The organism is Pseudomonas sp. S60, assembly GCF_016647865.1.
GTDB lineage: Bacteria > Pseudomonadota > Gammaproteobacteria > Pseudomonadales > Pseudomonadaceae > Aquipseudomonas > Aquipseudomonas parafulva.
In genome coordinates this window covers 1-56,377 of record NZ_JACVVH010000005.1, presented here as the reverse complement: position 1 = coordinate 56,377, position 56,377 = coordinate 1, and the positions used below count along the sequence as shown (strand labels likewise).

General features: G+C 59.2%; 56 protein-coding genes, 1 tRNA gene and 3 pseudogenes (1 of these 60 cut by a window edge). 18 read left to right on the top strand and 42 right to left on the bottom strand.

Going from position 1 to position 56,377, the window contains the following annotated elements:
• The 12 genes and pseudogenes from thrS to IAE33_RS03785 all read left to right on the top strand — a co-directional run.
• Positions 1-247, top strand: the final stretch of a protein-coding gene (gene thrS / locus IAE33_RS03840) for a threonine--tRNA ligase (RefSeq protein ID WP_201162296.1). The gene continues 1,676 nt to the left of window position 1, outside the view; 247 of the gene's 1,923 nt are visible here — the last part of the coding sequence; the start codon falls outside the window, past its left edge; it ends in the stop codon at positions 245-247.
• A complete protein-coding gene (infC, locus tag IAE33_RS03835) occupies positions 247-798 on the top strand; it encodes a translation initiation factor IF-3 (RefSeq protein ID WP_016499016.1) in 552 nt (183 codons plus the stop codon). Before thrS ends, infC begins: the two co-directional genes overlap by 1 nt.
• Before the next feature lie 60 nt (positions 799-858).
• Positions 859-1,053: a 50S ribosomal protein L35 gene (gene rpmI, locus IAE33_RS03830; RefSeq protein ID WP_003250667.1), complete on the top strand. Its 195-nt coding sequence runs from the start codon at positions 859-861 to the stop codon at positions 1,051-1,053.
• A gap of 27 nt (positions 1,054-1,080) precedes the next feature.
• A complete protein-coding gene (gene rplT, locus IAE33_RS03825; RefSeq protein WP_003250671.1) occupies positions 1,081-1,437 on the top strand; it encodes a 50S ribosomal protein L20 in 357 nt (118 codons plus the stop codon).
• Positions 1,438-1,546: 109 nt separating this feature from the next.
• On the top strand, positions 1,547-2,563 hold the full coding sequence (gene pheS / locus IAE33_RS03820) for a phenylalanine--tRNA ligase subunit alpha (protein WP_028633359.1): 1,017 nt from the start codon (positions 1,547-1,549) through the stop codon (positions 2,561-2,563).
• 30 nt (positions 2,564-2,593) lie between these two features.
• The gene (gene pheT, locus IAE33_RS03815; protein WP_201162294.1) at positions 2,594-4,975 is read left to right on the top strand and encodes a phenylalanine--tRNA ligase subunit beta; all 2,382 of its coding nucleotides are present in this window, start codon (positions 2,594-2,596) and stop codon (positions 4,973-4,975) included.
• 4 nt (positions 4,976-4,979) lie between these two features.
• On the top strand, positions 4,980-5,282 hold the full coding sequence (gene ihfA / locus IAE33_RS03810; RefSeq protein ID WP_003250679.1) for an integration host factor subunit alpha: 303 nt from the start codon (positions 4,980-4,982) through the stop codon (positions 5,280-5,282).
• On the top strand, positions 5,263-5,619 hold the full coding sequence (locus IAE33_RS03805) for a MerR family transcriptional regulator (RefSeq protein WP_014591553.1): 357 nt from the start codon (positions 5,263-5,265) through the stop codon (positions 5,617-5,619). The genes ihfA and IAE33_RS03805 overlap by 20 nt, the downstream gene beginning before the upstream one ends.
• A gap of 112 nt (positions 5,620-5,731) precedes the next feature.
• A tRNA-Pro gene (locus IAE33_RS03800) sits at positions 5,732-5,808 on the top strand.
• Between the two features lie 700 nt (positions 5,809-6,508).
• A pseudogene (locus tag IAE33_RS03795) lies at positions 6,509-6,952 on the top strand (group II intron reverse transcriptase/maturase); the annotation flags it as partial.
• Between the two features lie 436 nt (positions 6,953-7,388).
• The gene (locus IAE33_RS03790) at positions 7,389-9,047 is read left to right on the top strand and encodes an ATP-dependent nuclease (RefSeq protein ID WP_201162293.1); all 1,659 of its coding nucleotides are present in this window, start codon (positions 7,389-7,391) and stop codon (positions 9,045-9,047) included.
• Complete coding sequence (locus tag IAE33_RS03785; RefSeq protein WP_201162291.1) at positions 9,040-10,218, top strand: UvrD-helicase domain-containing protein; 1,179 nt, start codon at positions 9,040-9,042, stop codon at positions 10,216-10,218. Before IAE33_RS03790 ends, IAE33_RS03785 begins: the two co-directional genes overlap by 8 nt.
• A 183-nt stretch (positions 10,219-10,401) precedes the next feature.
• On the opposite strand, the gene IAE33_RS03780 is transcribed toward IAE33_RS03785, so the two are convergent.
• Together IAE33_RS03780 and IAE33_RS03775 are read right to left on the bottom strand one after the other, a co-directional pair.
• Positions 10,402-11,280: a DUF4435 domain-containing protein gene (locus tag IAE33_RS03780; RefSeq protein ID WP_201162289.1), complete on the bottom strand. Its 879-nt coding sequence runs from the start codon at positions 11,278-11,280 to the stop codon at positions 10,402-10,404.
• Positions 11,281-11,294: 14 nt separating this feature from the next.
• The gene (locus IAE33_RS03775) at positions 11,295-12,590 is read right to left on the bottom strand and encodes an AAA family ATPase (protein ID WP_201162287.1); all 1,296 of its coding nucleotides are present in this window, start codon (positions 12,588-12,590) and stop codon (positions 11,295-11,297) included.
• On the opposite strand from IAE33_RS03775, the gene IAE33_RS03770 reads away from it, so the two are divergent.
• Together IAE33_RS03770 and IAE33_RS03765 are read left to right on the top strand one after the other, a co-directional pair.
• The gene (locus IAE33_RS03770) at positions 12,583-13,452 is read left to right on the top strand and encodes a DNA adenine methylase (RefSeq protein ID WP_236406057.1); all 870 of its coding nucleotides are present in this window, start codon (positions 12,583-12,585) and stop codon (positions 13,450-13,452) included. The genes IAE33_RS03775 and IAE33_RS03770 overlap by 8 nt on opposite strands.
• Positions 13,453-13,454: 2 nt before the next feature.
• Positions 13,455-14,225, top strand: a complete 771-nt coding sequence (locus tag IAE33_RS03765) for an 8-oxoguanine DNA glycosylase (RefSeq protein ID WP_201162286.1) — start codon at positions 13,455-13,457, stop codon at positions 14,223-14,225.
• Here IAE33_RS03765 and IAE33_RS03760 read toward each other — a convergent pair.
• The 5 genes from IAE33_RS03760 to mobH form a co-directional block, all read right to left on the bottom strand.
• Positions 14,211-14,918 carry a hypothetical protein gene (locus IAE33_RS03760; protein WP_201162284.1) on the bottom strand — a complete coding sequence of 236 codons (708 nt, stop codon included), beginning with the start codon at positions 14,916-14,918 and terminating at the stop codon, positions 14,211-14,213. The two genes, IAE33_RS03765 and IAE33_RS03760, sit on opposite strands and share 15 nt — an antisense overlap.
• Positions 14,896-15,501 (bottom strand): 7-cyano-7-deazaguanine synthase, encoded by a 606-nt coding sequence (locus IAE33_RS03755; RefSeq protein WP_201162283.1) that lies wholly within the window; start codon positions 15,499-15,501, stop codon positions 14,896-14,898. The genes IAE33_RS03760 and IAE33_RS03755 overlap by 23 nt, the downstream gene beginning before the upstream one ends.
• Positions 15,498-16,706, bottom strand: a complete 1,209-nt coding sequence (locus IAE33_RS03750) for a PfkB family carbohydrate kinase (protein WP_201162281.1) — start codon at positions 16,704-16,706, stop codon at positions 15,498-15,500. Before IAE33_RS03750 ends, IAE33_RS03755 begins: the two co-directional genes overlap by 4 nt.
• 16 nt (positions 16,707-16,722) lie before the next feature.
• Positions 16,723-17,052 (bottom strand): hypothetical protein, encoded by a 330-nt coding sequence (locus IAE33_RS03745; RefSeq protein WP_201162279.1) that lies wholly within the window; start codon positions 17,050-17,052, stop codon positions 16,723-16,725.
• A 186-nt stretch (positions 17,053-17,238) separates the two neighbouring features.
• Positions 17,239-18,957, bottom strand: a complete 1,719-nt coding sequence (mobH, locus tag IAE33_RS03740; RefSeq protein WP_201162277.1) for a MobH family relaxase — start codon at positions 18,955-18,957, stop codon at positions 17,239-17,241.
• A 221-nt stretch (positions 18,958-19,178) separates the two neighbouring features.
• Between mobH and IAE33_RS24515 the strand changes: the two genes are divergently transcribed.
• Entirely contained in the window at positions 19,179-19,358 is a 180-nt protein-coding gene (locus IAE33_RS24515; protein WP_236406054.1) for a DUF7740 domain-containing protein, read from the top strand.
• Positions 19,359-19,488: 130 nt separating this feature from the next.
• Positions 19,489-19,854 carry a histone-like nucleoid-structuring protein, MvaT/MvaU family gene (locus IAE33_RS03735; protein ID WP_192907277.1) on the top strand — a complete coding sequence of 122 codons (366 nt, stop codon included), beginning with the start codon at positions 19,489-19,491 and terminating at the stop codon, positions 19,852-19,854.
• A gap of 81 nt (positions 19,855-19,935) precedes the next feature.
• On the opposite strand, the gene IAE33_RS03730 is transcribed toward IAE33_RS03735, so the two are convergent.
• From IAE33_RS03730 to IAE33_RS03640, 19 genes and pseudogenes are all read right to left on the bottom strand, one after another.
• The gene (locus IAE33_RS03730) at positions 19,936-20,874 is read right to left on the bottom strand and encodes an ArdC family protein (RefSeq protein ID WP_201162274.1); all 939 of its coding nucleotides are present in this window, start codon (positions 20,872-20,874) and stop codon (positions 19,936-19,938) included.
• An 89-nt stretch (positions 20,875-20,963) separates the two neighbouring features.
• Entirely contained in the window at positions 20,964-21,284 is a 321-nt protein-coding gene (locus IAE33_RS03725) for a hypothetical protein (RefSeq protein ID WP_236406045.1), read from the bottom strand.
• 295 nt (positions 21,285-21,579) lie between these two features.
• Complete coding sequence (locus IAE33_RS03720) at positions 21,580-21,945, bottom strand: DUF3085 domain-containing protein (protein ID WP_201162273.1); 366 nt, start codon at positions 21,943-21,945, stop codon at positions 21,580-21,582.
• Positions 21,946-22,769: 824 nt separating this feature from the next.
• Complete coding sequence (locus IAE33_RS03715; RefSeq protein WP_201162271.1) at positions 22,770-24,308, bottom strand: conjugal transfer protein TraG N-terminal domain-containing protein; 1,539 nt, start codon at positions 24,306-24,308, stop codon at positions 22,770-22,772.
• 9 nt (positions 24,309-24,317) lie between these two features.
• Entirely contained in the window at positions 24,318-24,623 is a 306-nt protein-coding gene (locus IAE33_RS03710; protein ID WP_201162269.1) for a hypothetical protein, read from the bottom strand.
• A complete protein-coding gene (locus IAE33_RS03705; RefSeq protein WP_201162462.1) occupies positions 24,620-25,975 on the bottom strand; it encodes an integrating conjugative element protein in 1,356 nt (451 codons plus the stop codon). The genes IAE33_RS03710 and IAE33_RS03705 overlap by 4 nt, the downstream gene beginning before the upstream one ends.
• The gene (locus IAE33_RS03700) at positions 25,975-26,952 is read right to left on the bottom strand and encodes a TIGR03756 family integrating conjugative element protein (RefSeq protein WP_201162461.1); all 978 of its coding nucleotides are present in this window, start codon (positions 26,950-26,952) and stop codon (positions 25,975-25,977) included. Before IAE33_RS03700 ends, IAE33_RS03705 begins: the two co-directional genes overlap by 1 nt.
• A 222-nt stretch (positions 26,953-27,174) precedes the next feature.
• Entirely contained in the window at positions 27,175-29,916 is a 2,742-nt protein-coding gene (locus tag IAE33_RS03695) for a conjugative transfer ATPase (RefSeq protein ID WP_201162267.1), read from the bottom strand.
• On the bottom strand, positions 29,916-30,335 hold the full coding sequence (locus IAE33_RS03690; RefSeq protein ID WP_201162264.1) for a TIGR03751 family conjugal transfer lipoprotein: 420 nt from the start codon (positions 30,333-30,335) through the stop codon (positions 29,916-29,918). Before IAE33_RS03690 ends, IAE33_RS03695 begins: the two co-directional genes overlap by 1 nt.
• Complete coding sequence (locus IAE33_RS03685; protein ID WP_201162262.1) at positions 30,298-31,806, bottom strand: TIGR03752 family integrating conjugative element protein; 1,509 nt, start codon at positions 31,804-31,806, stop codon at positions 30,298-30,300. Before IAE33_RS03685 ends, IAE33_RS03690 begins: the two co-directional genes overlap by 38 nt.
• Positions 31,796-32,602, bottom strand: coding sequence for a TIGR03749 family integrating conjugative element protein (locus tag IAE33_RS03680; protein WP_201162260.1), 807 nt, complete (start codon positions 32,600-32,602; stop codon positions 31,796-31,798). The genes IAE33_RS03685 and IAE33_RS03680 overlap by 11 nt, the downstream gene beginning before the upstream one ends.
• Complete coding sequence (locus tag IAE33_RS03675) at positions 32,602-33,240, bottom strand: PFL_4703 family integrating conjugative element protein (protein ID WP_201162258.1); 639 nt, start codon at positions 33,238-33,240, stop codon at positions 32,602-32,604. The genes IAE33_RS03680 and IAE33_RS03675 overlap by 1 nt, the downstream gene beginning before the upstream one ends.
• Positions 33,237-33,638, bottom strand: a complete 402-nt coding sequence (locus IAE33_RS03670) for a TIGR03750 family conjugal transfer protein (protein WP_201162256.1) — start codon at positions 33,636-33,638, stop codon at positions 33,237-33,239. Before IAE33_RS03670 ends, IAE33_RS03675 begins: the two co-directional genes overlap by 4 nt.
• Before the next feature lie 7 nt (positions 33,639-33,645).
• Positions 33,646-34,023, bottom strand: coding sequence for a TIGR03745 family integrating conjugative element membrane protein (locus tag IAE33_RS03665; RefSeq protein ID WP_201162254.1), 378 nt, complete (start codon positions 34,021-34,023; stop codon positions 33,646-33,648).
• Positions 34,024-34,038: 15 nt separating this feature from the next.
• Entirely contained in the window at positions 34,039-34,278 is a 240-nt protein-coding gene (locus tag IAE33_RS03660; protein WP_201162252.1) for a TIGR03758 family integrating conjugative element protein, read from the bottom strand.
• A complete protein-coding gene (locus IAE33_RS03655; protein WP_201162250.1) occupies positions 34,265-34,600 on the bottom strand; it encodes an integrative conjugative element protein, RAQPRD family in 336 nt (111 codons plus the stop codon). Before IAE33_RS03655 ends, IAE33_RS03660 begins: the two co-directional genes overlap by 14 nt.
• A 356-nt stretch (positions 34,601-34,956) precedes the next feature.
• A pseudogene (locus tag IAE33_RS03650) lies at positions 34,957-35,418 on the bottom strand (transposase); the annotation flags it as partial.
• Between the two features lie 208 nt (positions 35,419-35,626).
• A complete protein-coding gene (gene chrA, locus IAE33_RS03645) occupies positions 35,627-36,997 on the bottom strand; it encodes a chromate efflux transporter (protein WP_201162248.1) in 1,371 nt (456 codons plus the stop codon).
• Complete coding sequence (locus tag IAE33_RS03640; protein ID WP_201162246.1) at positions 36,990-37,931, bottom strand: chromate resistance protein ChrB domain-containing protein; 942 nt, start codon at positions 37,929-37,931, stop codon at positions 36,990-36,992. Before IAE33_RS03640 ends, chrA begins: the two co-directional genes overlap by 8 nt.
• Positions 37,932-38,238: 307 nt before the next feature.
• Here IAE33_RS03640 and IAE33_RS03635 point away from each other — a divergent pair, with 307 nt between their 5' ends.
• Positions 38,239-39,033, top strand: a complete 795-nt coding sequence (locus IAE33_RS03635; RefSeq protein ID WP_201162244.1) for a substrate-binding domain-containing protein — start codon at positions 38,239-38,241, stop codon at positions 39,031-39,033.
• A gap of 527 nt (positions 39,034-39,560) precedes the next feature.
• Here IAE33_RS03635 and adhP read toward each other — a convergent pair.
• Complete coding sequence (gene adhP, locus IAE33_RS03630) at positions 39,561-40,571, bottom strand: alcohol dehydrogenase AdhP (protein WP_201162243.1); 1,011 nt, start codon at positions 40,569-40,571, stop codon at positions 39,561-39,563.
• Positions 40,572-40,669: 98 nt separating this feature from the next.
• On the bottom strand, positions 40,670-42,157 hold the full coding sequence (locus IAE33_RS03625; protein WP_201162241.1) for a DASS family sodium-coupled anion symporter: 1,488 nt from the start codon (positions 42,155-42,157) through the stop codon (positions 40,670-40,672).
• Between the two features lie 296 nt (positions 42,158-42,453).
• On the opposite strand from IAE33_RS03625, the pseudogene IAE33_RS03620 reads away from it, so the two are divergent.
• Positions 42,454-42,638: pseudogene (locus tag IAE33_RS03620) on the top strand (hypothetical protein); the annotation flags it as partial.
• A gap of 984 nt (positions 42,639-43,622) precedes the next feature.
• On the opposite strand, the gene IAE33_RS03615 reads toward IAE33_RS03620, so the two are convergent.
• From IAE33_RS03615 to IAE33_RS03550, 14 genes are all read right to left on the bottom strand, one after another.
• Complete coding sequence (locus IAE33_RS03615) at positions 43,623-44,957, bottom strand: methyl-accepting chemotaxis protein (RefSeq protein WP_201162239.1); 1,335 nt, start codon at positions 44,955-44,957, stop codon at positions 43,623-43,625.
• Between the two features lie 126 nt (positions 44,958-45,083).
• Entirely contained in the window at positions 45,084-45,332 is a 249-nt protein-coding gene (locus IAE33_RS03610; RefSeq protein WP_201162237.1) for a hypothetical protein, read from the bottom strand.
• Positions 45,333-45,726: 394 nt separating this feature from the next.
• Positions 45,727-46,455, bottom strand: coding sequence for a TIGR03747 family integrating conjugative element membrane protein (locus tag IAE33_RS03605; protein ID WP_201162235.1), 729 nt, complete (start codon positions 46,453-46,455; stop codon positions 45,727-45,729).
• A 34-nt stretch (positions 46,456-46,489) separates the two neighbouring features.
• The gene (gene traD / locus IAE33_RS03600) at positions 46,490-48,616 is read right to left on the bottom strand and encodes a type IV conjugative transfer system coupling protein TraD (protein WP_201162234.1); all 2,127 of its coding nucleotides are present in this window, start codon (positions 48,614-48,616) and stop codon (positions 46,490-46,492) included.
• 9 nt (positions 48,617-48,625) lie between these two features.
• Entirely contained in the window at positions 48,626-49,045 is a 420-nt protein-coding gene (locus tag IAE33_RS03595) for an integrating conjugative element protein (protein WP_201162232.1), read from the bottom strand.
• Positions 49,042-49,593 (bottom strand): transglycosylase, encoded by a 552-nt coding sequence (locus tag IAE33_RS03590; protein WP_201162230.1) that lies wholly within the window; start codon positions 49,591-49,593, stop codon positions 49,042-49,044. The genes IAE33_RS03595 and IAE33_RS03590 overlap by 4 nt, the downstream gene beginning before the upstream one ends.
• Entirely contained in the window at positions 49,575-50,294 is a 720-nt protein-coding gene (locus IAE33_RS03585) for a TIGR03759 family integrating conjugative element protein (protein ID WP_201162228.1), read from the bottom strand. Before IAE33_RS03585 ends, IAE33_RS03590 begins: the two co-directional genes overlap by 19 nt.
• A gap of 2 nt (positions 50,295-50,296) precedes the next feature.
• Positions 50,297-50,971 carry a hypothetical protein gene (locus tag IAE33_RS03580; protein ID WP_201162226.1) on the bottom strand — a complete coding sequence of 225 codons (675 nt, stop codon included), beginning with the start codon at positions 50,969-50,971 and terminating at the stop codon, positions 50,297-50,299.
• Positions 50,968-51,369 carry a PFGI-1 class ICE element type IV pilus protein PilL2 gene (gene pilL2 / locus IAE33_RS03575; RefSeq protein ID WP_236406041.1) on the bottom strand — a complete coding sequence of 134 codons (402 nt, stop codon included), beginning with the start codon at positions 51,367-51,369 and terminating at the stop codon, positions 50,968-50,970. Before pilL2 ends, IAE33_RS03580 begins: the two co-directional genes overlap by 4 nt.
• 238 nt (positions 51,370-51,607) lie before the next feature.
• Positions 51,608-51,988 (bottom strand): hypothetical protein, encoded by a 381-nt coding sequence (locus IAE33_RS03570; protein WP_201162222.1) that lies wholly within the window; start codon positions 51,986-51,988, stop codon positions 51,608-51,610.
• A 64-nt stretch (positions 51,989-52,052) separates the two neighbouring features.
• The gene (locus IAE33_RS03565; protein WP_201162221.1) at positions 52,053-52,547 is read right to left on the bottom strand and encodes a JAB domain-containing protein; all 495 of its coding nucleotides are present in this window, start codon (positions 52,545-52,547) and stop codon (positions 52,053-52,055) included.
• A 66-nt stretch (positions 52,548-52,613) separates the two neighbouring features.
• Entirely contained in the window at positions 52,614-52,871 is a 258-nt protein-coding gene (locus IAE33_RS03560) for a hypothetical protein (protein WP_201162220.1), read from the bottom strand.
• Positions 52,872-52,938: 67 nt separating this feature from the next.
• Complete coding sequence (locus IAE33_RS03555) at positions 52,939-53,484, bottom strand: STY4534 family ICE replication protein (RefSeq protein ID WP_201162219.1); 546 nt, start codon at positions 53,482-53,484, stop codon at positions 52,939-52,941.
• A 741-nt stretch (positions 53,485-54,225) separates the two neighbouring features.
• Complete coding sequence (locus tag IAE33_RS03550; protein ID WP_201162218.1) at positions 54,226-56,193, bottom strand: DNA topoisomerase III; 1,968 nt, start codon at positions 56,191-56,193, stop codon at positions 54,226-54,228.
• Between the last annotated feature and the right edge of the window lie 184 nt (positions 56,194-56,377).

Sequence of the window (56,377 nt, the reverse complement as noted above, 5' to 3'; positions counted from 1 at the left end):
ATCTCTGAACGGTAGCGGTTTCCGTGCCAAGTCGGACTTGAGAAATGAGAAGATCGGCTTTAAAATCCGCGAGCATACTTTGCTCAAGGTCCCGTACCTTTTGGTTATAGGGGACCGCGAAGTCGAAACGCAAACCGTAGCCGTGCGTACTCGTGAAGGCGCAGACCTGGGCTCCATGCCCGTCGCGCAATTCGCTGAGCTTCTGACACAAGCGGTTTCCCGGCGTGGTCGCCAAGAATCGGAGTAATGACTATTAAGCGTGAAATGAGAAACGATAAGCGTGCTGTACCGAAGGCCCCGATCAACGAGAATATCTCGGCCCGCGAGGTTCGGTTAATTGGCGCAGACGGCGAGCAGGTTGGCATCGTCTCGATTGATGAAGCGCTGCGTATCGCTGATGAAGCGAAGCTGGACCTGGTAGAAATCTCTGCAGACGCGGTACCGCCTGTCTGCAAGGTCATGGACTACGGCAAGCACCTCTTCGAAAAGAAGAAGCAGGCCAACGAAGCCAAGAAAAACCAGAAGCAAATCCAGATCAAAGAAATCAAGTTTCGTCCAGGGACGGAGGATGGGGATTACCAGGTAAAACTACGCAACCTGGTACGTTTCCTTACCGATGGGGACAAGGCCAAGATCTCTCTGAGATTCCGTGGTCGTGAGATGGCCCACCAGGAGCTGGGCATGGAGCTGTTGAAGCGGGTTGAAGCTGACCTGCTTGAATACGGCACCGTTGAGCAGCATCCGAAGATGGAAGGACGCCAGCTTATGATGGTCATCGCCCCCAAGAAAAAGAAGTAATCTCCCGGGCACGGCAGGCCTGATGATTATGTGTAATTTTATCGAATGCGGAGTTCCAACATGCCAAAAATGAAAACCAAGAGCGGTGCTGCGAAGCGCTTCCTGAAGACAGCTTCGGGCTTCAAGCACAAGCACGCTTTCAAGAGCCACATCCTGACCAAAATGTCGACCAAGCGTAAGCGTCAACTGCGCGGTGCCAGCTTGCTGCACCCGTCTGACGTGGCAAAAGTCGAGCGCATGCTGCGCGTTCGTTAATTCTGGTTAAGATAGAGGAAGTTACTCATGGCTCGTGTTAAGCGTGGCGTCATCGCTCGTAAGCGTCACAAGAAAATTCTGAAACTGGCTAAAGGTTACTACGGTGCACGCTCGCGCGTATTCCGCGTAGCCAAGCAAGCGGTCATCAAGGCAGGCCAATACGCCTACCGCGACCGTCGCCAGAAGAAGCGTCAGTTCCGCGCACTGTGGATCGCTCGTATCAACGCCGGTGCCCGCACCAACGGTCTGTCCTACAGCCGTCTGATTGCTGGCCTGAAAAAGGCTTCGATCGAAATCGACCGTAAGGTTCTGGCCGATCTGGCAGTGAACGAAAAAGCGGCGTTTGCTGCGATTGTCGAGAAAGCTAAAGCCGTTCTGGCTTAAGTACCCGCGACAATCACCCGGCGGCGCCAGCGTCGCCGGGCATTGAACGTCATCGATAGGGGAAGAGCCTTCAAAGCTCTTCCCCTATTTTCGTATCTGGAGTCTGTACATGGAAAACCTGGATGCGCTGGTCTCCCAAGCCCTGGAGGCCGTGGAGCGCGCTGAAGACATCAATGCCCTGGAACAGATCCGGGTCAATTACCTCGGCAAGAAAGGCGAGCTGACCCAGGTGATGAAGACCCTGGGCAACCTGCCAGCCGAAGAGCGCCCCAAAGTAGGTGCGCTGATCAACGACGCCAAAGAGCGCGTCACCGTGGTGCTCAACGCACGCAAGGCCGCCTTTGAAGAGGCCGAGCTCAGCGCGCGCCTGGCTGCCGAGTGCATTGATGTGACCCTGCCAGGCCGTGGCCAGGCTACCGGTGGCCTGCACCCCATCACCCGTACACTCGAGCGCATCGAGCAGTTCTTCACCCACATTGGCTACGGCATTGCCGAAGGCCCCGAGGTAGAAGACGACTACCACAACTTCGAAGCGCTCAACATCCCCGGCCACCACCCCGCGCGGGCGATGCACGACACCTTCTACTTCAACGCCAACATGCTGCTGCGCACCCACACCTCACCGGTACAGGTACGCACCATGGAGTCCACCCAGCCGCCGATTCGCATCGTCTGCCCGGGCCGCGTATACCGCTGCGACTCCGATATCACCCACTCGCCGATGTTCCACCAGGTTGAAGGCCTGCTGATCGACCGCGGCATCAACTTCGCCGACCTCAAGGGCACCATCGAAGAGTTCCTGCGGGTGTTCTTCGAAAAAGAACTGGCCGTGCGCTTCCGCCCGTCGTTCTTCCCCTTCACCGAGCCGTCTGCCGAAGTGGACATCCAGTGCGTGATGTGTTCCGGCAAAGGCTGCCGCGTGTGCAAGCAAACCGGCTGGCTGGAAGTGATGGGCTGCGGCATGGTGCACCCGAACGTGCTGCGCATGTCTGGCATCGACCCAGAAGAGTTCCAGGGCTTCGCCTTCGGCATGGGCGCCGAGCGCCTGGCCATGTTGCGGTATGGCGTCAACGATTTACGTCTGTTCTTCGATAACGACCTGCGGTTCCTTGCCCAATTCCGCTAGGCCCATCGACGCACATTTTAGGAGAACAGCATGAAATTCAGTGAACAGTGGCTGCGCGGTTGGGTAAACCCGCAAGTCTCCCGTGATGAACTGGTTGCCCGCCTGTCCATGGCTGGCCTTGAAGTCGACAGCGTAACCCCCGCTGCCGGCCAGTTCACCGGCATTGTGGTAGGCGAAATCCTATCCACCGAACAACACCCGGACGCCGACAAGCTGCGCGTGTGCCAGGTGAGCAACGGCCAAGGCACCTTCCAGGTGGTGTGCGGCGCCCCCAACGCCCGCCCAGGCATCAAGATCCCGTTCGCCATGATCGGTGCCGAGCTGCCAGGCGACTTCAAGATCAAGAAGGCCAAGCTGCGCGGCGTGGAGTCGTTCGGCATGCTCTGCTCGGCCGCCGAGCTGCAGATCAGCGAAGAAAACGACGGCCTGCTGGAACTGGCAGCCGACGCCCCGGTAGGCGACGACATCCGCCAGTACCTGAGCCTGGACGACACCAGCATCGAGATCGGCCTCACCCCCAACCGTGGTGACTGCCTGTCCATCGCTGGCCTGGCTCGCGACGTCAGCGCCCTGTACGACGTGCCCGTCACCCGCCCACTGGTGCCTGCCGTGGTGGCCGCCCACGACGAAGTGCGCCCGGTCGACGTCAGCGCACCAGCTGCCTGCCCGCGTTACCTGGGCCGCGTCATCCGCAACGTTGACCTCAGCAAACCCACCCCACTGTGGATGGTCGAGCGCCTGCGCCGCAGCGACGTGCGCAGCATCGACGCTGCCGTCGACATCACCAACTACGTGATGCTCGAACTCGGCCAGCCGATGCACGCCTTCGACCTGGCGGAAATCAACGGCGGCATCCGCGTACGCATGGCCGAAGAGGGCGAGAAGCTGGTGCTGCTCGACGGCCAGGAAGTCGCCCTGCGCGCCGACACCCTGGTGATTGCCGACCACACCCGCGCCCTGGCCATTGCCGGCGTGATGGGTGGCGAGCACAGCGGCGTAAACACCGAAAAAACCCGCGACCTGTTCCTGGAAAGCGCCTTCTTCGAGCCGATTTCCGTGGCCGGTAAAGCCCGTTCCTACGGCCTGCACACCGATGCCTCGCACCGCTACGAGCGCGGCGTAGACTCGCACCTGGCCCGCGAAGCCATGGAGCGCGCCACCGCCCTGTTGCTGGAGATTGTGGGCGGCGAAGCCGGCCCCATCGTCGAAGCCGTCAGCGAGCAGCACCTGCCCAACGTGGCCCCGGTTACCCTGCGCGCCGACCGCATCGCCCAGATGCTCGGCATGGACATGGACCCAGCCCAGGTCGAGCAGCTGCTCACCAACCTCGGCCTGGGCATCCAGGCCGACGGGGCAGGGCAGTGGACTGTCACCGTGCCAAGCCACCGCTTCGACATCAGCCTGGAAGTCGACCTGATCGAAGAGCTGGCCCGCCTGTACGGCTACAACAACCTGCCCGTACGCTACCCACAGGCCCGCCTGGCCCCGCAAGCCCGCCCGGAAACCCGTGGCGAGCTGCCCACTCTGCGCCGCCTGATGGTCGCCCGCGGTTACCAGGAAGCCATCACCTACAGCTTCATCGACCCGAAACTGTTCGAGCTGTTCAGCCCCGGCGTGCAGCCGCTGCTGCTGGCCAACCCCATCTCCAACGACATGGCCGCCATGCGCGCCTCGTTGTGGCCGGGCCTGGTGAAGGCACTGCAGCACAACCTGAACCGCCAGCAAGACCGCGTGCGCCTGTTCGAAAGCGGCCTGCGCTTCGTCGGCCAGCTGGGTGACCTGCAGCAAGAACCGATGATCGCTGGCGTAGTCACTGGCAGCCGCCTGCCCGAAGGCTGGGCCAACGGCCGCGACACTATCGACTTCTTCGACGTGAAGGCCGACGTGGAAGCCCTGCTGGGCTACTCCGGTGCCCTCAGCGACTTCACCTTCGCCGCCGGCAAACACCCCGCCCTGCACCCAGGCCAAACCGCGGAAATTCAGCGCGACGGCAAGCTGGTTGGTTACCTTGGCGCCATCCACCCAGAGCTCGCCAAAGCCCTGGACCTGGACCGCCCGGTGTTCGTGTTCGAGCTGGTGCTGGCCCAGGTAGTGGAAGGCCGCCTGCCCAAATTCAGCGAACTGTCCAAGTTCCCGGAAACCCGTCGTGACCTGGCGTTAATCGCAGGACGTGATGTAGCTTCTCAGGACGTGCTTGACGTAATTCGTGACAATGCAGGCGAATGGCTCACAGACCTCAGGCTGTTTGATGTGTACCAGGGTAAAGGCATTGATCCTGATAGAAAAAGCCTGGCCGTCGGCTTGACCTGGCAGCATCCATCGCGCACTCTTAACGACGATGAGGTGAACACTACCCTGCAGAACATCCTCACCTCGCTAGAACAAAGGTTGAACACCACGTTAAGGAAATAACGGCATGGGTGCTCTGACGAAAGCTGAGATGGCCGAAAGGCTGTACGAGGAGCTGGGGCTTAACAAGCGTGAGGCCAAGGAGCTGGTCGAGCTGTTTTTCGAAGAAATTCGGCACGCACTTGAAGAGAACGAGCAGGTGAAGCTATCGGGTTTCGGTAACTTCGACCTTCGCGACAAACGCCAGCGGCCGGGCCGCAACCCCAAAACCGGGGAAGAAATCCCGATCACCGCACGGCGCGTCGTCACCTTTCGTCCAGGGCAGAAGTTGAAGGCCCGGGTTGAGGCCTATGCTGGAACCAAGCCATAACGACGAACTGCCCCCCATCCCGGGCAAACGGTACTTCACCATTGGTGAAGTGAGCGAGCTTTGCGCCGTTAAGCCGCACGTGCTGCGGTATTGGGAGCAGGAGTTCGACCAACTCAACCCTGTGAAGCGGCGGGGCAACCGGCGGTATTACCAGCGCCAAGACGTGCTGATGATCCGCCAGATCCGCGCCCTGCTGTACGACCAGGGCTTCACCATTGGCGGGGCGCGGTTGCGGCTTTCCAGTGATGAGGTGAAGGATGAGTCAAGCCAGTACAAGCAGCTGATTCGGCAGATGATTGTTGAGTTGGAGGATGTGTTGGTGGTGTTGAAGAAGTGACCTTGAGTGATGATTGATGGATTTTTTTGAAAAAAAGCTTCCATTAATCAAAAGGTTAGGGTATCTTCTTCATCGTTCTCAGCGGTAAGGGGAACATGCTTCAAAGCCCAGTCGGGGCGTAGCGCAGCCCGGTAGCGCACTTGCATGGGGTGCAAGGGGTCGAGTGTTCGAATCACTCCGTCCCGACCAAAAAACTCCAAAGAATCCAGCCACTTAGCGGTGGCTGGATTTTTTTATGCCTGTCCGTTTTTCCTTGGTTAGCAATTTTGCCCCACTTTTTGCCCCACCGAATTTCAACTGCCCTTAGTCAAGAATTCAGAAACGGCAGGGTATTGGGCATTTGCATCCGCTCACGCGAAACAGCGATTAGTCGAGCGGGAGGGGCAGTTGGAAGGTTCGAACCCCTACGCTTCCGCCACTATTTCTCATTAAAGCCCCGATTTTTCGGGGCTTTTTTTTGTGGGTGCGCCAGGCATGGCGCGTTGCGCGTCAGCGCAACCCGCTTGGCTGTGGTGGCCGAGCGGGTGACTTGGAGGTGAAAGTCCTCTACACACCCGGCAAGGGGAAGTGTTAGCCAGAGGCAAGGGTGTCGTGGGTGACTGCGAATCCGAAGGAAGCCCGAGGCAAAATGCTGGCCTGACGAACAGGAAGCGGATAGAGGCGACACAGCGGGGTAAGTCGGCCCATACCGTCAAAGCCCAATACTTGCACGGAACGCTGTGACGTAAATCCGACAGGCATAAGCAGGAAGGTCACGCGAATTACCCTGGGAGATCTGCCCGTTTGCCATTGTGCTACCGAGCGTCGAGAGGCGACGGGATGAGCGTGCAGAAGTCAGCCGAGGCCGTATAAGTGGCGGTTAACCGCGTCACCAAGGGCCGAACAGGTTATGCCGCCAGTAGGCGTCACTGTCTCGTTGGTAACCGTAATGCAGAAATTTCCCACAGCGGAAACCGTCACCCCGAGTCCCGACCAGAAGCCGAGGATGATGCATGACAGTGCAAAGGTATCGACGGCGCCAGTAGCGTGGACGAACGCGGAGCCGGACACGCTGATGGAGCGGGTGCTTGCGCCGGCCAACCTCAGGCGTGCGTATAAACGCGTGGTCAGCAACAAGGGAGCGCCGGGTGCCGATGGCATGACGGTCGCTGACTTGGCGGGCTACGTGAAACAGTATTGGCCAACCCTCAAGGCCAGGTTGCTGGCCGGTGAATACCATCCCCAGGCAGTGCGGGCGGTTGAAATTTCCAAGCCGCAGGGCGGCACACGGCAACTGGGAATCCCTAGCGTCGTGGATCGTCTGATTCAGCAAGCACTGCTGCAACAGCTCTCTCGATCAGGCCTGCCTCCTCCAGTGAACGCACTAGGGACTGGTGTCAGTGAGATACCGCAGCCTCCCAGCAAGCAGGTGTTGGATGGCGGCTTGAGGCCTTCTTCTTCGTTCAAACAGCGCAATGCTTGCGCGTAGTACCGGTGGCCAAAGGCGTCTAGGTTTTCGGTTTCAATGTGACGATCAAGCACGGCGGGAATCGAGCCGACGATCATCTATTATCACTATGGCAAATGGCCATTTTTCTGTTGAGCATTCTGGGCGCCGTTGCTCGAGGCCAGTGGGTATGGCGAAAGGTGGAAACTCGTGCGCGCCTGTCATTGCGGTATATCGTAATAAAATCCATTGGTTCGCCGATAGACAGTGTCGGAAGGGCGCTGTAATGTCGCAGTAGAAGTGGCGCAAGGCCACTATCCGACGTTTTCTAGAGGGAATTAGAGTGCGCGTTAAATCGATTAAGCTGACCAATTTCAAGAAATTCAAAGATGATCATCTTGAGTTCAACGATGACGTCAATATCTTTGTCGGCGATAACAATGCCGGTAAGAGTACGATTCTAGAAGCCTTGGAAATCGTTCTTAATAACAACTACCGTGGCCGCCCCTTCGGCGCTGAGTTCACGCCAGACATTTTTAATAAGGACGCTGTCCAGCAATTCTTGGATTCCGACAAATCGGCCAAACACCTGCCAAGTTTGGTGATCGAGGCGTTCATCGAGGGTGTGCCTGACTATCGGGGCGCGAACAACTTCTTGAAGGTGGATGCTCAGGGTGTCACGGTGCAAGCGTGCTTCGATGCCTCGCTGGAGGATGTTTATGCCGAGTACCTTAATACGAAACCGAACCTTACGAGCGTTCCGATCGAGTTCTACAAGCTGGAGTGGCTGGATTTCGGATGGAACCCCATCAAGGCTGTGGCCAAAAAATTCAGGGCGTTGTACATCGACCCGACCCGGATTCATCCCACTTTGGGGAAAAACCAGTACATCTCGACCATCTTGAACACCGCGTTGGACAAGGAGGAGCTGGTCAAACTGACCCTCAACTACCGCGAAAATCAGCAGGTGTTCAACGATTCGGGCGAAGTCAAAGCAGTCAATGCGGGCTTGGATGCAGATCACCTGATCACAGACAAAAAACTCTCCATCGCCGCGAGCACTTTGCCAGCTGGTTCGATCCAAACCGGCCTGCAGCTTGAAGTGGATGACGTGCCATTTCAGTTCATCGGGAAAGGTGAGCAGAGCAATGTGCAGATCAAGCTCGCGATTCAGAACAAGTCGAAGGACATCGACCTGGTGATGATGGAGGAGCCGGAAAACCACCTCTCGCACACCAATCTCAACAAGCTGGTGCACTACATCGAGAAGCAGCGGGGTGCCAAGCAGCTATTCCTCACTACGCACAGCTCGTACGTTCTTAACAAGCTGAGCATCGATAAAATCTGCCTCGTGCAGTCGGGCTACCAGCGTCTTCACAAGTTGGATCCCGATGTCGTCAAGACGCTCAAACGCTTGCCTGGCTATGACACGTTGCGTGTGGCTCTGTCGCGGAAGGTGATTCTGGTAGAAGGGCCATCCGACGAGTTGGTGCTGAAGAAGATTTACTACCGTAAGCATGACCGTCTGCCGGAGCAGGATGGCATCGATATTATCGTGGTGCGCGGGGTCGGGTTCGACACCTTCATCTCTGTTGGTAAAGAGATCGGCACACGTATCAATGTCCTCAGGGATAACGATGGCGACTACCAGAACAACGTGGTGAAGGCCCGCGACGATTATGCGGCCTTTGCAAACATCAAGCTCATCTCCTCGGACAACGATGAGGAGTTTTCGCTTGAGCCCGCCATGATTTACTCCAACGCCGTCGATCTGAAAACGCTGAACGCTTTTGCTAAGGAGGTATTGTCCAAGCAGACGTACAACCTTTACACGGAGGAGGCTGGCTTAAACAAACGACGTGAGTTTTTGATCGATTGGTTCCGAAGCGTGAAGGGCAATGGCAAGGGCGCCCGCAAGGTCGATTCGGCCATCAGACTGTTCGATGGAGGCCTAGAATTCAAGTATCCGGCATTCCTTGATGAGGTGTTCGACTTTGGCTAATGAATTCTGGATCGCCGGAGCCGGATCGGGCAAAACCCACAAAATCATAGAGGAAGCCATCGAGGTCATCGAAGCGGGTGGCCGCGTGTTGGTCGTCACCTACACGATGAGCAACCAGGCCGAGTTACGTTCTCGTTTCGTCGAGGTGTACGGCAGAAGCAGTGACGATTTTGTCGTCAAAGGTCTGTTCTCTTTTTACTTGGAAGACTTGGTGAGACCGTACCAAAACGCTGTGTTTCCTGAGCGTATTGCTACCACAATGTTCACGGAGCAGAACCCTCACCTGATACCTCGTACGAAGAGCTGGTATCCCAATAGAGGGGAAAAGACCGAGGGCGGTTTGAACCCACTCCATTATCTGACCTCCTGCAAGACAAAGGCCTATACCGGCTTGCTCGCGAAATTGGCGACGAGGGTCGCGGCTGCCTCGAAAAATGCTCCTGCTAAGCGGCTGAAGGAAATCTATCAGCGGGTCTTTTTCGATGAGGTACAGGATCTGGTGGGCTGGGATTACGACGTCATCAAGACGCTGAGTAAGGTCATGCCTGACTCGATATGCTGTGTCGGTGATTTTCGTCAAACCATTTACACGACTACGTTCGGCCACAAGGCGCCCGAAACGCCGCAGCAGAAGATCCAGTATTTTCAGGGTTTGAAGTTTGAACAGCGCTCGCTGCCGAAGAACCGTCGATGCATCCAGGACATCTGTGATCTGTCGGATACGATACACCCTGGCCTCTATGACAAAACCCAGTCAGAGGTGGTGGGCGTTCCTGATGAGGTGGCCCACCACTGCGGTGCCTTCGTCATCAGGCCATCGCAGGTGAGCGAGTATCTCGCCACGTTCAGGCCTCAAGTATTGCGATGGTCGTCGTCCATGGGCAAAGGCTACCTACCGGCTAGCCTCTTCTGTCACACCTTCGGCTCCAGCAAAGGTCTTGGGTTTGATCGCGTTATGATTATCTCACCGGACAAACATCTCAAGTATTTAGGCGGTGACCTCAGGGTTTTCGACAAGGACAAAACAGAGGAGTCTAGGAACAAGCTGTACGTGGCTATCACCCGCGCGAGGTACAGTCTCGCATTTGTGGTTGACGATGAGCATCTAGCAAATATTCAGTTGCCGCTATGGGACGGGACGGGGCAAGCCGTTGCCCAGCCTGTGTTTTAGCTATGGACGAAGAAGGGCCTCCCTCTGATGGCGGCCCTGCCGTGTCTTCATCGCTTCAGAGGGGGAAGATCGCGATCTCCAACGGACGGCGCCCCCTCCCTGGGTGAATACAGATAGTGGAAAGTTTCAATATAGCAGTAAGCGGGAAGCTGACGTCCCTCTCCATATAAGTGTGTGTTCAGATTACTCAATGATAAACGATTCTGGGCACTCCGAGGCAAGCTTCCGCCCCATAGGGCTGGCTTTGAAGGTCGCCAGCTCGCAAGCCATTCTCAGCATAGACTCAACTCGCTCAGCCCGCATTCCTTTGCTTCCCACGTGAGCCAAATGAAGGGCCAGCATTTCAGTAATGTCGTGGCCTCGGCTGAGTGCCCAGGGTTTTGTGTTGGCCGAGTTTATCTTCTCGGCCTCCTCCAATAATTCATCTACATAACGCCTGTTATTCGACCAGTAGGGCAACTGCGCTTCGAAAGCCTTCTGGTCGAAGACAAGATTCTGGGCGTCGAAAAAGGATTCTATCTCAAGACCATTTAGGATACTTGATGAAAGCCTCATCTGCTTGACAGTGACGATATCAGCTGCACGTAGAGATCCAAGGTAGCGAGACGCAAGCTCCAGTTTTCGCTTGATGTCCGGGGCGCATGCTCGATCAATCCCGTGGTTGATCAGGACTTTCTCCAAGGCACCATTGTTGATCAAGAACGCTTCAAGGTCGTTATACTCAACCACTGAATGGTTATGGCAGTATGCATTGTAGATAAAGCGTGGGTCGCTGATTAATTCGATGCCGGCGACAGTGTCGAAATCAACGTCCACAAAGAAGTATAGTCCAACATCGCTGTAGTTTGGGTGCTTGGATTCTTTATAGACTTTTTCGACAAGCTCTTTGCCGGCCATGCCATCAAACCGAATTTTTGCTCCTTCTTTGCACCACTGCTGAAGGAAGAATTTATCGGTCTTTCCCTCAACGACAATAGTCTGCTCTCCCTTGGATCTGTACATCATCCTGGCGGTGTTCAACAAGTTGGTTGGATTGCTCTGTGCAGTACGAAGTCGACTCATCAGGTTTCCCGTCCTTAGGAATGTTGGGTGTACAGATCAGCCAGCTCTACGGTGTCATCCCAACGATGGCCAATCACCATGGGTGAGTGGGTCGCGACGACTGTCGAGAACCCATTGATTTCACGGATGCTCTCCAGGATATCCAGGAATTTTTCCTGCCATTCGGGGTGAAATGAAATCTCGGGTTCGTCAATCATAACCAGTGAGCCGGGCTTTGTCTCGAATACCAACTTGCCCAGAATGACAAGTAGGTGCTGTTCGCCCGACGACAGGGCTGCCAGTGACAGCGGCTCTTTCTCCCCATCCTTGGCTCGGATAACGATACCGCCATCCGCTGATGGCCATGCAGTCGTGAAGGCAAACAGTGAGTTGATCGACTTGGTGAATACCTCAAGCTTGCTCGCGACCGCAGCAAGTTCCGAGAATTTATGGTGGATATCATCCAGGTAAGTCTTTAAAACGACCCTGGTGGCATGGTCGCTAATCTCCGTCTGGTTACTCAGGTGCGTTGTAGAGCTGTCTTTGGGGAGCAATCCCAGTCGTTTATACCGTGACTCATGGTTCTGTACTGCCGCGATCGACTGCTTGATGGATTCTTCTGAAGGGGCTTCTCCAGATTTGAGCGAGTCAATAATGCGGGCGGGGAAACTGGTTTCTTTTTCGCGACCAATCTTGAACTGATTCCGTATGGTGTCCTTGATCAGCTCGGCTATGTCGCGCGCAATCAGTGTTACCATCGACGACTGGGCAGAAGGCGCTTCACCTTCTTTCAGTCTGTTCGTTGGAATCGAGTAAATGGACAGTTGTGCGCGAAGATCCTCGACCCAGTCTATCGCGCGGAACCTGTGGCGAAGGTTGCTTTTGCCCCCGTACCTTGCCAAGACATCGAGTCGATCTAGAATCTCGCCAGATACATCGTGCTTCCAAGTCGTGTATCCGACTCGGGTCAAAAAGTCGAGTTCGCGTTCAATAAAGTAAATGCTTTCATCAATATTGTCCTCAAACGGGTCACCTAGCTTTGAAAAAAGCTTACCGCGTGAGAATGACACCAACTGCTTTTTTTTGTCATCCAGCGTCTTGTAGATGGTAAGAGGAGGGCCTTCAGAGAAGGTAAACTCCAGAATGGCGTAACTCTCGCGGATAAAGTAGTAATAGTCACCCGATGCGAAGTTCTGCAGGATTCTCAGAATGGTTGACTTACCGTATCCGTTTGGCGCAGTAATGATGGTATTGCCGCTTGGCGGATCGAGGTCGATCTCATAGTCAAATCGACCAAAGAGTTTTTCGGCTCTAAACTTTATAATGCGCATCAATAGTCCTTTTGAGCTGTACTTACAATCCTGCCGCACACACTTGCAGGTGTTGGCAAAAAGCCATGATGGGGTTGAGTATAACCTTTCCATTAGCGCTGGGAATACGGTCGCGCGCGGCGTCATGGCTGCAGGGAAGGTGCGGGTGGCGATTGACATCATCGTCAGTTTTGACGATGATCAGGCGATGAATTATCCAGGCGGAAAGGGCAAGTGCTACCAGCGCTTGATCAATCTGATGCCCGCGCATCAGGTCTACATCGAAACCCACCTTGGGGCGGGTGCCGTAATGCGGCACAAGAAGCCGGCAACTCGCAGCATCGGTATCGACATCGATCCTGCTGTGCACGCCCTGTGGCAGCAAAACGAGTTGCATGGGCAGTGCGAACTCGTGCACAAGGACGCCCGCGAATTCCTGCAGGCGCAAACCTTCACTGGGAACGAGTTGATCTACGCTGACCCTCCTTACCTGCCGGAAACCCGCAAAAGCAAGAAGGTCTATCGCTTTGAGTACGACCAGCAGGGCCATGTCGAACTGCTGGGCGCCCTCAAGGCCCTTCCGTGCATGGTGATGGTTTCGGGCTATCGGAGCGATCTGTACCTGGAGGCACTCGAGGGATGGCGGTTGGTGACCTTCGACGCCAAGACGCATGCAGGCTTGCGAGAAGAATGCGTCTGGATGAACTTTCCAGAACCTATGGCGCTTCATGATACCCGTTACCTGGGCCATACCTTTAGAGAGCGGCAAACCATCGCTCGTCGCCAGGCACGGCTGCGCGAGAAGATTGCTCTGATGCACCCGGTTGAACGCAACGATCTGGTTCAGTGGATGAACGACACTTACGGAGAGGGAGAGAGATAAGCATGCAGATGGGATGTGTTTTCTCAGATTCGATCGTGCACCGGCGGCAGTTTCCTGAGGCGGAATGCGAGGTGCTTCCCGGTGTGCAATGGGGAGCTATCGAAGCGTTCCCATCTCCGGCTTACTGGGCTTATCAAGCATGGGCGGATGAAATTCAGCCGCACCCGCTGAATTACAAGCTCGGCTCCACCCTTAGGGAAGAAGTGGGGGCCTGCCTACTCGGTGGCCACGGCATTCCGGCGAGCGTAGGCTTGGCAGCCTTCGCGCATCTCAAGGACAAGGGCGCATTTGAGAGTTACCTTCCTTCAGAGAGCGAGCTTCTGGAATGGTTGTCCGAGCCGCTGATTGTCGGCTCAAAGTCGGTGCATTATCGCTTCGCCAGGCAGAAATCCCGCTACCTCCACGCGGCCCTCATGGCCTTGCACGCCGAAGACATTCCACTGGAATCCGGGCAAGCGCTGCGTAACTGGCTGCTTGCGATTCCTGGCATCGGATTCAAGACCGCGTCATGGATCGCGCGGAACTGGCTGGATGCCGACGATGTGGCCATCCTGGATATCCACATCCTGAGGGCAGGCGCGCTAGCTGGTTTTTTCACCCCGGGCTTGACGGTCGAGCGGCATTACCTGCAGCTGGAGCAGGAGTTCCTGGCGTTCAGTCGGGCGCTGTCCGTCAGGGCTTCCGCCCTCGATGCATTGATGTGGTACCAGATGATGTCCGCATCGCATGTTGTCCATGATCTTTTGGGCAGAAGCAAGCTAAAGGCCGCCTGAGTCTTCCAGATCTGGGCTACCAATCAATGCCATGCCAACACCGGCCAGCCTTCCTGTCAGGCATAGCTCGCTTACCCATGGCTCGCCCGTGATGCCTAAGGGGCAGAAATGCATGCCTAGCGCCTCTGCTGCAATCGACAAGGTACCCAGCAAGGCTCCGGCATCACGCCAGATCAGGCTTGAAGCATGGTGATACTTGGCGAAGGTTTTGCCCGGCTCGGCAATCAAGACGATCCGGGTGGCGCAGGGTGACGCGATCACTTCGACGCTTTGACCCAGCAACGGCGCAAGAACACCTGAAGATCCTGGCACCTGCACAAGCGCATGCACACCTCCGTCGTATCGATACCACTCGGGGAAATCTGGCATTTTCAATAGCAGGTGGATGGGGTGGAGTGCGCCCGCAGAGGGGGTAGGGCGCTGCTCCAGGCGAGGCCCGTATCCAGATGGTTCAGTAGCCTGAATCCCTGCGGTGTGCCAGAGGAGCGACCCGAGTGCGTCAGTGTTCACCGGCCCGAAGGATCGCCTGCTTCGCCGACGAGCCAGCAGGTCGAACACTGACGCCTCGCCAGCCGCCGGAACACTGCCTTTGGCTGCTGCGAAAAACAGATGATTTCCCACCGGCCACACATAGGGCTCATAGAACTCAGGGATCGCCCGAGGTGAGGGATTAGGGGGCCGCGTCCAGGTCATGATCCAGTTCTTTCCAGACCTCAAAGTACTTGTTGCAGCCCCTGCAGTTTCCGCAGAGCACATTCGATTTGTGACAACTGTGCGCCCATGACAGGTAGTTCATCGGAACGCCGGCTGTTCGCACCAATTCGGAGGTGGTCAAGGTGATAGCGGGCGCTTCGACCCTCATGTTGCCTTCTTGCATGGCCATCAATTGGCTGATGGCGGCAACAAAGGCCGGCGTTCCATCCTGATGGGAGCCATCAGAGCTGACTGAGCCCAGGTACAAGACGTTGGCCCCGAGGCTGATCGCCTTCATTGCGGCCAGCGTGATCAGCATCTGATTCCTGTAGGGCCACCAGTCCGAAGCAGGCGCATGCGCATCAGCATTGGCGCCGGCCATATCCCCCGACCCAAGCGAACGGCAGTCAATTGAGACAACGTGGTGTTCGATGCCTAGATGCTTGCAGATCGTACGCGAAGCCCCGATCTCAGCTTCAGCGGCGAGTTGTCCGTAGTCAAGGGTGATGGCGAGTTCCGGGCGTTTCCACCAGGCCAGAGCCAGGGAGTCCATGCCTCCCGACAGCAACAGGGCACGCTTCATACCGCCACAGCCTCCCAAGAAGTCTTATAGATAGCGGTGACGAAATCATTGCTGATCACGCAATGCGTGCCCTCCATCATCTTTCTGTCCTCTTCGGACTCATTCTCCACATACATGATCACAGGCTTGTTGAGTGCCCGGGCGTACCCAATTTCAAAAATGGTGCCTGCATCCAAGCCGTCCCCGATCACAAACATCAATTCACATTCGTGAATGGCATCCACATCCTTCTGGACAACCTCGGCTGCTGGCCCGTGACCTACGTCATGGTAGGGGGAGAAGACCCCCAGTCCCATGCTCAGGAAGGCATTTCGAGCTTCCTCGACCAGCCACAGTTGGGCAAGGGTGAAGAAGGGCCCGGCCAAGTAGATCTTTGGCCGTTTCCCGTTTCGGTAAGCGTTGGAAATGATCAGTGGCGCCGGCTGGAAATCCTTAAGCCGCTTGGGCGTGCCAAAGCCCTGGTGTTGGCAGTAAAACGCGGTCGCGCGTGAAGCATTCAGCGCAGCATCGTGAGGGGGTAGGTGAAGCTCAAGCCAGTTGTAGGCGAAATGAGCAACGAAATTATCCCCTGAACCAATCTTGAACACCTTGGACGTGGCGTAGGCTGGAACGGTTGAAGACTGGCCACCGGTATACACAAGCGCGCCCAGTGGCCCTCTCTTGATGATGACGACCTCGGCTTTTTCCATTTCAGACAAGGCAGCGGCGAGCCTTTCGACATTCGGTTCACGGTTGCCGTACAACGCCTCCGCTTCGTTGTGATTGAGAATGAGGGCGAGGTGTTTGGCTTTGGATCCGTTAGCCGAGAAACGTTGTGGGCTCACCGGGCTTTGGGGGTCATAAACGGCGTACTCGGCATCTACTACTGCATCCCCTTCGATCATGCCAAAGCGCACTACCCAATCCGCTCTGACCTGCAAAGGTGGTTGATCAACAACGGGCTTGAATACAGATGGAGTGGACAGTCCGTGTGTGTAGGAGAAGCTGACTGATTGCCCGATGCTTTCAAGGTGTACATCGAAACCCTCAAGCGCAGCTCGTTGGCAAATCACACCTTCCGTGTGGGCATCTGCATAAGCGTGCAAGCTAACCTGCGCCCCCATTCGCGCGAGCGCGGTGGCAGCTCGTCCACCGGAACCATAGACCTCGACCCAGCGGGGCGACATGCAACGCTCTTGGTACACTCCACCTACTACAGTGATCATCTTGGGCTTCCTTGCCTTAGGCCGTGTAAGGGAAAATCCGAACTCGAATCTCTCCGCCGCTCTTTTCCATTACCTCGGCGAGATAAATTACCCCTTCGCTGAGACAGCGCTGGAGCAGCTGAATATCGGGTGAAGCAATCCCCCCGGCCAACCGGCCCCTCCACAGTACTTGCACGGTACTGAAGCTGCTCTGCGTGATGACTACCACTTCCAGGATATCGCCGATCTCAATTTCGTCGATCACATCTTCCTTGGGTGACGAGAGCTGGGTGAACAACTCTAGGGTTTCGCACGCGGGATTGGCGGCAGAAGACCTGCCGTAGAAACGGGTACTGGAGCCAGACATGAAACATTCCTTGTGACGTCGGTAAGCGGCGCGATGGGCCTTTACCTTGAGCAATCAATGCGGTGATGACACTTGGCTATCAATCTATCATGACGCCTTTGGGAATAGTACTTCTGCCTATTGGGAGTGGGCGAAGCCACTATTACTCGTGGCCTGCTGGAGGATCTCATGTCGTAGAGAATCGTTTCATCTTTCCAGTATGAGCCATGGGTTGTCTGTCGGAGGGGCGTTGGAAATGCCTGCTGCTCCGTGCAGTAGGTAGCCATTCAGGATGCTGGTTTTACGAGGACCTCTGACACTGCAGGTCCAAATATTTTGCCCATTGGATCTTTTTTGATGAATGCCCAGTTTCTCAAATTGACGTTGGAGACGTCGCCACGCGTCGTTGTTAAGATCTGATTCGGTTAACTCTGGGTGCTCAGCAGCATAGCGTTGGAAAATGCCCGGTGTGACTAGGAAGAATGCGCCATCCACGGTATGCACTTTAGCCTTACTGTCGTTGACCACTAAGCGATGACTGCGAATGCCCTCCCGCAGCCACTCGATAAAGGCTAATCCCGCGGCGTCCTGCTCCGGCGAAGTGGTAGGCCTGAGGCTTGCTGCAGTTGGTCCAGCCTGAAGCTCGGCTGGGTCCTCAAGCATGCCCATCAGATCGTCGAGGTAGTCGAACTCCTGATTCACCGGCACAGCGGCGAGCGTTTGTTCTGCCGCTGCAATCTGTGGCCCGGCTAGGGCAGACTCCCTGACGTCATCAGTCGGCAGGGCTGAGTCCATCATCGGTTCAATCGTGCCACTGAAGCAGTCTGGCCTGGACTCATTGGCCCAGATCAGACTCGGCTGCAGGCGAAGGAAGGTGAAGCGATGCTGCCAGTCACCGTCCGTGACAGTGGCGTTCCAAATCGCTTTGCCTTCCGGCGTCGCCTCCACCAATCCATGAGACTGCAGTTCATCGAACAAGGCGATGTTGGAGGTGGGGATACCGTCCACGGCCTGAGCCAGCAAATGCGCGCGCAGCTTGTCGGTCGTGGTCTTGCTGACCAGCCATAGGTGGTCTTCGGTGAGCCAGCCGGCCGCGCCGGGCTGGTTGAGCTTAAACTCGTTCTTCACCAGATGGCGCAGTCCCGTTAGCAAGTGGTGCTGCAGGGAGTGCTTGGGCGCCTGCAAAGCCTTCGCAGGATTGCCACCGATGTTTTGCGCTGTGGAGACACGGTCAGCCTGCAGCACCAATTCCCCGAGTGTCCCAGCGTGCTCGTAGTGGTCGGCGAGCAGAAACAGCAATTGACTCCACAATTCGGGGTAATCGCTGAGCCAGTCGAGCAGGGCGGGCGATAGGATCTGCGTATAGAGCAACCCCGCCGCGGCGCCGTGCAGCTTGTAATCGCGGCCTGGGTGGTAGCGGAAACGGTAGGGCTGGTTCAGCGGGCCGTGCCAGGGGTGCCAGCGTTCGGCATTCTGATACTCGACCTGCAGGTCTACGGCGATTTTGCCGATGTCATGGAGCAGGGCACCGTAAGCGATCGCGGCGCTCCACGCGTCGGCCTGTGCGGCCTGGTCTTCCGGTGCTGCGCCACTGGGGAGGAGGTAGGACTGTCGTAGTTTCAGGCTGCACGCCACCAGCTCCAACCCGTGATCGAGCATGCCCCCGGGATAGGCGTGATGATGGCTTTCGCTCGCCGGGAGTTGCTGTACGAAGCTGGCGTAGCGGCGAATGGGCTCGAGGTAGAGCCGATCAAACTGCGCTTCGGAGAGGGCCGTGTACTGCCAGATGCGTTCGAGCAGCTCTCTCCGGTGATCGGCGGCGAGTAGAGATTCGGCCGACCGGGGGAGCATGAAGCCCTCGGCGATGGGCGTGAGAGGGGGCTCTGCCGCCTCACCTTTTTGAAATGTTAGCCACCAGCGTTTCATCGCATGACCTGCTGTTCGTTCGGAAGGTCCTTTTGCCTTTTCGGATAGAGCTCTTACCCTTGCGCCCCCTTCCATTGCCGCCGTTACCCTTTACCGCCTTGGCCTTTTTCGCGCGTGTGATAATTCGAAGCCAGCTCCATCGGGATCGGCGGCCGCTCGGAATAGCGGTCCCTTTGTTCAGGGCGTAGATTGCCGGCATGATTTCTAGAGCTGGGGCGCTGATGACGTTGAGTGATGCGGTATTGGTCGTGTTATTGGCTGATCGGATTCATGGCACGGATGCGGCCATCCGATCTGCGGCCAAGCGCTGTGCGAAAAAACTGCCCCGCAGCCAGCGCGATATCGTGTTCAAGATTAGGAACAGCGCGAACCCACGGGAACTTGTGTCAGCACTTGTCTGATTGAGCGACCAGGCGAGGTCGTTTTAACCGGCGCTGTGCAAGAGACGTGCGTGCTTTAAGTAAATCCTCGGCTAACTCTGCGGTCTCAGTTATTATCCCAGCACTTGTCCCACACCTAGGAACATTATTCATGTCCAAACTTGCCGAGTTCAAAGCACTGGAAGCGCAACTGGCCGCGCAGCTGCAACAGCTGGATGCCATGAAAAACGACTCCGGTTTGAAGCAGGAAATCGAGTTTGAACAGAAACTCAAAGCGTTGCTGGAGCAATACGGCATGGGCCTACGCCAAGTGATCAGCATTCTGGATCCGGCCAAGGGCCTGAGCGTAGCGACAGCGAGTGCGTCCAGCAGCAGCCAGCGCAAGCCTCGCGAGGTGAAACGCTACAAGCATCCACAGAGCGGTGAGGTTGTGGAAACCAAGGGCGGCAATCACAAGATCCTCAAGCAGTGGAAGCAGGAGCACGGCTCGGACACCGTTGAGAGCTGGCTGCAGTAATTAATGGCTTCCTGCCGGCGGCGGGTGCTGCGCAGCAGATAAAACAAAGGCCCCGGATAGGGGCCTTTTTGCTGGGTGGAATCACGCGGTGAGACGAGCTGGCATATCCGTGGCTTGAACAGACTGCAAGGCCAACAGGTACTCAGAGGCTTCCCGGGCCTGACCACTGGCGCGGAAAATGGCTCGTTTGTCCTCTTTAAGGATCTTCAGCCAGGACGCCAGGTATTCCTCGTGCCGCAACTCACCCGTGGTACCGGTGAGTGCGCAGAGAAAGGCGGCGCCCATTTCTGCGACCAGCTCCTCAAAGGCATACGCCGTGGAGCCGAATGCATGCCCGCCGGTGATACCTTCACGGTTCAGACGCGACCGGTGGCCCGACCAGTGTGTCAGCTCATGTAGAGCCGTTGCGTAGTAGCTGCCGACGTCTTCGAACTGCGCCTTCGTAGGCAGTTGGATCAGATCACGGATCGGCTGATAGAACGCGTCATCGCTGTAGCGATGCTCGATGCGCGCACCGCTGGCGACCAGCAGTTGCTCGGCCGGTTCATGATCGATGAAGGTCGCCGGCTCAGTGTGCTCAGCGGAGGCTGGCTCCTCGTCAGGCAAGCCTTCAGTCTGCTCGATGTTGAACAGGCAGTGCGTGCGCAGGATCGCGAACTGCACCAATTTGATGTTGCCCTGTTCATCGAGAACGACCTGGCCATCCTCGTCATGCGCCTCCTTGCTCATCGGTTTGTATAGCACCGCGAGGGTGGATTGCTCGCCCTTGCGCACATGGCCGCCAGCCTTGCGTGCTTGATTGAAGGTCAGCCAGCGATCCTGGGTGAACCCTCGCAGGCGGGCCTCGGCCCACAAGAGTGGAACGTTGATGCCGGCGTAGGGCCGCCGGGTAATGGCGTTGATGGGGAATGGGGAGTCAGCGCTCGAACCTGCGGTGGTCCAAGGTTTGATCCAAGGGATCACGCCTTGGCTCAGGGCACTGACGATCTTGTTGGTGACGTCCAGGTAGATATCGGACATGGCGTTCTCCGGTCGTGAAGGGGGGAACGCTGCCCGGCCGGGAAGGGTTCCCGGTGGGGGTAGAGGAGGGTACGACGGTGCTGAGTGGGTCAGAGGGCGGCGATGTCTACCGCGCTCTCATCAGGCAGTCGGACGAGTAAAAAAGCCGGGCCGCTGCGTGGTATGACGCGAGCCAGCTGAAGCTGCGGCAAATGGGCAACTACTGAAGTTCCGTTGCCCTGCAGGTCGAGCTGCAGTGCTACGGGACGGTGCAAGGCAAGCGGTGCAGAGGTCAGCGCGCTATTGAGCAGGCCAACCAAGCGCAGTGCAGACTGTCCAACCGGCTCCTCGCCTGTGGCAGGTTCAATGAACTGCCGCCAGACACCTGGGCTCAGCACAATGGCAGTGGAAAGGTGGTTCATCCTGGACATGGTGGCCTCCGGTTAGCAGATTCCGCGTCACCTTTCTGAGGTTTGATGTGGATTTTCCCGATCCGATCAACCCGCCGAGCAGGGAGCGTCCGTCCATTAAAACGCGCCTGAACGTGGGGTCAATCTCCGATCCTGACCTCTTTTGAACGGCTCTATCCAGGGCGTTCCAAGGAAGACTATCGGCCTTGAATTCCTGACCAGCGGCAATCACCACTCAGTCTGAACGTAGTGTGTAATGCCTCCCGAAAGGCCCGCTAGGTGCCTCTCGGGAAGCGCGAAGTGCTCGCTTTTACGTTCAAGCTTTTCCCGCAGGATCAACCTCGGCGGCCAGGTACAGGTGGGTGGAGGTGGCCTCCACCACCAGCGATCCTGCAGTGCCGCGAAGGCTGGCGAGAACGGGATCATTGATGTCAAAGTACTCGGCAAAATCATCGCCGCCAAATTCATCGCGGGCGCGATTCCACCAGGTGTCGAAGTCGTCGACGGCAGGGTTGCAACCGGTGGCGTAAGCCACGCGTTTACGCCCACCGCCATCCGGCTTGCTTTCGCCAACCTCTGACATGAGGTAGACGCCGTGGTCTTTGACCAATATCACTCTGCAACCTTTGATACCGGCCTCTGCCAATACGGCATGAAGTTCAGTGCCTGTGAAACGCAGCATGATGGAGATCCTCCAGAAGGTGCGGAGGAATGCCACCCATGCGGGAGAATTCCCAGCACTGGAATGGATTGGGTTGGGTGCGTCGAAGACGCGGGCTCTGTGAGCTTTGGGGGATTAGAGGGCGTTCATCACCGGGGAACGGTGACCATGCGAGCTGCCGAACGCGAATCGCATTTGGGGATAACCATCACATACGTGACGTAGCCTCAAAGGTTATGGCTACCTGGGATGCTGGAAAACCAGCGCTTGCACAACTGGTTTAACAAGCGAGCCGAAGAGCGTCAATGGTGCTTTTTGTATGACTTCCAGGCGCAGATCCACCAAGCGCTACAGGGGATAAACGGCGGCACCCAGGTGATCAACGGTCATGGAAGTCAGCGACAGAGGAGTAATCTAAGGCTTGGATCCAAATTAACTGTAGCGGCTCGGCCCTGAGCCAAGGCACGGGGAGGGAGGTAATCAAATGTCGACTCCGACTTGTTCCACTTCTAGTCGTACATCTGTTGGCAAGTATCTAATTCGTGCTGCGGTTGGTGTCGGCCGGCTGGTTAACAAACTGGAGTCTACGATTCTGGACTTCGGCATGCTTGCCCCGGTTCCGATCAAGTATCGCAAAGTCGTTTTTTATGTTTTCAAGTTAATCCTGGTGCTAGCCGTTGCTTCAGTTGCGCTTTTCCTTGCAATAGGCATGGTAGCTGTATGGACTATTGCGGCTCTGCCAATCAGTGGTGATAGACAGCCTCGTATCCATGAAATGAGCCATCCTCGACATCATCTGCGATACCCAGAAATGTATGACGATAATGGGGCCCCTAGGTGATTGGTTATTTCAATCTGCGGGCTCCAGACATAAGCTGTGAAGATCCCTTCTCTGCTTGTACCTGAGCACCTTCACTTCCGCGGGTCAGGAGCGTTTGCATACCGCTGCCCACGTTGTATCCCGCCCAGCTCATCACGCCCAGGAAAAACATCGGCAGCACCACGAACATTGCGCCCATGACGTACTCGATTACCTGCGCGGTGACCGTTCCGTCCATGAAGCCTGCCGTCGGTAACGACAACAATGCCTGGTCTGTGGCAGAGACCTGGTTGTACAGGGTTTCGAGCATGCTCGAATCTATCCAGCGCGCCAGTTCCCACCAGAACGTCAGCATGTGCAGGGTGAACAGCGCGAACGTGATCGTCATGAGCGCCTTCAACTGGTAGGTGCTGATCAGCAGCACCAGTGGCAAGCTGATGATTGTGCCCATGATCAGGAAGGCCTGAACCATCGGTAAGGCTGTACGCAAGGCATTCATCGCCGGGTAATTGCTGAACGAGCCGAGGGCCAGGCCGGTGTTGGTGGCCAGGTTGTTGAGCCCTTGCGTCAGTGAGCCGCCCCTGGCACTGCTGCCGTAGTCCTGGAACACCTGCCCGGGCGCCATGCTCAACGATTGCTGCCGCGGGCTCACCAGCTCACGCAAGGTAGCGTCTTCGATCTCGGTGGTGGTGCGCCCAGTCAGCCAGCCCCGTAACTGCGACATCAACGATGGATCGAGCTCGGACACCAGGCGATCACGTAATCCGATGGTGCCATCGCTCCACCATTGCTTGCAGGTGGGATAACCGGCACCGTTGTCGAGCTGGGGCAGCGAGGTATCCCGGGTCTCGTCGTATGGCCAATCGACCCTGGGCATTCGCGAGCGATCGGTATCGTAGTAACCCGGTGTATTGAGTAGGTAGGTCGAGCCAATCCAGGACGCGTCGTAGCTCTGGGAATCGTCTAAATCGGGCCGATTGGTAAACAGCCGCGAGCGCGAAAAGCCGTAGCAGTCTCGGGTGAAGTCGGCGACCTCCTGCAGCAGTATCTGGTCGTTGATCCGCGAGCTGTCGATCTCCATGCGCATCGCACGGATGTCCGGTGCGCAGGGGATCGATGCGGTCGCGGCGGCGGTGATGCCTTTGCTCATGGCATGCACCAGGAACCACCACACGGGGACATTCGCGGATTTCTCTCCGATGGTGTTGAAGGTTGTGCCCCAGGCAGTATCCGCGGGCTTGGCCATGGACACGCCACACCGCTGACTCGCAGCATCGTCAAAGCTCACGGATGAAAGGTTCAGCGGGAAAAACGGCATGCAGCCAAACAGAATGACCACGTAGCTCATCCACAACCGGTTCTCGACGCGAGGGATCGACAACAACCCCTTGTTGCCCTCGTCGGCACCCTGTTGGCGGGCTGACAGCCATTCCTGCAGGATGATTGCACCGAAGGGGGCGGCGAACAGCCCGGTGTCTGCCAGCATGTTCCAGATGCCGTTGTTGATGATCCAGGCCAGCAGTGACAGGTAGTACTCGAGATAGCTGTTGGTGCTCATGTTCATGGCTGCACCTCACACGCGAGACAGCTCGACCAGGATGATCGAACTGAAGCCGATCAATCCCAGGCGCTTCAGCCGTTGCTCATCTTCAGGCTTGGGCCGCCTGCGCAACGCTGCGGCCCACCCGGCAAAAATCAGGGTGTACAAGAGGGCGCGCCAGCACGCGAAGTAGGGCGTTGTCCCTCGTGCCGGCTCGAGCCAATCCAACTGGGTCATGGACAGGTGCAGCGCCATCCAAGCCATCAACAAAATCCCCAGCATGGCGCCGAGGATCATCAGCACACGTGCGAGCGTGGACTTCACCGAAAACAAAATCATGGCGTGCTCATCTCCTGTTCGGCCCGGCGCAACCGGTCCGGCTCCGGATCGCGCTGGTCGATGCTACGCGAGGCATCGGCGCCGCCGGCGTGGCGATCGAGGACCAGGCTAGCGGTATTGGTGGCCAGCGCCTGGCGTACCTGCAGCTCGGTTTGCAGCAGGCGGATCTCGCGCTCCAGCGTTTCCACGTTGCCGTTGAGGGCGCTGGTGGCGGGCTGTGCTGAGGCCACGTTAGGCTCGTGGCTGCCAGCAAACAGCGTGCGCTGTAACAGCATCGCTTTGTAGATCACACTGGACAGCGCGGTCTCGCTGGCCAGGCGTCGTGCTATCAGGTTCTGGTCGGGGTCGTCGCGCAGCCCCTCGATGACGCCGCGAGAGACCTGCAGCAACGGGCTGGAGACTTTGCCGAGGTTCTCCGGGGAGGGTTGCTCGGCGCCTGAGACCATGCGTTGCAAACCTTCCAGATTTTCCGTGTAGGTTTCCTGGATCAGCGGCGACAGGCCGGTACCGGCGGTTACCCGCAGCGTCTCGCAGTCGTCGCAGGTCTGCACCTCGGTCTCCCCGAGCACACGTGTCGCCCACTCGGAGGCCTCCTCGGGACTCGACCAGGCTTGGCAGATGGCGCCATTCTGGCAACTCGAACCAAGAGCTGAGGTGTCCTCGATCGCCCGGTTGTGCAGCAGGTTGTAGCCGGCTTTGACGACGTCCGACGTCACCCGGATGGGTTGCTGGCCGTTGCCACCGGCTTTTTGCCCACCGACCCAACTGACGCCGTTGTTGCCGTTATTGGATTCGGTGTCTTTCACAGCCGTCACGGCATCACCGCCGGACTGCTCGAGGTTGTGCTGCATTTCCTGGTTCTGCGCCAGCGCACCCCAGCCGGCCTGGTCGACCTTGTCAGCCATCTTCGCCGCCATTGCCTGGCAGGTGAGCTTGGAGCGGTCGAAGTCGATCCGTCCCTGCAGAACACCATTGCTCAGCAGCTCATACAGCCCGGGATTGGCCCGCTGGATGATCATCGCCGGCAGCGACATCACCGCCTGAGTCGCGTTCTGGATGACGTTGCCCATGATTTGCTGGAAACCCTGGGTGGCGCCATTGAGCTGGTTCTGCAGGGTGTTCGAGAGGTTCATGTTTCCGCACATCATGTTGGCGCGCCACGACATGCCCACACCAAGGCCATTGGGTCGGTAGAGCGAGGAGGGCGCTCCTGCCGCTGAACCACCGCCGATGGTGTACATCACCCGGTCGTCCAAGACCGGAGCCTGGTCACCAAGGTGGTAGCCGCTCTCGGCGGCGTGGCCCACGGCATAGACGACGAAGCAAAGCAGACCGATCGAGAGGGTCTTCATCATTGGCCTCCGTCAAAATCGATGCTGAACAGGAAGGTCTGGCCCATGCGCTGGCAGCAGCGGTAGGGCCGCCACAGCGACCAGGCATAGGCGCCGTCGGCGCTCTGGATCGTTGGGCTGGGGAAGATGGCACAGGTGCTTTGGATCACCGGCGTGAGCAATTGCCAGCGGTGGTTGTTGACGTTGTTTTCCAGCACCGGCTGCGGGGGCCAGTAGCCGGGAGCAGGCACCGGCTGCAGCGGCAGGTAGACATGCGGCTGGCCAGCGCGGGTAATGAAGTCGCTGGCGCGTTGAGCCATCACGGCACCGGCTTTGAAATCGTCGGGCTGCACCAGAAATCCGTGGCGAGGGTAGACGCTACCCCACATGTCGCCGAGTGCCTGGTTGCCGATCTCGCGCATTCCTGGCACCAGTGCCTGCGGGTAGACGGATTCGGGAATGGCCTGGCGCCACGCCAGTGGGTCGAGGGTACTGAGGTAGTAGGGCGCAAACGGCACGGCACCGCTTGGGCACGCATAGCCGAACGTGTGCGCCAAGGCCGTCAGGGCAGCCCCGCCGGGGTGCCCGATGCCGTCGACATTCTTGAACCGAGGCAGGTTATCGCGCTGCGGGGAAGGCGTGATCAGGTTGCCACCCCCTTGTGACGCTGGCGTCGGTGTCGACAGTGCCGACATCTCGCTCCAGGGGTTGGTGCCGGTGTCGGCGTAACTCGACACCACCAGCTCGGGAATGAAATGCCGGATCTTCGGCGAGGTTCGCACCGTGCAGCCGAACGGCGTGCATAGCAGCCAGTAGCAGATGCCGACGACCCGGTACTCCAGGCACTGCAGCGAAGTGACGGAGGCGATGATGGTCGGGGTGGTCAGTGCCAGGCACTGCTCGGTGGCGATGAGCAGAACCGCCGCAGTGAACGCACGACTTTCGCCAGCCTTCTTGGGCATCGGTGATCTGCAGCGGGTAGAGACGGTCACGCTCATGGGCAACGCTCGGCAGGTGGCAGCGGTGTGCATCCATGCGCCAAGTTTCAGCATCCCGGATCCGGTGCTGGAGGAGGGGAGACAAACTGAGTCCGGGTTTATCGATTTCGCCTGACGGGCTGATTTAGCAGAGCGAGTCAGGCAAAATACCGAAAGAGTACAAATGTGCTCTTATCGATTTTTGCTGAGCTAAGAGGTTGCGAACAGTCCTGGCGGTATCGGTCACAACATGCCGCGCAGGCGATCAATCTCCGCTGCGACCTGCAGGGCGGCCCCCAGCTCGGACTGCTGGTGCTCTTCCATCAATCGCCAGCGCTGGGCTTTTTCCTCGGGCTCGGTCATGGCCAGGGCGAGGTACAGGCTCGGCGGCACCGCGCGGAACAGTGTTTCCAGGTTCTTCGACAGGACTACGCCTTCGGTGTACTTGCCCGAGGCCTTGCTCGCAGAGAGCAGCAGCGCCTTCTGCGCCGGCGTGAGTTTCTTGAACCGGGCGATTTCCTCGATTTCCGCCGGCGGCATGTTCAGGCATATCCACCACTCGATCATGTTGAGCATGGTCTGCGCCGCGTCGGGGAAGTCGGCCAGGTTCTGCGTGGCCAGCCAGAACCAGGCACCCAGCTTGCGCCACATCTTCGTGCCCTTGACTACAAAGGGGGCCAGCAACGGGTTCTTGGTGATGATGTGGCCTTCGTCTGTGACCATGATGATCGGACGCCCGAGGAACTGGTCGCGCTCGGCCAGGTTGTTCACCGTGTTCATCAGGCTGATGTAGCTGATCGACATCTGCGCCTCGTAACCCTCACGAGCGTAGGTGGCGAGGTCGACAATCGTCACATCGCTCTCTGGCCAGGGCGTGCCGGGCCGGTCAAAAAGGGCACCCTCGAAACCCTGGCAGAACAGGTCGATGGACTCGGCCATTTCCTGAGCGCGCTCACGGCGTTTGTCCGGCAAATGGGCGTCTGTGGCGACCTGGCGTAGGGCATCGCGGACATGGCGCGTCAGCACCTGTTGTTCGGTCGCGGCGCAGTGCTGGGCGGCATCGAGGATGCACTCGCGGATCAGGCTGCGATCAGCGCGGGTCAGGCGCGCCTCTTCCTTGGCTTCACCACCGGTGATCATCAGCCGCGCGGTGATCTCCAACTCGCCCAACACGTCACGCTGCTCATCACTGTCTAGCGCCGTTTCATCCAGGTCTTCGGTCGACAGGCTAGCCACCTGGTCCGGATGCTCGATCAGCCGACGGGCATCGGCAAACGGCGCCAGGCTTAGGCCACTGCCGGGTTTGAGCTGGACCTTGTTGACGGACAAGCCGAGCGTGGCGAAGTAGTCGCCCTGCAGGCCAAAGGAGTTGCCCGCTTCAACGATGAACAGCCTCGGCCGGTACACGGCCATGACCTGCATCAGGATCGAGACCAGGGTGGCCGACTTGCCGGCCCCGGTCGGTCCAAACAGCAGCAGGTGGCCATTCATGGAGCGGTCGAAACGTGACAATGGGTCAAACGACAGCGGTGCCCCCCCACGGTTGAAGAAGGTGATGCCTGGGTTGCTGGTGCCGACGCTGCGGCCCCAGAGCGGCAGCAGGTTGGCGACATGTTGGGCAAACAACAGTCGCGTGTACCAGTTGCGCGTGTCGCGTGCTGGGTTGTAGACCATCGGCAACCAGCGCAGGTAGCTGTTGCACGCCGCCACTTCGTCGCCCTCACGCACCGGCTGCAAGCCAGCGCCGAGCAGGACGTTGGCGGCCTGAACCGAGCGCTGGCGCAGCTGTTGTTCATCCGTACCGCGTAGATACAACGCCAGCGTACCGCGGTACAGCTTGTGCTGGCGCCCAATCAGCGCGCGCGCTTCTTCCACGTCCTGGCGGGTCTGGGTCGAGGCGAGGTTCTCGCCGATGGCTTTACGTGCCAGGCGGTTGAGCTGCTCCTCGAGCACATCCTGGGGCGTGATCACCAACGTCAGGCTCATGACCGCATGCTCGGGCAACTGATCGAACAAGGCGTTCAACGCCTCGCCCTTACGCGTTTCGCCGGTCAGCTGGCCGATATGGGGCGGCCTGCGCAGCTTGTCGACCACCATCACCGTATGAGGCTGTTGATCGAAGTACCAGAGGCCCTGTTCGCTATCGGAGCGTGGTTCCTGGAAGAACAGCCGCTCGGCGAAATCGTGGTCGAACGGCAGCGGCAGCTCCTCGCCGTCGTCCGTCTCCGGATAGGGCACGCGTCGATAGAACGCTGCGGGGGATTCGTCGGTGAGGGCAGGGGACGGGTTGAACCAGGGCAGCAACCAGGCGTAGAAGTCGCGTCCGGTCAACCGTCGAGGGCTGACCCCGCAGGCCTGCAGCGAGGCCACCAGGCGGTCGCAAGTGCGGCTCAGCAGCTGAGTCGGGCTCTGCCCGTCATCGTCACCCTGGTCCCCGAGCCAGCGGTAGACCACCAGTCGAATCCGCCGATTGCTGCCGCGCCAGGGCAGGTGGGACACGACATGGTCGTCGAACAGCCCACCCGGTTTAGCAATGGCGTCGAGATGACGCTGCATCGAAGCGAGGAAGGCCTGGGTAAATGGTGTGCCGCGTGCCCTCGGCGCGATATAGCGCTCCAGGCGATCAAGGTACGGGGCAAAGTCACTGTCGTCCTGGCAGAAGAACTGCACCACCCAGGGAGCCTGGTCCAGTTCGTCGAAGCTGTCCTGCAACGCATCCTCCAGGGCGTCACGGGCCGCCATCAACCACTCGGGCTCACGACCCTCGGTCCCGATCGGCTGCAGCTCGAACACCGCGCCCACTGAGCGGTTGTCGTCGAGCAGAAAGCACTGCTCGTCCTCGAGGTATTCGACCCAGGGTAGGTGATCGGTGAAGCTGGGATTGTGCGCATACTGGGCGGCCTCGTCGGCAAGCGTAGCGCGCCGGCGCTGCGCCGCGCGCCAGGGCTTCCAGTGTGGCGGGTCGGGTCTTATGTCATCGGCCATCACAGATCGTCCAGGCGTTCGCCGGGCAGCGCGTACTGGACCTTCTCGTACAGCGGGAACACGGTCGAGTAGCCTGGAACGGGGGTCTGCTGGGTACCGGCCAGGTGCGGGTACACGTACATGACCAGGTCCGGATTGGGCAGGCGTGGGAACTGGGCGCGGATCTCGTTGGCGGCGGTGCGCGTGTAAGCGCTTTGGTCGCCTATCAGGCGCTCAGGGTCGAGCACTGGACGGCGCAGTTCGCCACGCGCTTCCTGCAACTGCTGCTGGGAACCGACGGCGCCACCGCCGTTCCAGATGTCCAACATGGTTTGATCGCCGTGGGACAGCATTTCCTCCTTGCTGGTGGAGCAGCCGGCCAGGTGCAGGCCGAGCAGCAGGCTAATCCAGATCCAGTACCGAGATGGATGGGCTTTCATGGTTCACTCTCCGGCCTTTGGGTTCGTAGTCGATGCTGATCTCGTGATCCAGGTGCAGGGCCACCTTGGCCCCGGGCGGGACGTAGATGGCGGCAAAAGCTTCGCCATAGAGCTTGTTGATCCACTCACGGATATCGCCAATGCCACCACTGATGACCGAGTTCAGCGCGCTGTTGCCGCTGTTCTGGGTCAAGCCCAGGCTGCCGCCGGCCGAGTTGATAAATGAGGTGTTGGTCTGCTCGCTGCCCAGGGCCGCGGCGAAGGCGGCGCCGGCCGCCGTGATCAGACTCTGGCTGCCCAGGTATTGCTGGGCGTTGGAACGGCGCTCCCCGGAGATGCAGGGAATGCCGTAGGGATCGGAGATGTAGCCCAGCCCGCCGCGGATCTTTTCAGTGTCGGAGGACTGGGTGCTGCTGCGATTGCGGGTGACGACCTTTTGCGGCTCGGGCACCGTGCGGACGGTGCCATCGCTGAAGACAAAGGTGATCGACTCGACCTGGCCGCGCACGCAGGACAACGTCCAGTCGCCGGCGGCGGTGCCGCTCATGACCGCGCCGACCACATCTGGCAGGTCGATGCCGTTGGCGGTGAGGTTGTCCGGACCCACCAGCACCTTGAACGGATAGGGGTCGTTCACCGTGCCGTCCACCGGGACCCGGCCAATCAGCGCGGTCATGGCGATCGAGCCCATCAGCGTCGAGTTTTCAGGGAGGGTGTAAACGGGCTTGGCACCCTCGGCGCGGTCCTGCGCGTCCTCCAAGTCACGCTCGCCCTTGGCGACGACACGCAAGCGGTCCTGGCCACGATCAATGGCGTTGTTGTCCAGGCCGTGCAGGTCCTTGAACGTCGACGTCAGCGATGACAGCGGACCATCACCTTTGCTGGCGTCGTCATGGCCGGCGCGCGCATTCGACGGCTCGATCCACTGCACTGCATCAGGCGCTGATTGCGCACCCGAAAACTGTTCTTCGTCGCCGGGCTCAAGCCCAAAGCCTGCGGGGAGATCCGACTTCGCGGCCGGCTTCTTGGTGAGCTGGTCCTTGAGCCTGGACAGCAGGCTCTGGGTTTCGCGGTGCTGCTGTTCGGCCTTCTGCCGGGCATCGTTGGCTAGCTGGCGCTGCTCGGTGACCTGCTGGGTGACGCTGCTCAAGGTGCTCTGGATGCGCGTGTCGATATTGCCTTCGCGCGAACGCAGCCGGTTGTTCTCGGTTTGTAGCGCATCGTTGCCTTTCTTCAGCGTCTGCATCTCACTGCGCATCGCTTTGACCTGGCCGATCAGCGTGGCCACGGTGTCGCGTGGAGTGTCGCCCGCGATGCCCAAGGCCTTGGCCTGTTCCGCGCTGAGCGTGGTTTTGTCCGGATCGCGAGCGCGCTGGCCGTCCGGAGCGGCCATCCAGGATTTGAATATGATCAGCACGATGCCCAGCAGGACTCCAGGCACCAACCACTTCAGCAGGCTGTTAGCTCTCATGATCGGTAGCCTCCGGTGTTGGCGGAGGCAACAGCAGCGCGTGCTTCAAGTCCCCGCCGCGGGTAACCAGGTAGGCCACGGTGGTGTCTTCAGGCGTCCCGGCGAGGCCAAGGTCTGCGTGCTGGAACGTCGCGGCGTACAGCGTCGCCTGCAGGTGACGCGGGTCCAGCGTGACCTTGCCGGGCCCGCGATTCACGATCTTTACCGCCGTTACCCAGTAGTCGCCCAGGCGCCACGCAGCAAGCACCTTGATCGAAACCCGTTCGGTCGGCAGCAAGGTCCTGAGCGCGGCGGAGTCGCTAAGTGGCACACGCCGCACACCGGGCAATGGCGCCACCGTACGCAGTGGCGCATAGAGGTTCTGCGCGGCATAACGGGTAAGCACCACCGGTACCGGCGTCGCCGCAGGTGCTGCATCTTTTTCGTTGTCCGCGTCCAGTGCCTGGGCCTGGGCCACGATCTTGACAGGCTCCAGTGACTCGCTGCCCTCGAGCGCTTCGATATCGATCAGGATGATGTCGCCCGTCTTCACCGACTGCAGTTGCAACCGGGTAGGGGGGAGTGCTTCGGCGGCGCGCAGGTAGATCGTACCGCCGACCGACTGCACGCGAAGCTTGTTGGCGATCGCGCTGGGCAGTCCGACGCGAACATCTTCATCCAGCATCAGGATCCGCTCCTGGCCCACCGTGAGCGGAACGGCCAAGGGCAGGCGGTCCCAGTATTTGACCTCGACGGCGCCGACCGCTGAACACCAGCCGCTGGTCATCACCAGAATTAGGATCAAGACACGCATCATCACGCACCTCCCGGCAATGTCAGCTTCTGCGGTGTGCCTTCGTAGCAGTCCAGCGCCAGGCCCCACTTATTGCGTTCAGGGTCGACGTCGAAGCGCACCACCCGCAGCGGATAGCGCACGACCACGCGTTTTACCGGCTCGGCGGCGTAGTACTCGTCGGCGTTGAGGTCGAGCTTGACCAGCCAGCTGTGATTATCCAGCTGCTTCACGCGCAGGTCGGGGTCGTCGCTGTAGCCACGGCCGAGCACCTCGTAAACGCCGCGCACCCGGCCACGCAGTTCGCCGGCGGCCTTGCGATACTCGAAGTCGCCATCGAAGAACGTCTTGCACGCGGGCGTCAGGTAGGGCTGCAGGGCAAAGATGGCTCGGTGGTAGTCGACCTCACCGTCGGTGGGCCAGCGGTTGAGTTGGCCAAAAATGTACAGGGCGAAGGCGTAGATGTTCTCGGGAGGCACATCCCACCACTTGCGCGTACTGCCGGAGCGCAGATCGGGCGGTACGTGAATGGTGAGTTCGGAGGGCGCGGCCTGCCAGCCGTACCAGAGCCCGCCGGACAGCAGTGCCAGGATTGCCACGGCGAGGCGCAGGCTGAAAATATGCGCCTGCTGCGCATCCACCTTGTTGCGGAAGCGGCTCACGGCGTGGCCCTCACATGCCGACGCGTACGGCGCAAGGTCCACGGCCCCGAATGCAGGATCAGTTGGTGCGAACCGATGCCCCAGTGCACTGCCAGGTGCCACTGTAGGCGTCGGTACAACCAGGTTTCGGGGCGGGCACGCTTGGCCCGGCGCAGCAGCTTGCCGCCGCCGAGCAACACCAATGCCATGCAGAGGAACATGCAGGTGGGGAGGGTGGCGATGGAGGCGGTGGCCAACGCCAGCGGCGCGCCGAAGATCACGCCCAGCGCTGCACCGATGATCAGGGCGACCCACATCTCGTCGTTGGTGAGGCCGCGTAGGACGGCCGGGTCACGGTTGAGGCGTTCCGGCAGGAAGGTCAGTGTGCCGTCTGGCAGCGTGGCAGGGGCGTCGGACATGGTGACCTCATAGAATCGTCGCGGCTTTGGTGAGGAACCACAGGATCACCACTACCAGCAGCGCGCCGACGCCGACCACGGCGCCGAGGTCTTTCCAGGTTTTGCGCTGGTTCTGTACGTCGGCGTAGACCGTGAGCGAATGCCAGGCCACGCCCAGGAAGGCAAGTGTGGCGATCAACAGTCCGAGGAGGATGCCGCCGTCGTAGGCGTAGTTCTTGATGGTGTCGATCAGCCCCGAACCTTCACCCCGGGAGGGGGCTTCCATGGTTGGCAGGTCGGCCCTGGCGAACGTCGAACTCAGCAAAACCAGACAGCCGAACAGGGCTTTCGAGCAGGTATCCCGCAGCAAGAGAAGCGGGCGGGGGTAGTGGCGGGAGAGGTTCATGGCAAGGTCTCCTGGTTACGACAGCATGAAAAACATCAGCACGATCAGGACGAGGGACAGGCGCAGCGTGCTGCCGCCGAGCGCACCAAAATTGAGGTTACCTGCCGCCCAGCCGCGGTAACCGGTCCACAGCGCCCAGGCGCACCAGAGCAATGCGAGTACTAACACCGATGAGCGCCACAGCACGGAACTGAGCTGCGGGGTGAACCCGGCAACGGCAGAGAACGCGCTGAGTTGGGCGTCAGTCATGCTCATCGGAAGGGCTCGAGTGCGGCGCTTCAGCACGGTAATCAACAGTCAGCTCGACCAGGTCAGTTGGCTGCGCACGTGAGGGCGATAGGTAGTTGCTGATGCCGTGCCGGACGCGCTCCAAGTCTGCCGTTAACCTGGGGTAGTCGAAGCGATAACGAACTCGGTCAGTGCCGGTTGCGCTGCTGTGTGCTCGATCAGCCAACAGCTCGATGGCATCGATCTGCCGCTGCATCAATCTAAGATCTGAGCGCTCGCGCACGTCCTGAGCGGCGGCCGTGAGGGCAACCAAGCAGACTACGAGTAAGGGGTAGGGAGAACGCGTCATGGCAGAATCCAGCTGGTAACTGGTCTTCACCATGATCAGTTAGGCTGGCGTTGGCATGCGCTAAAGGGAATGTGGAGGGCTCGGTTTTATCGCACCGGCAGCGGAGTCGCTAGCAGGGGCGAGATACCTCAGTCTCAAAAGGGCAGCTCAGCTTGAATCGCGCCTGTGTGTGTGGCCTTGGTGCTCTGGCAGAGGAGCGCCTGAAGCATTCGCCGCAGCACTGGGTTGAAAAGAAGCCATCCTTTTCTGTCTGGCGTCACTTGTTTTTTTCAAAACGCGCTCTGGTGGTTTAGCAATGTCCGCAATCGACCCAGGCTGTGTGAAAACGTAGTAAACACGTCGAAAACTGAGAGTCGCGCGGATTGCTTGATGATGCTGGCGTCCACGGCAAAGCCTTCACCTTTGACCAAGCCAGCGTCCATGCAACGACGCAGCACTTCATTGAACAGCCAGCGAAACAGATCGCTGTCCCGAAAACGGCCGTGTCGATTTTTGGAAAAGGTCGAGTGATTGGGGACCTCATCTTCAAGGCTCAACCGGCAGAACCAGCGATACGCCAGGTTCAAATGGGTCTCTTCGCACAGCCGCCGCTCTGAGCGAATGCCGTAGCAATAGCCCACGATCAGCATGCGGATCATCAGTTCGGGATCAATCGACGGACGCCCAATCGGGCTGTAAAAATCGGCGAGGTAATGGCGCAAGTCGCTCAGATCGAGACACCGATCAATGCTACGCAGAAGGTGATTGGCGGGGATGTGGTCTTCAAGGTTGAATGAGTAAAACAGCCGTTCCTGCCCACTCGATAACTGTCCCATCATGCTGCGTGCTTCCCTGCTGGCCGATGCGCAGATTTTGCTGCAGGCCAGACAGGGGAGCTACTTTTTCAACAGAATCGACGCAAAGCGGACACTGGTGAACGGCAGCTTATCTACAACGTGAAAAAGCACATAGGCGCGGCCTGTGGACGTCGTTAGAAGAAGCCGCGACCGACCCGAAGTGCTTACCTTCCGGGCATATCCTCTGGTGTCATACACGCAACATGTGAACCGCCAGGCCGGCCAGTGCGCAGGCAAATAGCACCTGTATCACTCCGCGCTTGAAGCTGAACAGAGCAACTGTTGCAGCAACCGCGATCACCGCTGAAGGCCAATCAAACGTCCCACTGAAGCCCTTTGGCCAGAGCACGTGGTAGCCGAAGAACATGGCGAGGTTCAGAATAACCCCCACCACAGCGGCGGTGATGCCCGTCAGCGGTGCGGTGAATTTCATTTCGTTGTGAGTTGACTCCACCACTGGGCCGCCAGCAAGGATGAAGATGAACGACGGCAGGAAGGTGAACCAGGTGATGAGGCTCGCCGCGACCGCGCCAGCAACAAATGGGTGCTCCGCACCGAACATCGGGTGCACGTAGCCACCGACAAAGCCGACGAAAGCAACCACCATTATTAATGGCCCCGGCGTGGATTCTCCCAAGGCGAGGCCATCGATCATCTGGGTTGGTGTCATCCAGCCGTAGTGCCCGACAGCACCCTGATACACATAGGGCAGCACAGCGTATGCACCGCCAAACGTCATCAGTGCGGCCTTGGTGAAGAACCAGCCCATTTGCGTCAGGGTTCCGTCCCAGCCAAATGACAGCGTCAACAGCCCCATAGGCAGGACCCAGAGCGTGGCACCTATCAGAATAAGACGTACTAGATGCCCCCAGCTGAAACGGGCATGTTCAGGTGTTGGGGTATCGTCATCGATCAGGGCAGGGCCATAGCTGTTCTTTGAAGCCCTATGACCGCCGCCGATCACAAATTTGCTTGGGGCGAAGCGACCACCCATATAGCCGATGATGGCGGCCACCAGAACGATCAGCGGGAACGGCACGTTGAGGGCGAAGATGGCCACGAACGAAGCACCAGCCATGGCCCACAGCCAACCATTGTTCAGGGCTCGCGAGCCAATCCGGTGGGCGGCATGGACGACAATGGCCGTGACCGCTGGCTTGATGCCATAGAAGATCCCCGCGACTACCGGTACCTCGCCAAAGGCGACATAGACCCAGGACAAGCCGATCAGGAGGAACAGCGAAGGCAGTACGAACAATGCGCCGGCAATCAGCCCGCCCCAGGTGCGGTGCATGAGCCAGCCGATGTACGTCGCGAGCTGCTGAGCTTCAGGACCGGGCAGCAACATGCAGTAGTTCAGCGCGTGCAGAAATCGCTTCTCACTGATCCACCGCCGGCGCTCAACCAGTTCCTGATGCATAATCGAGATCTGCCCGGCGGGCCCGCCAAAGCTGATGAAGCCCAACTTGAGCCAGAACAGGAAGGCTTCATAGAGGCCGATCGGTTGCTGAGCCGCTTGCGATGGCGGCTGCTCGCTCACCGCGGAGGTAGTATCAACCATTTTGGGCTTCCTCACTTGCGAAAGCCGTCAGCAGGCCATCGAAGATGCTTCCGGCGACCATTGTCAGTTGATCGTCATCACCAATGCTCTCTCTCAAGCCGGCGAGGACACGCTCGATACCGGGTGCTTCGGAAGGCTGGTTTCCCCCTACATCCAGGTAGTGAATGACGTCTGCCAGGCGTGTCAGACCTTGCTGCTGAACGGCAAAGCTCTCAATGAGATTTTCGAATGAAACCCGCTGGCCGACGTGGCTGAACCTGGCCCCATCAAAATCAAAGCCGAGTGCATCGCTTGGGCAGTCGCTGAGACTGTCCAACCAAATGAATTCGGCGTCGGCATCGATGAAGCGACGGATTAGCCAGGCACAGGCCAACCGATCCACACAGGGGCGTTTTCGCGTTGCCCATCGGCGACCTTGGTATTTGCTGCGCTCCAGCTGGTTGATGGCCTCATCGTGCGCACTCGGCTCGTCGGTGGACAGTGCACGGCTAATCGCGGTCTCAAGCTCCTGCAGGGCCGAATCGGCTTGGTTCTTGAGCAGGCCTGGGAAGAAGTCGATCGCCGCCAACTGGCCGAAGGCCTTCCTGAGCTTGCGTACCTGCCGGGCTTTCTGCAGCGCATCATCCGGGGACAAGTCAGCTCGGCAGCCTGCAATTTCCTCCATGAGCTTGGCGTACTCATCGCGTCTGTCAAATAGCCCGCTGAAGCGCTCCTCGCGTTCAGGCAGCGATAGCAGAAATGCCGTGCCGTTGATTGCCAGCACATCTCGCTCCACTGCTTTGAACGCTTCGCGGCCCGCGCTTTTTTCCGGCAACAGGTACACACCATCCCGCAGCACAGCTGCACCTGAGGCCTTCAGGGTTCTCCAGGCGCGCATACGCTCGGTGGCGTTGGCCGTCGGCAGCCCAAGGATCAATAGCGACCAATAGATCATGTAGAAAACTCGACATAAAATATATCTATCTCTACATTAATCAAGATCTAGCCAAATGCAACGGGTATTCATTGAGCGTGCTGAACAGCATCTAGTCGCGCTTACCCGTTCCTCCTGGGTATTCGCAAGCTGCTGGAGCCAACCTCTTTGCCTCAACGGCCGACCGCTGGGTCGAAAAGGGTCAGCTGCCTGCTCCATACATGCCAATTGCGGATAGAAAAGTAAAACATTCTTAATCGTCGATTAATCAGAAGCTTGAGCTCCGCCCCGGTAAGATTCCGTTCCTTTACTAGTGGAGAAAGCTCTGATGCTTCGAATGCTGTTCTGTGCCACCCTCTTAACTACCTCATTCGTCTGCTCGGCTGCTGACGTTGTGCAAGGTGGTGAGGAAACGCTGACCGTTCTTAGTTCCGGCGGCATCATGGGCGCTATCCGGGAAGTGGCGCCAGCTTATGAGAAGACATACGGCGTGAAGCTGGAAGTTCTAGCCGCGCCTTCGATGGGGGAAACCCCACAGGCCGTCCCAAATAGGCTCGCCCGCGGTGAGCAGGCGGATGTAGTTCTGATGGTAGGTTCGGCGCTCGACAACTTGGTCGCCAGCGGTCTAGCCGATAAGACCAGCCGAATTGATCTCGGAAAGTCTTTCATTGCCATGGCCGTTCGCAAAGGCGAATCGAAGCCGGACATAGGCACCATGCAGGCATTGCGCACAGTGCTGCAAAACAGCAGCTCTGTCGCATACTCCGACAGCGCAAGCGGCGTCTATCTTTCCAAGACCCTGTTCCCTCGCCTGCAGCTCGGTGACCAGTTCGTGGCCAAGGCTCACATGATACCTGCCGAGCCTGTCGGCGCGGTGATCGCTCGCGGCCAAGCACAGATCGGCTTCCAACAGCTCAGTGAGCTTAAGCCAGTAAAGGGGATCGACATCGTTGGTCTGATACCGGCTGAAGCGCAGAAAATGACGATGTATTCTGGCGCTGTCGTCACCAAGAGCCAGCATCATGCCGCAGCCCAGGCGCTCCTCGACTATCTGGCATCGCCAGAAGCCGACGCCGCGATCAAAGATAGTGGCTTGACGCCGCTACCCCATGTAGCAAGCTGACAGCGAGCGCCGACATCGAAACTGGGACTCGGCAAAATACGAAGATCTTGCCGCAGTCTTCGTTCTGCGAGCGTCTGCTATGGGTTGATAGCGGACAGTCAAAGGTATTTTTTGAAGGTTGTAGCGGTGATTGCCACCATTCACCCAAGCAACGCAGCGCATGGCAATAGCACCCAATTGGGATTTACAGAGTTGAGAAGGGAGGGGTGGATCACCCCAGGGCTCACCGTCAATGACAACAATGTCCGCTTCGCTTATGTGCTGATACGATGGAGTGTATAGTCCGGTACGCGGTTTTGTGAGGGGTTCTCTCGAGCCGTTCGGCATTGTGGCGGAGTGCTTCAGGGGCGATGGCGTGGGACATGGGCAGGCATTCAAAGTCAGTACCCGAATGGAGTATGCCGAGAGCCCCAGCCCGCTCTGCCCGCTATCAGTAGCTTCACCGGGCACATGGACATTTGTTCATGTAGCGCCACGAGCGATACCTCGGCATAGGCTGGCTGACCCATGCCGAGTTGAGGGCATGTTCAGCGACTGAAGTCGATCACCATGCGGCCTTTGATCTTGCCTTCTTGCATCTCGTCGAAAATCTGATTGATGTCTTCGACCGGGCGCAGGGTCACCTTGGGCACGACCTTGCCTTGCGCGGCGAACTCGAACGCCTCGTGCAAGTCCTGCCGGGTGCCAACCAACGAGCCGACCACTTCGATGCCGTCGAGCACCAGCCGCGGAATGTCCAGGCTCATGGCTTCTGGCGGCAAGCCTACCGCGACTAGGCGGCCACCGGCACGCAGGGCATCGACCGCCGAGTTGAACGCCGCCTTGGCCACCGCCGTGACCACCGCAGCGTGGGCGCCGCCGGTCTTCTCCTGGATGATTTTCGCGGCATCCTCGCTACGTGAGTTGATCACCAGATCCGCGCCCATCTCACTGGCAAAGCGCAGTTGCTCATCGTTGACATCGATGGCAATGACCTTGGCGTTGAACACGTTCTTGGCGTACTGCAGGGCCAGGTTACCCAGCCCGCCGAGGCCGTAGATGGCGATCCATTGACCGGGGCGGATGTTGGAGATCTTCACCGCCTTGTAGGTGGTGACACCTGCGCAAGTGATGCTGCTGGCGGCGGCAGAGTCGAGCCCATCCGGCACTTTGACCGAGTAATCGGCCACCACGATACACGACTCGGCCATGCCCCCGTCGACGGTATACCCGGAGTTCTTCACGTCACGGCAAAGCGTCTCGTTACCGCTATTGCAGTACTCGCAGTGGCCGCAGCCTTGGAAGAACCAGGCCACGCTGGCGCGGTCGCCTGGCTTGAGCGAGGTTACGCCGGGGCCGACCTCCTGAACGATACCGATGCCTTCATGGCCGAGGATCACCCCGGTCTTGTCACCGAAATCGCCGTTCTTGACGTGCAGGTCGGTGTGGCAAACGCCGCAGCACTGCATTTTCAGCAGCGCTTCACCGTGTTTGAGCGGGCGCAGGGTTTTGTCCACGACCTCGACGCGACGCCCTTGGGCAACAACAGCAGCTTTCATACATGCCTCCGAGTAATGCTGAGTGAGCTTGAGCTATTGCAGGGGCAGCATAGCCAATACGCATGAAGCGTCGGCTGCGCGCATGACCCTGCTCGGGTTTACATCCAGCCAAGCCAAGACCAGTAGGTGCTGGCGAACACCAGCAGCAGCGCATAGCCGATCGCCGTGACCCACAGGCCGACCCGGGCAAACTGGCGCGGGGTGAACGTGTCGGTGCCCAGGCAGACCATGTTCTGCGGGGCGTTGATCGGCAAGATGAAGCCAAAGCTGACCACAAAGCCGAGCAACATGGTCATGCCGATGCGGCTGAAGTCGCCTGGCAGGGTTTGCAGCACGGCTATCAAGATCGGCAGAAGCGCCGAGGTCAGCGCGGTGGCGCTGGCGAACCCCAGGTGGATGAGGATCAGAAAGGCGCCCAGCACCGCGAGCACTCCTAGCGAGCTGAGCTGATCCAGGCCGGTGTGCTGCACCACTTGCGCGCCCAGCCACTGCCCGGCCTGGGTGGTGAGTAAGGTGGTACCCAGGCTGATGCCGACGCCGAACACGATCACCGTGCCCCACGGGATGCGCGCTTGTACATCCTTCCAAGTCATCACGCCAAAGCGTGGTAGCAACAGCACCACCAGGCCGGCGTAGGTGGTGGTCGTGGTATCGAACGGGTGCAGGCGACCTTCAGTGGCCCAGGCCAACAGCAATAGCAGCGAGACCACACCCAGGCGTTTTTGCGCGGCGCCCATCGGCCCCAGCTGGGCCAGGCTCTGGCTGACCCCGGCCATGCCGCCGGGCACGCTGTCACTTTCCGGCGGCAGCAGCTTCAACACCAGCACGATCAGCACCACCGACATGATCAGCGCCCAAGGCGCGCCGGCGATCAGCCAGTCGAGCCACGACACCCGCGCGCCCAGCATCTTGTCCATAAAGCCGATGGTCAGCAGGTTCTGCGCCGCTGCGGTCTGGATACCGACGTTCCATATGCTGGTGCCCTGGGCGACGATGATCATGATTCCTGCAGCGATGTTGGAGCGCGCCGGCACCCCGAATGCGGCGATCACCCCCATCATGATCGGCACCACGCAGGCACTGCGCGCCGTTGCGCTGGGCACCACTAGGCTGAGCAGGACGATGACGATCATCGCCCCTAGCAATACCCGTCGGGTGCTTGCACCGACCTTGGTCAGGGTGACCAGGGCGATGCGTTTGTCCAGCCCGGTATGGGTCATCGCCGCGGCGATGAATAATGCGCCGACCACCAGCGCCAACGCCGGGTTGGCAAAGCCCGACAACGCCATCGACACGCCCGCTGCAGAGCCATAGCTCACCGAAGGGTCGGCCAAGGTCGGCGCGGTGCCCAGCAGCACGGCCATCAGCGAGGTGATCATGATCGCGCTGGCTTCGTAGGAAACTGCCTCGGTGATCCACACGATCACGGCAAATACCAGGATCGCCAGCATGCGCTGGCCTGCTACAGGCAAGGTCTCGGGAAACGGCAGGAATAAGACCCCAGCCAATGCCAGGCAGGCGATGATCAGCCCGGGTGGAAAGCGCACAGCAGCAGGCGAGGGGTGCTGTGAGGCATGGTCCGTCATGGTTCGCTCACTGGCTGCAATAAAAGTGCTAGGCAGCATAGCGCGGGTTGCGCACGGTAAAACTGCTTCAGATCATGGGTTAGCTGAGTAGTTACCCACGGCGTTAAAAGATGCAGCGGACAAGATCAATGAACTCCAGAGTATGACTGAGTCTGCAAGCGGTCTTCGAGCGAAAGTATAAAAATCTATCTAGTTTCGGGAGCGCGCTGTTGACCGAGCCGATCACGCTAATTTCAGGGGTAACGGTGGCCGCGGATAAACGGTTAAGAGGCTAAGGTAACTTCATGGGCATAAACACGGTCTGGGCTTTCTCACTCATCAAGTTCCAGGCCGACATGGGTATTTTGTTGGAGTGCGTGTTCGTGGTGAAAATGCTCGGTGCCCTGATCCTGCTTTTTGCTGCTGCCGCAGTAAGGTCTTTGCAAAAAAGCCTGAGGCGACGCTGACCACGGAGTTAGTCCAGCAGCGCTTAAGCGTTTGACAACGTGGCATGCCGCGGCAATGCGCCGGGAGTTCCGCAGCGTTGTCGCATTCGGATCGATTGGGCAGTCAATAGGCTGGCTATGACCGGAACCAGTGGGTTCACCAGCTCTAGTCTTTGTCGCAGAGCCTTAACGACAGCAGGGAGGAGCGTTCCGCAAATGATATGGTATGGCTTGCCTTATTCCACCGTACCCCAGAGACCGATAAGCGTTTGGCTAGTGCCATGATGCTCTCACTCGCTATAAGCTGTGTGAGCTCGCCATAACATACCCCCGCGCGCATGAGAGCGATTTTCCATGCCCGTATTTCAGACATGTGGTGACTAGACACACGAATGACCTCTTTGTGCCCTGAACGGACGAAATGGATCTCATACTGGCTATCCATGCATGCGGCCTTCACTATTCAACCAATTCTTACGATTCGACTTTACAGATCTGAGTCGATAGCGGCCATTTGCCTTAATCAATGGCGGATATTGAAATTCTCTATAGGTTTTTGTTCGGGTTGTCAGATGTGCCTCCCAGGCGAGGTAAGTGTCGTGACCAACCGCAAAGACTAGGTCATCGTTGCTTATTGGCGTTAACGTGTCCTGTGGACGGGCTTGATAACTGTAGAGTGTGAATCAGTAGATCAGCCGCTAGGGGCTGAGATTCTACAATCTCTTCAGCTATCCACGGAGAGAACATATGATCTGTCCTAGCATTCATAGAAACCGGAAAAATACAACGACGTGCCACGTCAAGGGGCTTTAATGTTGTGTTCAAGCGCCAGCGAATATTTTTGAGCCCTGGCTTAAGGGCGGGGACACCATGAGCGCCGGGTGTACTTTTCCAAAAGCCTGGGCTCCGACGGCGTGTGGAAGGAGCATGACAATCCGTTGTATCTAGTCTAGATAATCTGCATGTTGGTCCTGTACTTGTGGCCTTTTATGTCCAAGCACATCCCGACTCGCGCGCCTCATCCGACCCAACCTATCGCACTATTGAGAAGCGAAATCAGACTCATCCAGCTTTGAAGCAAACATACTCACAGCCTCAACGGCATCACTCGTTCCAGTGCGGATTTGAAGAATTACTAGGCCGGCCTGATCTGCTAGCGTGACACCTCGCTGCGCTCCATCTTGGGTTGCACTCATACTGGTTACAGCGTCTCTGGTTTCAGAAAGTATCTTGCTGATTAGGTCGGCAATTTCGGCTGTTGATCGACTTGTTCGTCCTGCCAGTTGTCGCACCTCATCGGCGACCACGGCAAATCCTCTTCCTTGCTCGCCTGCTCTGGCAGCCTCAATGGCTGCGTTGAGGGCAAGTAAATTGGTTTGATCGGCGATGCCTCGAATGGTGTTGACGATGGCAGTGATTTGTTCAGAGCGATCACCCAATTGTCCTACCAGCCGTGCCGAAGTACCAATGTTCTCTGCAATCAGGCGCATCTCTCTTGCCGTCTGTTGAATAACTTCAGCGCCTTGTCCGGCGAACTTCTCGGTTTCGGTGGAGATATGGTACGCCCGCGATGCGCTGCGTGAATCCTCTTCAAATCGCTCAACTCGTTCGGTGATGTCACTGGCAAACTTTACGATTTTTCCCAGTTTTCCATCGGCATCGTAGACAGGGTTGTAGGTCGCTTCTAGCCAGACAACCCTGCCGTGTTTACCGATGCGCTTGAACTGGCCGCTGAAAAATTCACCTGTATTCAAACGACGCCAGAATTCTCCATACTCGTTGCTGTTAACTAAACTGGACTCACAAAACAATCGGTGGTGTGTGCCCTTCAGCTCCTTCGCGGTGTAACCCATTGTATTAAGGAAATTGTCGTTTGCAGTCAGAACATTTCCGTTCAAATCAAACTCAATCACTGACATGGCGCGATCCAGCGCTACCAGCTTCGCCCGTGATTCCGCATCCTTAGTCACCTGTTGGGTAACGTCCAGCGCGTACTTGACCACCTTGAAGACCTCCCCGCGCTCATCCTTCACGGGGTTATAGCTAGCTTCCAGCCAGATACTCCGCCCTTTCCCGCTGAAGCGTTGAAACGTTCCTGACACAAATGTTCCCGCTCGCAGTTGACTCCAAAAATCGTTGTACTCAGCACTGCGCATCAAGGCGGGGGAGCAGAAATCACGGTGCGACATGCTTGACACTTGATCTGCTCGGTAACCCATGGCATTGAGAAAATTGTCGTTGGCTCGCAGAACCTTGCCATCCAGACTGAACTCGACTATCGCCATTGAACGGTCTAAAGCAGCAATCAACCCTTTGTAAGCAGCAACCTCTGATGTCCTGGCTGCCAATTCACGTTTCAGCGCCCGATTGAACATGACATTACTCCAGAAATGTAGATTGGCTTACGGTCTGATTTGGCGGTTGGCAATGAAACCTTACGTGACGTCACCCACCTCGCTGCACGGGGTATTCGTTACTCGGTAGGAAAACCTGAATAGACTTCAGTGATTTTGTCGAGGTAGCAGCCAATCGGCATGACTAAAATCAATGTATTTAAGCCGCTCTAACAGGTCGAAAAACTCCTGCTCACCGCTGAGTATGCGCGTAAAGGCAGCACACTGACAGACAAGCGAATCCAGCAACAATCGCTGCTCTAATGCAGTGCTGCACTCTATAACGCCCGAAAGAATGAGCGCGTATGCACGCTCCGCATGAATGCTGGGCTTGGTCGCATTTTCGGCATGATCCATACCGGCACCTCCATGGTTGCTTGAGCCACCGTCGAAAGCGAATGGTGGCGACCCGCAGGGGTGAGAAACCGGCAAGAGTCCACCGGCCAGGCGCGAACGCCTGCCCTGCGGACCGCCATAACGCGACCCGCAGACTCTTGATCGGGTTCTCACACCCGGCGCCGATGAGCGGCGCATAGCAAGGATTGCACAAGGCCATTTGCCTAGGCAACTAAAAGCTTGAAATCTCAAGGTTATAGTTGGTGATGCAGTCCATCTTTATCGTTCCAAGTGGTAAGTCCAGCAAGCGGGGTACTCGCTTGCATTGAATCTGCCGTGAGCTTGTCGAGACTTTCGAATGGCTGGGCTTGGCCCCTTGTTGTTCTCAAGGAGGAAGAGGGGCAATAGCAACCACTCAAAGGTATTTTTTGAATGCCGCCGCTGTGATCCCCACCATACATCCTAAAAGCGCAGCACATGGCAGCAATACCCAGTTGGGGTTGAGCGACCATGGGAGGGAAAGGTAGATCACCCAAGGGGTTAGGATAAGGGGGAGCAGTGTTCGTTTCGCTCGGTGGTAGACGAAGCTGCTCTCACGGCCTGCCCCAAACTTACGCAGATCGCGGCGCATCAATCCGTCGACCGCGCCGGTGATTGCAGCCAGTAGGAACAGGGGCATGGCCAGCGTCAGGACGGCCACGCGAACTATAAATGTGAGGACGGTGAATAAGGCTGCCAGCAGATAGTCCTGTACCGCAACGTATGCCTGAGCAAGCTCTCCCTGTAGCGACGTCTCGCGGCTGAGCAGCTTCAGTTGGACGTCGGATCGAGCCAATCCAGACCGAGTCCAAACCCAGTCATTCAGATGCTCAAGAATGATCGCGATCGCTTGCGCTGGATCTTGTACGAGCAGCGATCGCTTGAAGTGGTCGTTCAGCCAGCCCAGTTCACGCACCCACATTGCATGGCTGTGATGCCAACCTTGTTCTGGCCAGAACCACAGCATACCCACAAGCTCTAATCCGATGGAAAATAACAGCGAAGCAAACAACAGGCCGAGCATACATAGGCACAACTCGACGAAGCTGATGATGAGTCCTGGGCGTCGCGGTACTGGACGAGGACTGGCTGCGGTGGTGGGCATAGGAACTCCACATAATCGACTGTTGGCGCGAGGCTCATGAGGCACGTTTGCGCCCAGGTAGTGGTATCTCGGGGTCAAAATCGATCGTCGGCGCACCGCCTGCGCTACTCCACCAACTCCCCGCGTTAGCGTTATAGGACTCACGCATGCGCACCGCCAGGGTCTGCAGGTCTTCTGGCATAGCATCATCGCTGGCCGGTTTCGGTAGCGGCATGCGCACCTTCCACAGTTGCCCGCCTTCCTGAAACGAGAACATCTGCCCCTTGGGCAATGCGATGATATGCGCGGGTTCGATCAGCGGCACGGCAGTGGTGGTGACCCGGTCCTGCGACGACGAGGTGAAGTCGGTGCGGGCATCCGGATCGGCGGTGTCCGTAGCACCTGAGACCAAGGTGCGTGTCTGCACGTTGACCTTGGGCAGCTGGTTGGTCAGCAGTTCCGCAGTCGCGGTTTCCCGGACGCGCAGCATCTGCAGGGTGTTGAAGTTTCCGATGACCTGGCCGGCCTTGGCCCGGTTGCCGATACGCGCCTCGATGTCGCTCAAGGTCTGGGTATAAGCGGTGACTTGGATACCGGCACCGCCACCCTTGTTGATCAGCGGGATAAACTCATCGCCCATCAACTCGTTGAACTCGTCGGCGTGCAGGTTGATCGGTACCTTGTCCGCTGCGTTGGAGGAGCCTGGGAGGCCGTGGTCGATGCCGTGCTTGTAGATATGGCCGGCGACGGAAACCAGGTCGGCGAACATCGAGTTGCCGACGGCCGCCGCCACTTCGGCATCCGACAGCGCGTCCAGGCCGACGTAAACGATGCCGCGTTTGCGGATGATCTGCAGCCAGTCGAAGATCGGCCGTGGGTCGTCCAGGTCGCAATAGTTCGGGGCCAGCAGCTGCGCGGTCTTACCGCTGGTGAGCTTTTCCAGCAGCGGCAACAGCGACGCCACGATCTTGTCGAAGTAGGTGCGGTCGTAGCGCACGGCCGAGCGTAGGCCGTCCATCACCGGGTCGAAAATGCGCTTGGCGGTCAGGTACTGTTCGATGGCAACGACGCGCTTTTCCCGACCAATCATGTGCCGCGGGATGTTTTTCTCGTTCAAGCGGGCTTCAATCTGCACGATCGCTTCCCAGGCCTGGGGATCATGGCGGGCGAAGAAGTGTTGGGCGTACTCGATGAACAGCGCGTCGATGTTCACCACATGTCGCTGGATCTGCAGGTAGTCCGGGCGCCGGCCGAGCTCAATCAGCGCCCTGGCGATGATGTTGACGAAGCGCCAGGCGAACTCGCGGAAGGCCGCCGAGTTGCCCTCGCCACTCAACTGGCCGGCAATCCGCGTGGCCACCTCCGAAATTCGCCCGAAGCGGCCGATGGCGTTGTAGCGTGCGGAGATCTCCGGCCAGCCCAGGTGGAACACATAGAATTCATGCTCACGCCCGGCGCAACGGGCCTCGACGTACATGCGCTTGAGCAGATCGGCATCGCCCTTAGGGTCGAAAACGATGACCACCTCCCGGTTCGGTCGGTGGATGTCCTGGGTGATGTAGACCTCGGCCAGGCGCGTCTTGCCCACCCGTGTGGTGCCCAGCACCAGGGTATGTCCGACCCGTTCGCCGAGCGGCAGGCTGGCTTCCTGCTCCTTCGGCTCGACGCCGTGCAGCAATGGCGAGCCTCCCACCGGAGGTAACGGACGCACAGGGTTGAATGGGCTGTCCCACGTGGTCAGGCGAGGCAGCAGCGACAGCCCCGGCGGAGCCTTCTCCAGCAGTTGTTCCATCCGTCGCGCCCATTGGTGTGCAGTCGACTGGTTCACATAAGGGGCCAGCGCCGGGTCCTGAGCTTCGAGCAGGCGCTGCGTGTGCAGGCGCGTCCAACGGAAGCCTCGGCCCATGAACAGGCGCTTGCTGCTCACCGGGATCTGCTGGCTGGTCAGCGAGTAGCGTGGCAGGCGGCGGATATTGCGGCGATAGCGCAGGACGATCCGCGCCTCATTGAGCCGCTTCAGACCGAACGCGGTGTAGGCCAGGGCCATGCCAGCCCCTACCTCAGGCGACAGGGCCACGGCCCAGGGCGAGTGCAGGCATAGCGCACCGGCGCCGGCGCAGATGCCCACGGTGTACAGTTCCACCGCCGGGCGCAGCAGAGATTCCATCGCGTGCTCGCCCATGAGGTGTCCTCACTGTTCCAAGCCGGTGGGCGTGATCAGCACCGGGTAGTGCTCCAGCTCCAACCGCTCGGCGATGTCGTCACCGCTGACCGGCCAGATGTTCAGCTTGGGCGCAGTCATCTGGATGCGGCGCAGCGCCCGCACGTCGTCGACCTCAACCGCCAACCCATTGGCGCCCAAGTCTTGTAGCTCCTGGGCGTGCCGCGACAGCCATTCCAGGGAGGTAGTGTCCTGGCCAACCAGGAACAGCGGCGTCATGGCTGGCAGGCTTAACGCCCTAGGTGGAACGGTGCCTGGCGAGAGGTGAGCGCTGTGCACCGGCAGCACCCAATTCAGCGTGGAGGGGGCGGGTGAGCTACTGGACTCAGCGCTCGCGGCCAGCGATTGCCAGCTGCATAGGGCCAGGGCCATCCAGCGCAAACAGCTCATGGCTGTGTCCGTCCGGGGACCGACGCGACGGACTGGACGCGTTGCCAGTGACCGCTGAATTGCCGGCGATAGCGCGCCGCAGGATCACCACCGGCAGGCCGATGATAGCGGCCGGCAGCGACAACCCAGTCACCGGTGTCGGCATAGTGCGCGCGCAACAGTTCGGCGGTGACCGCGAGGTTGGCGCGGGGATCGAGGGCATCGCAGGCGCTCGGGTAGCGGTCTGGGTGATATCCCAGGTTGGTCTGTCCCAGCCCGACATCGATACGCTTGGGATCGTGGCGACTGAGTGCATCTCTGAGTGCGGCACACGCCTCGTCGCGTCGAGCAAACCGCAGCGGTGACCCAGCGACATTCAGGGTCCAGGGCCAGGGCATGAGGTGACCGCGCAGCGGCGTGCCACTTTCCTGCAAGGCAATGGCGAACAGCACCGAAGCGGGGATACCGGCACGCGCGGCCGCCAATTGATACGCCGGCGGCAAGGTACCTGCGTGAGCGGCGGTGGCACCGACCATTGCCAGGGCTAGGATCAGTCGATGCGCTGCCATTTTCCGTCCACCTGCTGATAGCGGGCTGGCAGGGGCCGGCTGGCACCCAATGCGAACCAGCGGCCGCGGTCATGATTCAAGGTGACCTGGCCGCCGCTGACCTGGGCGGCAGTGACGCCTGCGGTCTGCGCCCATTGGCGCAGTCGCGCGTCGTTGCCTTGGCTACCGACCAGGTACACATCCAGCCGGGCACCGGCTAGTAGCCATTGCTGGAGGCTGCTCAAACAGGCGGCGCAGTGCTCTTCCACGAAAAGCGCCGTGCGGCTGCTGCTTGAGGGACCAGCATCATCGCTCATCCCCTGCACGGGCTGCAGACCCGGAAACAGCCGTGCCCAGGCTGCGGTGTAGGCTTTCTGGTAGGCCAGTTCGCGCTCGGCCCGCTTGGCTTCCAGACGGACCTGCAGCTCTGCGTAGCGCTGCCGCTCCTTGTCCGAGGTGGCCTCGACGCCCAGGGTGGTGAGCGGGTCAAGTTGCGGCGACCAGTAATGGCGGGGGCCGGTCTGCAGGCGTTCAAACGTGGCCCATTCGTCGTCTGTCAGGCCCCAGGCCTTGGCCTGGTCTGCTGTAGACGCCTGCCGTGCCAGCGGCGACTGCTCGCTAAACTGCACCTGAGCGTCGACATGCTTGGCGACACTCGAGCCCTGGTCGGCGAACACGTAAGCCGGCAACAGGATGAGCGCAACCGCGGAAAACCTATGCACGTTCACCTCCTCACGGGCAGGGTGCGATTGCCATGGCCCGGGACGTGGAACACGGCCTGGCCCTCGCGAATCGCCCGTAGCCGCCAGCCGTTCAAGCTGTCACCGGGCTGGAGCAGGTGCACGGTGGACAGTGCATGGGTGCCGGCAGGCAACGCGGTCACGAACCTGATGGCGCCGCGCGTCTCGATCCCCTGCAGGGTGAAGGGTGGCTGCGGCGCCTTGGCTTTTGATTTTTCGTGGATGGCGGCAGATTGGGATGCGGCGGTAGCTTCTGGCACCTTAGGAGCGGTCGACAGCTTCTCGAGTGCCACTTCTGCCGCGCCCATGCGTTGTTCCAAAGCGGTCAGATCGGCGCTGCTCGGTCCTGGCGGTACCGCCTGCAGGACCCTGACGGACGCCGCTAACTCATCGAGTTGCTGGCCGAGCGTTGCCTGCGCACTGGTGTGCTGGTGCTGGGCGTCTTTCAGGGCCGCGACTTGTGGCGACAGCGTGGACAGCGTGGTGCGCAATTCCCCGATATCGCGACGCAGTGACGGGCCTGGATCAGCCGGCGCATTGCGTGCGGCGGTCTGCAGTTCAGCCAGTTGCTGATGCTGGTTGTAGCTTGCAGCCGCGAGGACGGCAGCACCCAGGCACAGGGCGCCGATCACCAAGGCCTGAAAATGGTGAACCTTCATGGTGCGGGCTCCAGTGTCGAGAAGGGTGGTTCGGGCGTGGGGAGGCGCAGGGCGTAGCACACGCTCCGCTCGACCGGATCGATGTCGAGTCGCCAGGCGGGGCCGCCGATGATGGTTAAGGCATCCAGCAGCGAGATCGGTCCGAGGTCGTGATGCACGGCAGGCAAGGGGCGGTGGAATAACCGCGCCACGGCAGGGTTTTCGGGACAGAGGGAGTAGCCTGAGTGCAGCAGCACGTGATGCAGCGCTTCACCGACCGTCGCGTGCAGCGCGGGGGCGATCTGGAGGTTGATCAGCTGATACAGCGGTTGGCGCTGCTCCAGCGTTGGCCGGGTACTGGCCAGAGTGTAGCGGTCCTGTCGGACCCAGGCGGGTACCAGCTGCGTTGGCTTGGCCATTGGAGCCGGGGCTGGTGTGGGTGGTGCAGGGGCCGGCGCTGGTGGCGGCGTGCTGCAGCCGAGCAACGTGAGCATCAGTCCAAGCGAGAATAATGTGGAGGTATGCATGACCAGGTCTCGACAAAAGATGCCGACACCTTGTCGAAAATCTAGGACGCGCCCCCACTGAAAAATCGAATCTCGCCGACCGGATTATGCTGGCGCAACCACGAAAAAGGCGCCCAGGGGCGCCTTGAGGTCAGTCTTCGGTGAACAGGGGGAGCTCGGGCAGCGGGGTCGCATCGGGGTCAAAGATCAGGAGGCGGATATCAGCCTCACCGGCCAGTAGCAGCAGGCGCAGCACACCTGTGACCTGATAGAGCACCTGGCTGACGATGCCGTCGGCAGGGCACTGCATGCGGACAAACTCGGGCACGCTTTCGCCATCCGTGATCACCGCGAAGTTATCATCGAACAGGCACGGCTGGAAATTGATGCCGTCATCCGGCAGGTCATGCAGCGCAGGGTGAAGGGATCGGTAGCAGGGTGGGCAGTCGTCGGCGTAGCTGATCTGCACCACGCGTTCGTAACTCAGGTCCTGGAAGCCGCGGAGGAATGGATTGCGAAGAGGAGTGGACATGATGGCGCTCCAAAATTTGAAGGTCACCCTGTACAAGCGGTGACCCTCCAAGTGGTGGCGATGGTCAGATCCAGCCGTAATCGGCCAGCGACAGCGGCGTGCCTTCACCCACGATGATGTGGTCCAGCACACGTACCTCAACAAGGGCCAAGGCCTCGATCAAGCGGTTGGTGAGCACCCGATCAGCGCCGCTCGGTTCCGAGCAGCCGGAGGGATGGTTGTGGCTGAAAATTACCGCAGCAGCGTTGTGCTCGAGTGCTTTGACGACGACCTGGCGCGGGTACACGGAGGCGCCGTCGATGCTACCGGTGAAGAGGATGTCGAAGCTCAGCACGCGGTGATGCGAGTCCAGGCAGAGCAGTGCAAACACCTCGTGGTGATAGGGTGCGAGCTGCAGTTTCAGATAGGACGCTGCATCGCACGGTGAGATCAGTTGCTCGCCGCGCTGGAAATAACGTTGATCCAGCAATTCCAGCGCTTCGGTCAGCAGCGCATCCTCGCGGGCACGCTGGGCCAATGCAGGGTCGAGACCCTCGACCTGGTTCTGAGCAGTTTTCATTGGCAATTCCTCGTGGGAGGCGGAGCGCCCCCTGGGGGAGTGCCCCAGGCAGATGAGAGAGTTGAGTCACAGACGTGTAAAACGATGACGCGCACCGTGCAGCGGGCTGTGGCAGACCTCGCACGGGTGGGTGGAAAAGGCCTGAATGCCTGCGCCGGTGTGCGGATCGAAATCGGCGCTCAGGGGCAGCAGGGCCTGCAGTTGAGTGCGCATATGGGTAATGCGTTTTTCGACTTCAGCCTCGCTGTAGTAGAGCGACAGCGCGCTGAAGTCGTCGTAGGCAACCGCCTGCAGGCAGTCCTCACAGAGCCAGAAGCTTTCCATGGCGACCTCCGCCGTGAATGAGCAACAGGCGCTCTTGGGAGCGCCTGTTGCTGGTGGTCATACTGCCTCAGGCAGACTGACGGGCTGCGGTGGGTTTGCGCGCGGGGGTTGGAGTTGGCTGACCTTGATCGGAGTCACCGTCAGTGTCTGCCTTATCTCCTTCCGCCCCCGCTTGCTCAGCACCTTCAGCAGCGGCGGCAGCGTCGGTGCGGGCGGGCGCACGGTAGCTGAACTGGCCATCGACCTTGATCCACTCGATGAAGATCAGGCGGCCTTTGAGGCTGGCGCCTGGTTGCCCCTTGCGTTCGCCTTTCTCATACAGGAACGGATCGACCCAAAGATCGCCGATGCGAAACGCGATGAGTACCTTGCGTTCCGCGCGGACGTCGTCCAGGTGCTCACGGATCAGCCGGTCTGCTTCGCCGCTCGCGACCTTGCAATCGAAGCGGGTGTACTCGACGTCGTCCGAGGCACCGTGCAAGGCCGCGATGTCACAGGCCATGAACGCTTGTCCACGGCGGACCGGAACTTCGCGAACACGGTTCAGATAACCGATGCCTTGGGTGTGCAGGTTGAAGTAGGTGGTGGGGGCGTTATTGCTTGCAGTAGTCATGGTGGAGCTCCTGTTCAGCAGAAACGCGGACATCCACCGGCCCTGGCGGCTGGTGAGGTCCGCAAGGGAGAGGTGCAAATCGTGATCGGTGTAGAGGGCGCTCATCATCGACAGGGCGATGACCGTGCGAGCTGCCGAGCGCGAGTCGCACTTGGGGAGAACCACCCGAAGCGGGCGCAGCCTTGAAGGTCCTGGCTGCCTGGGTGCTGTCAACGACAGCAGAGTGCAACTCATCTATAGAACCCTGCCAAAGGAGCGTCAACCGAGGATTGCAGGCGATCTGAGCGAGCGGAAGCGGGTGGTTTTCAGTGGATTTTCAGCGGCGAAAAAATAGCCCGACGGTCACCAGGCTAGGAGGAGTTGGACCACCTTTGACCCGGCGATGTGACACCGGAGTTCGTCGCTAAATCTCCGTTGCCGATCCATCTGGATCAACCGACCCTTGTCGTGGCCTGGGCCGGAACCAACTGGCACGCATCCGCGCACAAAAGGTGCCCAGTATTTCGCCGGCGGGCACCGGGGCTGAGCATCGTCGCCGAAGCGGATGACCCGTACGGCCTAGTGCAAGCTGCATGGGTCATCCGCCTAGAGGACTTGGAACGCTGAGAAGGCCTCCGAAGAGGTGGTGAGGGTGGCTCCGAACTCAATGAGTCTGACCGAACTGCCCGGAGCGAATCGGTCTGGGGTCGCCAAGCGGCGAGGGGCCTGATCACTACACCAGCGCTGCGGGGTGCCGTCAAGTCATGCTTTTTTTGCCCGCTTGGGTTTTGCCACCGGCTTTGTGCCCTTGCATTCCGGATAGCGGATGCAGGACCAGAAGGTGCCGCTACGGCCTTTGCGCTGACGCATGGCGCTGCGGCATACCGGACAAAAAGGCCCCTTGCTGGGTGGTGTGCGCAGGGTGAGCGAGGCGTTACTGCGCACCAATCGGGTCAGCCACTCGGCCTGCTTGGCGAGAAAGCTCTCCACGCTCAACTGTCCCGACTCGATGCGGTCTAGTGCCTGTTCCCACAGCGCCGTCAGCACCGGGTCGGCCACTTCCGGCGGCACCGCTTCGATCAGGGTGTGGGCCGCGGCTGAGGCGGCCAGGCTGCGTTTCTTCTTGGACAGGTAACCATGGTCGATCAGGCCCTGGATGATCGCCGCGCGGGTGGCTTCGGTGCCGAGACCGCAGCTGTCCTTGAGCTTCTGCTTGAGTCGCGGATCGTTCACCTGGTTGGCGATAGTCTTCATCGCCTTGACCAGCGTGCCTTCGGTGTAGGCTTTCGGCGGCTGCGTGCGCTGGGCAATGGCAGCGGCGTCAGTCAGCGCCACCGAAACGGACTCGCGGAGTGTGGGCAAGCGCTGCGTCTGTTCGCCGGGCTCATTGCCGTGGGTTTCGTTGATCACCGCTTTCCAGCCGCGGGCTAGGATCTGCTTGCCGCGCGCGAGTAGTGGGTCGGCTTGGCACTGCAGCAGCACCTGGGTCTTCAGGTACTCATGCTCAGGGAGAAACTGCGCGAGGTAACGGGCGCGTATCAGTGCATAGACCGACCGTTCAGATTCGGAAAGCTGCGTCAGGTCGAGCGTGATCGCGGTAGGAATGATGGCGTGGTGCGCGGTGATCTTGCCGTTGTTCCAAGCACGAGAGCGCCGGCAAGGGTCGATCTCTTTAATCGCCTGCCCCAGTGAAGGGCTGGCGGCGACCAGTGCATGGAGGATGCGGGGCATGTCGTCGAACATGGTCTCGGGCAGGTAGCCGCAATCGGTTCGCGGATAAGTCGTGGCTTTGTGGGTTTCGTACAGGGCCTGGGCGATCCCCAAGGTTTCCTGGGCACCAAGCCCGAGTTTGGCCGAGCAGACCTCCTGCAGCGTGCCCAGGTCGAACGGCAGCGGCGGGCTCTCACGGACCTGTTCGACCTCGATACTTTGAACACAGGCCGTCCGTTGTTGGCACAGGCGCAGTGCGGTTTGCTTCGCGGCCGCTTCATCGAGGCAGCGGCCAGCGTCATCGCAGACCGTCGCTGGCGGTTGCCACTGAGCTTTAAAACTGACGCCGTCAGCCTCCAGCTGAGCGTCAACTCTCCAGAAGGGTTGCGGCACAAAGCTCGCAATCGCTCGGTCGCGCTCGACCACCAGGCGCAAGGTGGGGGTCTGTACGCGGCCCACCGGCAACAACCCATCGAAACCGGCACGGCGACCGAGGAGAGTAAACAGTCGGCTCAGGTTGATGCCCACCAACCAATCCGCGCGGGAGCGGGCCAGCGCACAGTGATACAGCGGCAAGGTCTGTTCTCCCGGGAGCAGGCTGGCCAGCGCCCGGCAAATCGAAGCCTCATCCAAGGCGGACAGCCACAGGCGCAGGATCGGCCCTTGGTACTGACAGCGCTCGAGAATCTCCCGTGCGATCATCTCACCCTCACGATCCGCATCGGTGGCGATGACCACTTCGGCACAGGTGCGCAGCAGTTGGCTGATCACCTTCAACTGGGCGGCAACCTTCGGCTTGGCCACCAACTGCCAGCAGTCGGGAATGATCGGCAGATCGTCCAGCGACCAGCGTTTGTAAGCGCCATAGGCTTCAGGTGGGGCGGTTTCCAATAGGTGTCCAACGCACCAGGTGACGGTGACATTCGGGCCCTGCAGGCAGCCATCGCCCCGCCGGCTGGCCTGCAGCACCCGAGCGATGTCGCGGGCTTGAGATGGTTTCTCGCAAATGAACAAGCGCATACGCAGACCCTCTCGGTGGGTACCGACAGGGTGGGGGAATGGGAAGAGAACGCTAGGGTAAAGCCGAAATCGGCGAGATCAGTTCGCCGGCTGGTGCACACGTTACTTGCATTGAGCGAGATCGCTCGCCAAGATCTTCGGAAATTTCAGGGCGAATTGCTTATCGGGGGGGGGGGGGAGGGGG

Coding starts and splice junctions, on each gene's coding strand:
- IAE33_RS03760 (WP_201162284.1), bottom strand. CDS start 14,918: ATGACCTGGACGCGGCCCCCTAATCCCTCACCTCGGGCGATCCCTGAG.
- IAE33_RS03695 (WP_201162267.1), bottom strand. CDS start 29,916: ATGGCCGATGACATAAGACCCGACCCGCCACACTGGAAGCCCTGGCGC.
- IAE33_RS03685 (WP_201162262.1), bottom strand. CDS start 31,806: ATGAGAGCTAACAGCCTGCTGAAGTGGTTGGTGCCTGGAGTCCTGCTG.
- IAE33_RS03595 (WP_201162232.1), bottom strand. CDS start 49,045: ATGAGCTGTTTGCGCTGGATGGCCCTGGCCCTATGCAGCTGGCAATCG.
- IAE33_RS03710 (WP_201162269.1), bottom strand. CDS start 24,623: ATGATTTTGTTTTCGGTGAAGTCCACGCTCGCACGTGTGCTGATGATC.
- IAE33_RS03625 (WP_201162241.1), bottom strand. CDS start 42,157: ATGACGGACCATGCCTCACAGCACCCCTCGCCTGCTGCTGTGCGCTTT.
- IAE33_RS03720 (WP_201162273.1), bottom strand. CDS start 21,945: ATGCTGCGTTTCACAGGCACTGAACTTCATGCCGTATTGGCAGAGGCC.
- IAE33_RS03690 (WP_201162264.1), bottom strand. CDS start 30,335: ATGAAAGCCCATCCATCTCGGTACTGGATCTGGATTAGCCTGCTGCTC.
- IAE33_RS03715 (WP_201162271.1), bottom strand. CDS start 24,308: ATGAACATGAGCACCAACAGCTATCTCGAGTACTACCTGTCACTGCTG.
- IAE33_RS03670 (WP_201162256.1), bottom strand. CDS start 33,638: ATGTCCGACGCCCCTGCCACGCTGCCAGACGGCACACTGACCTTCCTG.
- IAE33_RS03550 (WP_201162218.1), bottom strand. CDS start 56,193: ATGCGCTTGTTCATTTGCGAGAAACCATCTCAAGCCCGCGACATCGCT.
- IAE33_RS03770 (WP_236406057.1), top strand. CDS start 12,583: ATGCGCATCAATAGTCCTTTTGAGCTGTACTTACAATCCTGCCGCACA.
- IAE33_RS03730 (WP_201162274.1), bottom strand. CDS start 20,874: ATGTCCGATATCTACCTGGACGTCACCAACAAGATCGTCAGTGCCCTG.
- IAE33_RS03725 (WP_236406045.1), bottom strand. CDS start 21,284: ATGTCCAGGATGAACCACCTTTCCACTGCCATTGTGCTGAGCCCAGGT.
- IAE33_RS03610 (WP_201162237.1), bottom strand. CDS start 45,332: ATGGATCATGCCGAAAATGCGACCAAGCCCAGCATTCATGCGGAGCGT.
- IAE33_RS03590 (WP_201162230.1), bottom strand. CDS start 49,593: ATGGCAGCGCATCGACTGATCCTAGCCCTGGCAATGGTCGGTGCCACC.
- IAE33_RS03775 (WP_201162287.1), bottom strand. CDS start 12,590: ATGCGCATTATAAAGTTTAGAGCCGAAAAACTCTTTGGTCGATTTGAC.
- IAE33_RS03745 (WP_201162279.1), bottom strand. CDS start 17,052: ATGTCTGGCTCCAGTACCCGTTTCTACGGCAGGTCTTCTGCCGCCAAT.
- IAE33_RS03565 (WP_201162221.1), bottom strand. CDS start 52,547: ATGAAAACTGCTCAGAACCAGGTCGAGGGTCTCGACCCTGCATTGGCC.
- IAE33_RS03755 (WP_201162283.1), bottom strand. CDS start 15,501: ATGAAGCGTGCCCTGTTGCTGTCGGGAGGCATGGACTCCCTGGCTCTG.
- IAE33_RS03765 (WP_201162286.1), top strand. CDS start 13,455: ATGCAGATGGGATGTGTTTTCTCAGATTCGATCGTGCACCGGCGGCAG.
- chrA (WP_201162248.1), bottom strand. CDS start 36,997: ATGGTTGATACTACCTCCGCGGTGAGCGAGCAGCCGCCATCGCAAGCG.
- IAE33_RS03635 (WP_201162244.1), top strand. CDS start 38,239: ATGCTTCGAATGCTGTTCTGTGCCACCCTCTTAACTACCTCATTCGTC.
- adhP (WP_201162243.1), bottom strand. CDS start 40,571: ATGAAAGCTGCTGTTGTTGCCCAAGGGCGTCGCGTCGAGGTCGTGGAC.
- IAE33_RS03640 (WP_201162246.1), bottom strand. CDS start 37,931: ATGATCTATTGGTCGCTATTGATCCTTGGGCTGCCGACGGCCAACGCC.
- infC (WP_016499016.1), top strand. CDS start 247: ATGACTATTAAGCGTGAAATGAGAAACGATAAGCGTGCTGTACCGAAG.
- ihfA (WP_003250679.1), top strand. CDS start 4,980: ATGGGTGCTCTGACGAAAGCTGAGATGGCCGAAAGGCTGTACGAGGAG.
- IAE33_RS03750 (WP_201162281.1), bottom strand. CDS start 16,706: ATGATCACTGTAGTAGGTGGAGTGTACCAAGAGCGTTGCATGTCGCCC.
- pheS (WP_028633359.1), top strand. CDS start 1,547: ATGGAAAACCTGGATGCGCTGGTCTCCCAAGCCCTGGAGGCCGTGGAG.
- IAE33_RS03560 (WP_201162220.1), bottom strand. CDS start 52,871: ATGGAAAGCTTCTGGCTCTGTGAGGACTGCCTGCAGGCGGTTGCCTAC.
- IAE33_RS03655 (WP_201162250.1), bottom strand. CDS start 34,600: ATGACGCGTTCTCCCTACCCCTTACTCGTAGTCTGCTTGGTTGCCCTC.
- traD (WP_201162234.1), bottom strand. CDS start 48,616: ATGGGCGAGCACGCGATGGAATCTCTGCTGCGCCCGGCGGTGGAACTG.
- pheT (WP_201162294.1), top strand. CDS start 2,594: ATGAAATTCAGTGAACAGTGGCTGCGCGGTTGGGTAAACCCGCAAGTC.
- mobH (WP_201162277.1), bottom strand. CDS start 18,957: ATGAAACGCTGGTGGCTAACATTTCAAAAAGGTGAGGCGGCAGAGCCC.
- IAE33_RS03580 (WP_201162226.1), bottom strand. CDS start 50,971: ATGAAGGTTCACCATTTTCAGGCCTTGGTGATCGGCGCCCTGTGCCTG.
- IAE33_RS03615 (WP_201162239.1), bottom strand. CDS start 44,957: ATGTTCAATCGGGCGCTGAAACGTGAATTGGCAGCCAGGACATCAGAG.
- IAE33_RS03705 (WP_201162462.1), bottom strand. CDS start 25,975: ATGAAGACCCTCTCGATCGGTCTGCTTTGCTTCGTCGTCTATGCCGTG.
- IAE33_RS24515 (WP_236406054.1), top strand. CDS start 19,179: ATGACGTTGAGTGATGCGGTATTGGTCGTGTTATTGGCTGATCGGATT.
- rpmI (WP_003250667.1), top strand. CDS start 859: ATGCCAAAAATGAAAACCAAGAGCGGTGCTGCGAAGCGCTTCCTGAAG.
- IAE33_RS03665 (WP_201162254.1), bottom strand. CDS start 34,023: ATGAACCTCTCCCGCCACTACCCCCGCCCGCTTCTCTTGCTGCGGGAT.
- IAE33_RS03735 (WP_192907277.1), top strand. CDS start 19,489: ATGTCCAAACTTGCCGAGTTCAAAGCACTGGAAGCGCAACTGGCCGCG.
- IAE33_RS03570 (WP_201162222.1), bottom strand. CDS start 51,988: ATGTCCACTCCTCTTCGCAATCCATTCCTCCGCGGCTTCCAGGACCTG.
- pilL2 (WP_236406041.1), bottom strand. CDS start 51,369: ATGGCCAAGCCAACGCAGCTGGTACCCGCCTGGGTCCGACAGGACCGC.
- IAE33_RS03680 (WP_201162260.1), bottom strand. CDS start 32,602: ATGATGCGTGTCTTGATCCTAATTCTGGTGATGACCAGCGGCTGGTGT.
- IAE33_RS03555 (WP_201162219.1), bottom strand. CDS start 53,484: ATGACTACTGCAAGCAATAACGCCCCCACCACCTACTTCAACCTGCAC.
- IAE33_RS03805 (WP_014591553.1), top strand. CDS start 5,263: ATGCTGGAACCAAGCCATAACGACGAACTGCCCCCCATCCCGGGCAAA.
- IAE33_RS03780 (WP_201162289.1), bottom strand. CDS start 11,280: ATGAGTCGACTTCGTACTGCACAGAGCAATCCAACCAACTTGTTGAAC.
- IAE33_RS03700 (WP_201162461.1), bottom strand. CDS start 26,952: ATGAGCGTGACCGTCTCTACCCGCTGCAGATCACCGATGCCCAAGAAG.
- IAE33_RS03605 (WP_201162235.1), bottom strand. CDS start 46,455: ATGCCCACCACCGCAGCCAGTCCTCGTCCAGTACCGCGACGCCCAGGA.
- IAE33_RS03660 (WP_201162252.1), bottom strand. CDS start 34,278: ATGAGCATGACTGACGCCCAACTCAGCGCGTTCTCTGCCGTTGCCGGG.
- rplT (WP_003250671.1), top strand. CDS start 1,081: ATGGCTCGTGTTAAGCGTGGCGTCATCGCTCGTAAGCGTCACAAGAAA.